Origin of the sequence: Streptomyces californicus (genome assembly GCF_000717645.1) — a bacterium.
Classification (GTDB): Bacteria; Actinomycetota; Actinomycetes; order Streptomycetales; family Streptomycetaceae; genus Streptomyces; species Streptomyces californicus.
Genome location: NZ_JNZZ01000030.1, coordinates 1 through 57236 on the forward strand (window position 1 = coordinate 1; position 57236 = coordinate 57236).

The following is a 57236-nucleotide window of genomic DNA, read 5'->3' on the forward strand; positions in this document are numbered from 1 at the left end:
CCCCAACGCCCCTCCACCGCCCGGCCCTTCGTCGGCGCACCCCAGGGAAGGACTCCCCGCCCGTGGCAACCTCGACCCCCACCCGGGACGCGTACGCGAAAGCGCCCCGCGAACCGAAGAAGGAACCGGACAGCGACCGGCGGCAGGTGTGGCGCAGTCGGCTGTGGCGGTTCGACGACAAGGCGTCCCCGTACGCCTACATCGCCCCGTTCTTCCTCGTCTTCGGGGCCTTCGGCCTCTACCCGCTGCTCTATACCGGCTGGATCGCCCTGCACCGGGTGGAGATGACCGGCCTCGACTCGATGGAGTGGGTGGGCTGGGAGAACTTCGACAAGATCCTGCACGACCCGGAGTTCTGGACGTCGGTCGCCAACACCTTCCTGATCGGCGTCATCTCCACCGTGCCGCAGCTCCTGATGGCGCTGGGCCTGGCCCACCTCCTCAACTACCGGCTGCGGGCGAGCACGTTCTGGCGCACGGTCATCCTCACGCCGTACGCGACCTCCGTCGCCTCGGCGGCCCTCGTCTTCGCCCTGGTCTTCCGGGCCGACGGCGGACTGCTCAACTGGGTGACCGGCCTCTTCGGCCTCGACCCGACCAACTGGGCCAACGGGCACTGGACGTCGAAGATCGCCATCGCCGTCATCGTGATCTGGCGCTGGACCGGCTACAACGCGCTGATCTACCTTGCCGCGATGCAGGCCGTCCCCAACGACCTCTACGAGGCTGCCTCGTTGGACGGCGCGTCACGCTGGCAGCAGTTCCGCAAGGTCACCATCCCCTCGCTGCGGCCGACGATCCTGTTCACCATCGTCATCTCCACCATCGGCTCCATGCAGCTCTTCGGCGAGCCCCTGCTGCTGGAGGGCGGCGCGCTCGGCGCGACCGGCGGCAACGAGAACCAGTACGAGACGCTCAGCATCTACCTCTACAACTACGGCTGGAACCTCGGGCACCTCGGCCCGGCCGCCGCCGTCGCCTGGGCGATGCTCGCCCTCCTGCTGATCATCGCCGCGGCCAACTGGATCGTCGGCCGACTCGCCCGCACGTCCGCGGCCTGACCGGGAGCGCCTCCATGACCATGACCAGCCCGACACCCACCGCCCCCGTGAAGGTCGCGCCCGCCCCGAGGAGCACCGGCCCGTCCCGGCCGAGCCGCTTCCGGATGGGCGCCGGACAGCAGATGAAGGGCGGCCCCTTCGCGTACGCCGCACTCGCCGTCATCGGTCTCGGCTCGCTGCTGCCGCTCTACTGGACCCTGGTCGCGGCCTCCCGCACCCAGGACGAAGTCCTCGCCTCCACACCGCCGTTCCTGCCCGGCGGCAAGCTGGTGGAGAACGTGCGGACCGCCTGGGAGCAGGCGAACCTCGGTACGGCGATCCTCAACAGCGTCATCGTCGCGGCTTCGATCACCGCCGCCACGCTCTTCTTCTGCACGCTCGCCGGCTACGCGTTCGCCAAGATGCGCTTCCGGGGCCGGGGGTGGCTGATGACGGCGGTCATCGCCACCCTCACCATCCCGCCGCAGCTCAGCGTCGTCCCGCTGTTCATGATGATGTCCGGCCTCGGCTGGGGCGGGCAGCTCGAATCGGTGATCCTCCCGACGCTGGTCAGCGCGTTCGGCGTGTTCTTCATGCGCCAGTACCTGATCGAGGCGCTGCCGTACGAGCTGATCGAGGCCGCCAAGATCGACGGCGCGAACAACTTCCGCATCGTGGTGAGCGTGGTCCTGCCGGTCGCCCGCCCGGCGATGATGGTGCTCGGCATGCTCACCTTCGTCCAGGCGTGGAACGACTTCTTCTGGCCCTACCTGGCGCTCAACCAGCAGAACCCGACCCTTCAGGTGGCTCTCGGCCAGCTCAGCGCCTCGTACACCCCCGACCAGTCCATCGTGATGGCGGGCGCGCTGATCAGCACGCTGCCGCTGCTGGTGGTGTTCGTGGTCTTCGGCAAGAAGATCGTCGGCGGGATCATGTCCGGCGCGGTCAAGGGCTGACCCGGGCCCCGCCCCACAGCCGCCCCCTTCCGCCGCCCCTTCCTCAGCCCCCCCTTCCCTCCCCCCATCCCTCACTTCCTCAGGGAGCGCTCCCGCATGACAGCCGTCCGACCCGACACCCTTCCCCAGCAGGCCCCCGCCGCCACCGCCCCCTTCCCGACCGGCTTCCTCTGGGGCGCGGCCACCGCCGCCTACCAGGTGGAGGGCGCGGCCGCCGAACAGGGCCGCACCCCCTCCATCTGGGACACCTTCAGCCACACCCCGGGCCGCGTGCTCGGCGGGGACACCGGGGACGTGGCCGCCGACCACTTCCACCGCTACCGCGACGACGTCGCCCTGATGAAGCGCCTCGGCCTGAAGGCGTACCGCTTCTCCCTCTCCTGGTCCCGCGTCCAGCCCACCGGCCGGGGCCCGGCCGTCGAACGCGGCCTGGACTTCTACCGCTCGCTCGTCGACGAGCTGCTGGCGGCGGGCATCGAACCCGTCGCCACGCTCTACCACTGGGACCTGCCACAGGAGTTGGAGGACGCGGGCGGCTGGCCCGAGCGCGTCACCGCCGAACGGTTCGCGGACTACGCGGCCATCGCCGCCCGCGCGCTCGGCGACCGGGTCTCGCTGTGGACGACGCTCAACGAGCCCTGGTGCTCGGCCTTCCTCGGATACGGCTCCGGGGTCCACGCCCCCGGCCGCACCGAGCCGGCCGCCGCCCTGCGGGCCGCCCACCACCTCAACCTCGCCCACGGCCGGGCGACCGAGGCCCTGCGCGCCAACCTCCCGGCCACCGCGCGGACTTCGGTCACCCTCAATCTCCACCAGGTGCGCCCGCTGACCGCCGGCGCGGCGGACGCGGACGCCGCCCGCCGCATCGACGCGGTCGGCAACCGGGTCTTCACCGGCCCGATGCTGAGGGGCGCGTACCCGCAGGACCTGCTGGCGGACACCGAACACATCGTGAACTGGGACGAGTTGGTCCGTGCAGGCGACCTCGCCGCCATCGCCGCCCCGATCGACCTGCTCGGCGTCAACTACTACACGCCCACCATCGTCTCGACGCCCGCCGACGGGGCGGGCGACACCCGCAACGACGGCCACGGCAGCAGCGACCACTCGCCGTGGCCCGGTTCGGAACACGTCGCCTTCCACCTCGCCGAGGGGCTGCCGGTCACCGCGATGAACTGGTCGGTCAAGCCGGACGGCCTGTACGACCTCCTCATGGACGTCGCCCGCGAGCACCCGGAGCTGCCGATGATGGTGACCGAGAACGGCGCCGCCTTCGAGGACGCCCCCGACGCGGACGGCCGGGTCCACGACCCCGACCGGATCGCCTACCTCCACGGCCACCTGGACGCGGTGCGCCGGGCGGTCGCGGACGGCGCGGACGTACGGGGCTACTTCCTCTGGTCCCTCCTGGACAACTTCGAGTGGGGCTACGGCTACGCGAAGCGCTTCGGCGCGGTGTACGTCGACTACGCGACGCAGGTCCGTACGCCCAAGTCCAGCGCCCACTGGTACGCCGACGTGATCGCCCGCCACGCCCTGCCCCCGGCCGCCTGACTTCGGCGAAGCGGCGGGCCCGGCCCTCCCCGGCCGGGCCCGCCGTCGCTTTCCGGCCGCTTTTGGGAGCGCTCCCATTACGCTGTCCGTACGCTCGTCGGGGTGATCGGTCCAGGACTTGGATTGACCGTACGGCTGTGAGAAATTGACCGGGAACGGGGAGGCGGCCATGGCGGCAGCGCGTGTACGGAGCGGCGGGCGGCCCACGCTCGAAGAGGTGGCGGCACGGGCCGGTGTCGGCCGGGGCACCGCCTCGCGGGTCATCAACGGCTCCCCCCGGGTCAGCGACGCGACCCGGCAGGCAGTCGAGGCGGCCGTGGCCGAGCTGGGGTACGTCCCCAACCGCGCCGCCCGCGCCCTGGCGGGCAACCGCACCGACGCCATCGCGCTGGTGGTGCCCGAGCCGGAGACCCGGTTCTTCGCCGAGCCGTACTTCTCCGCGATCGTGCGCGGTGTCGGCGCGGCCCTGGCCGACACGGAGATGCAGCTCCTCCTCACCCTCGTCGGCAACGACCGCGAGCGCCGCCGCCTCGCCCAGTACCTCACCGCGCACCGCGTCGACGGCGTCCTCCTGGTCGCGGTGCACGCCGACGACCCACTGCCGGAGCTGCTGGAGCAGTTGGGCATGCCCTGCGTCATCAGCGGCGCCCGGCACCCGGGCGAAACCCTGCCCTCGGTGGACTCGGACAACTACGAGGGAGCGCGGGCGGCCGTCGAGCACCTGGTCTCCCGGGGCCGCCGGCAGGTCGCCACGATCACCGGCCGCCTGGAGGTGTACGGGGCCCAGCGCCGCCTCGACGGCTACCGCGCCGCCGTGTCCGCCGCCGGTCTGACCCCCGACGAACGCCTGATCGCCCCCGCCGACTTCACCGAGGAGGGCGGCGCGAAGGCCATGCGCGACCTGCTCGCCCGCCGCCCGGAGCTGGACGGGGTCTTCGTCGCCTCCGACGTGATGGCCGCCGGCGCGCGCCAGGTCCTGCGCGAGGCGGGCCGCCGTGTCCCCGAGGACGTGGCCCTGGTCGGCTTCGACGACTCGGTGGTCGCCCGCCACATGCACCCGCCCCTCACCAGCGTCCGCCAGCCCATAGAGGAGATGGGCCGCCGTATGGCCCGGCTCCTCCTGGACGAGATCGCGGGCCGCTCCCCGGACGAGGAGCGCCCCTCGCTGGTCCTCCCCACGGAGCTGGTGGTCCGCGACTCGTCCTGAGCGGTGGACCGGGGTCCGGCGAGGTCCGTCCCGAACAGCGGTGGCCGGTCTTCCGGATTTCACAAGTTCTTCACCCCGCTCGGCCCGGGCGGCTAATGTTCGCTGCGTACGGCGATTGTGTGACGCACCACACACGTCACGCGGTGGGCTGCCGGAGTGCGTTCCGGGCGGCTGTGCATCTGGGGGGCCTCGTGCACGAGATGGTCAAGGGCGCCAACGTCGGTCTGTCGGCGCTGAGCGAGAACGTCGGGGCCGTGGTGGTCGGCCTGGGGTGGAGCAGCGCCACCGGTGAGGGGGACGCCGACGTCTCGGTGCTGCTGCTCGACGCCGACGGCAAGGTCCGCAGCGACGCCGACTTCTGCTTCTACAACAACCCCGTCGCGGGCGACGGCAGCGTGCACCTGCTCGGCAAGACCCCGACCGCCGACGGCAGCGAGGACCGGATCTCCTTTGACCTGGACGCCGTCCCGCCGGAGGTCGACAAGGTGGTCGTCGCCGCCAGCCGCTACGGGGGCGCCCGCTTCGGCGAGCTCGACGACCTCCGGCTCACCCTCGCCGACAGCACGGGCGACGGGCTCGCCCGGTTCGCGGTCCACGACGTCGAGGAGGTCAGCGCCCTGATCTTCGGCGAGCTGTACCGGCGTGCGGGGGAGTGGAAGTTCCGCGCGGTCGGCCAGGGGTACGCCTCGGGCCTCGCGGGGCTGGCCACCGACTACGGCGTCGACATCGACGACGACGCGGAGACGGCCGTGGCGCAGGCGGCCGACGGGGAGGCGGCCTCGGCGAGGACGGCCGGCGCGGAACGGACGGGCACGGGACAGGTCGGCGCCGAGCCGGAGGGGTCCGCTCCGGAGGGGCCCGGTCCGGACGTGGAGGTTCCGGGTGGGACGTCGACGGCGCCGTCCGCGCGCGTACCCGCCCAGAGCCGGGACGGGCACGCCGTCGACCGGGCGGCGACGGGTCCGGAGCCCGCCAAGCCCGGTACGGCCGCCGCCCCCGCCGACGGGCCGAAGTCCGCGCGCCGCCCCCGTACCGCGAAGAAGAAGGTCACCCTGCCCCGTACGGCCAAGAAGTCCCTCGCCGACAACGACACCTGGCGCACCGCCCGGCTGTTCCCCGGCTCCGCCCTCAAGAGCGACCGGGAGCGCGAGACGCGGGCCACCTCCGTCGTGCTGTCCGTGATGGCGCAGGTGCCGGAGTTCGGCCGCCGCCTCACCGCCGCCTTCGGCGCCCCGGCCGGCCGGATGGAGACGTTCACCGAGGTCACCCTGCCGCACGGGGAATCGCCGCGCCGCCCGGACGGGGTCATCCGGGTCGAGCGGGCGGGCAAGCTGTGGACCGCGCTGGTGGAGACCAAGACCAACGGGAACGCCCTCAAGCCCGACCAGGTCCAGGCGTACATGGACATCGCCGCACGGCGCGGGTACGAGGCGGTGATCACCCTCTCCAACGACGTCGCGCTGGAGGGCAGTCCGCTCGTCGACGTCCGGATCGACCGGCGGCGCAAGCACAAGGTGGCTCTCTGGCACCTGTCCTGGGCCGAGGTCGTGCACCAGGCACAGATGCTCATCCGCCACGAGGGGGTCGGCGACGCCGCGCACGCCTGGCTGCTCCAGGAACTGCTCCACTACCTCCAGCACGAGAACTCCGGCTGCCACGGCTTCCAGAACATGGGCGCGGCGTGGGTCCCCGTACGGCGGGGAATCGACGAGGAGACCCTGTGCCAGGGCGACGCCCGCGCGCTGGAGGTCATCGAGAACTGGGAGCGGCTGGTCCGGCAGGTGTGCCTGCGGCTCGGCGGCGAACTGGGGCAGAAGGTCCTGCCGGTCCAGCGCGCCCGGCGCGGCGCGGACCCCGGTGCGCGCCGCACCGAGCTGGCCGACCACCTCTGCGAGCAGGGAAGGCTCAACGCGGAGATCCGCATCGAGGGCACGCCGGGCGTCCTCGGTATCACCGCGGATCTGCGCACCGGCAAGCTCCGTACGTCGATCGAGGTCCCCGCCGAGGGCGCGGGCTATCCGCTCGCCCGGGCCAAGCGCCTGGTGCGACGGCTCTCCGACGCCCCGGCCGACCTGCACATCGAGACGCTCGTGGACGGCCGGGGCACCGGCCCGCGCGGCACGCTGGAGCGGCTGCGCCCGGAGCCCGCCGACATCCTGCCGAAGGACGGGGCGCAGATCACCGGCTTCCGGCTCTCCCTGTTCAAGGGGATGGGCGCCGGCAGGGGCAGCGCCGAGACCGGCTTCATCCGCAGCGTCGACGACGCCGTGGACCGCTTCCACGCCCAGGTCGTCGCCCATGTGGACGCTCCGGTGGTCTGAGGACGCCCTCCCGGGCAGGTGAGCCGGGCGGATCTCGACCGGGTCCGCCGGGTCCACCCCGGCCTTCGGTCCGGGCCCACCCCCGCGCCTTTTGTGGTGTGGACATGACCAGCAGACAGGTCTACCGTCTTGGTCTAGACCAAGTGGTGAGCCGCCGCGCCCCGGTCGTCCGTCCGCACGCTCCACCCCTCACCTCAGGAGCACCACATGCGCAGGAAGATCACGTCCTTACTCCTCGGCCTCGGCATCGCCGGGGCGTCCCTGCTGGCCACCTCCGGCAGCGCGCAGAGCCACGGGTACACCGACTCGCCGGTCAGCAGGCAGCAGCTCTGCGGCAACGGCACCGTCCGCAACTGCGGGCAGATCCAGTGGGAGCCGCCGAGCGTGGAGGGCCCCAAGGGGTTCCCGGCGCGCGGACCCCGCGACGGCCTGATCTGCGCCGGGGGCAACCAGCGCTTCGCCGAGCTGGACGACCCGCGCGGCGGAGCCTGGCCCACCACCTCGGTGTCCGCCGGCGCGAGCCACACCTTCCGCTGGCGGATCACCGCCCGGCACGCCACCACCGACTTCCGGTACTACGTCACCAAGGACGGCTACGACCCCTCGAAGCCCCTCACCCGGGCCGACCTGGAGCCGCAGCCCTTCCTGACGGTGCCCTTCGGCGGCCGCCAGCCCGGGGCCACGGTCACGCACGCGGGCGCCCTGCCGCAGAAGTCGGGCAAGCACCTGATCCTCGGCGTCTGGACCATCGCGGACACCGGCAACGCGTTCTACGCCTGCTCCGACGTCACGTTCTGACCGCCTGACCGGCGCAGACGACGGAGAAGCCGCCCCGGCGCACCCGGCCGGGACGGCGGAAGGGCCCCGGTCCGAAGACCGGGGCCCTTCCTTCAGGGTGAGTAACGGGACTTGAACCCGCGACATCCTGGACCACAACCAGGTGCTCTGCCAGCTGAGCTATACCCACCATGTCGCCCGGTCGTTTCCGACCGGCCGAGAAAAAGTGTACAGGGTCCGGGAGGGTGCTCGCGCCCCCGTTTCCCCGGGCCGGTCCACAGGCGCCTTCACGCCCGTGACCAGCGGGTTCTACGGTGCCGGCGGAGCCGACAGGCGCGCCGCGATCTCCTTGGCGCGCTCGGAGTCCGGGCCGGGCTGCGGCACGAAGACCGCCTCCCGGTAATAGCGGAGCTCCGTGATGGAGTCACGGATGTCCGCCAGCGCCCGGTGGTTGCCGTTCTTCTCCGGACTGTTGAAGTACGCCCGGGGGAACCAGCGCCGGGCCAGCTCCTTGACCGAGGACACGTCCACGATCCGGTAGTGGAGGTAGCCCTCCAGCTCCCGCATGTCCCGCGCCAGGAATCCGCGGTCGGTGCCGACCGAGTTCCCGCAGAGCGGGGCCTTGCCGGGCTCCTTCACATGCTCGCGGACGTACGCCAGGACCTGCTCCTCGGCGTCCGCCAGGGTGGTGCCCCCGGCCAGCTCGTCGAGGAGGCCCGAGGAGGTGTGCATCTGCCGCACCACCTCGGGCATGGTCTCCAGGGCCGCGTCCGGCGGGCGGATCACGATGTCCACCCCTTCGCCGAGCACGTTCAGCTCCGAGTCGGTGACCAGGGCGGCCACCTCGATGAGTGCGTCGTCCGTCAACGAGAGCCCGGTCATCTCGCAGTCGATCCACACCATGCGGTCGTTCATGGGCCCCACCCTACGGGGCGCTCCGCTGTCCCGGCAGGGCCGGGCGTCCGGGAACGAACGCCTCGGGACCGGGCAGGGAGTGGTCCCCGGACCCCACCGAGGCCGTCAGGACGACCGGTGCGGAAGGCAGCGGAGAACCCCGGCGCCCGGACGGCGGCCCCTGGCTGGGCACCATCGTCTCGACCACCGTCGCTGCGCTCTCCGCCACCCCCTGCGGACGACGGGCCCGGTAGGCGGCCCGGTACGCGGCGGGGGAGGAGCCGAGCTGGCGGCGGAAATGCCCGCGCAGCGCGACCGGGGAGCGGAAGCCGCAGCGGCCGGCGACCTCGTCGACCGAGTAGTCGGAGGTCTCCAGCAGCCGCTGCGCCTGCAGCACCCGCTGGGTGATCAGCCACTGCAGCGGTGCGCTGCCGGTGAGCGAGCGGAACCTGCGGTCGAAGGTCCGCCTGCTCATGTAGGCGCGCGCGGCGAGCGTCTCCACGTCGAACTGCTCGTGCAGATGCTCCAGGGCCCAGGCCACGACCTCGGCGAGCGGGTCGGAGCCGATCTCCTCCGGCAGCGACCGGTCCAGATAGCGCTCCTGCCCGCCACTGCGCCGCGGCGGCACGACGAGCCGGCGCGCGAGCGCCCCGGCGGCCTCCGTGCCGTGGTCGGTGCGGACTATGTGGAGGCAGAGGTCGATTCCGGCGGCCGTCCCGGCGGAGGTGAGCACATCGCCGTCGTCCACGAACAGTTCGCGCGGATCGACGTGCACCGACGGATAGCGCTTGGCCAGCGTCGGCGCGTACATCCAGTGGGTGGTGGCCGGCCGTCCGTCCAGCAGGCCGGCGGCCGCGAGCACGAAGGCCCCCGTGCACAGTCCGACGATGCGTGCGCCCTCCTCGTGGGCGCGCCGCAGCGCGTCCAGAGCCTCGGCGGGCGGCGGCGAGGTGATCGACCGCCAGGCGGGCACCACCACGGTGCCGGCCCTGCTGATCGCCTCCAGGCCGTACGGCGCGGTGAGTTCGAGACCGCCGGTGGTGCGCAGCGGTCCCTCCTCGCCCCCGCAGACCAGCAGGCGGTAGCGGGGAACTCCCGCGTCCTGCCGGTCGATTCCGAAAACGGAGAGCGGGATGGAGCTCTCGAAGATAGGGCCACCGCTGAACAGCAGCACGGCAACGACTTCCCGGCGTCGCCGCCCGGTCAGCTTGCGTGCGGCCTCCGTCGCGGTGGCGGAGTCCTGGCTCATGACGCTAAGCCGCCCTCGGTGTTCGCGTCTCCCTGGTCCTTACGGGCCTCTCGCTCCTGCACGTTTCCCCTCGGTGTCGCACGTGTCCCCAGTCCCCGATTTTCAAGATCGAAATCTACTGCGTCGCGTGGTCCCGCCGTGACACCTTCCCCCACCAGCTCAATGTCGATAAGGGGACGTGGCGTGAAGCGTTCGATCACGAAGCGTTCCACCCGCGAAGCGCACGGGGAAGTGCTCTTGGCGAAGGTGGCCCGTCCGCATCGGGTGAAAGCGTACCGCGCGGTCCGTTCCTGCCTGGTGGATGGCGGGGTGTCAGGCCATCCGGCGAAGGGTCGGACCCCTGGGTGAAGTTGGCTTGAAATAGTCGGTTGTGTGTGCTGAATCCGGTCACGCCGGGCGCACAACCCTCACGGGGGCGCAGCGCCGGTGCGCTGTCTCGTCACCACGCGACCCGGTGCGGTCGAAGGGTGGCGTACGGAGGTCGCGGCGCGCGAGGAGCCGCGACGATATAGGACCGTATTCAACGACCTTTGCGCGGTGGGACAAGAGATCCGCCCGGTCCGTACGGGGGCGGACGGAGGTCCGCGCACCGTGCGCCCGGCTCCGCGGCCCGCCCCGCCGAGGGATCGCGCCGGGGACGGCTCCGAGGGGGCGGAGCGGCTCCGTCCGCCCCTCGCCGGCCCGGGTGGCGGATTCGCCGCGGTGTGGCCAACGGGGACCGGGTGCGCGCCACCGGGCCGAGAGTGACGTCCGGCACGCGGCCGTCGCGGAAAACAGGACGGTCACCCGTGTTCGGCCGCGCCAGGCGCGTGTACGGCACAACCGGCATTGCCATCCCGGACGCGCTCGTGCATGCTCCCTCCAGCGTCACGCACGCTTTTGCGAGGATCTGGGCGATGGGGGAGTGACGCCGTACCCTTGGGGGTATGGGGTTGGGAAGATGATTCCCGGACACAGCTTCACCAGCGGCTGACGTACCCGACGCACCAGACACACCTCGAAACCGTTCCCTCCTCACGAGGACTCTCTTCGCCGAGACACCGATGGCCGGTCACGAAATCCCTGAACCCAAGGACCGCAAGCCGGTAGCCGACTTCGAGTCGGAGCCGCGGACGGTCGAAGAAGCACGCCACGCGTGCGATCCCGCTTTCCGGCACGGAGTCGTGGTCGGTTTCGACGGCTCGACGTCCAGCGAGCGGGCCCTCGCCTACGCCATCGGCATGGCAGGGCGGTCGAGCTCCGGTCTGATCATCGTCCATGTCGCCAACCGGCTGCCGACCACGGTCTGGGCGGGGTGCGAGCCCCCTGTCTTCGTCGACGTCCCCGACCACCGCACCGAGGTCCTCGGACTGGAGCTGGCCTGTGCGGACTATCTCTCCGATGTGCCGTGGGTGCTGGTCGAGCGCGGCGGCGACATCTGCCACGAGTTGGAGGAGGTCGGCCGGGAGTACGAGGCCGACGCCATCGTCGTCGGCTCCACGCACGGCATCGTCGGCCGGATCTTCGGCTCCGTGGCCGGCCGGCTCGCGCGCCGCGCGCAGCGCCCGGTCATCGTCATTCCCTGAACGGGCCGCGGGCCGGCCGCTGAACGGACCGCGGGCCGGCCCCCGAACGAGTCGTGGGGCATCCCCCGAACGGGCCGCCGGCCGGGCCGCTCGCGAGTCCCGAGGATCTGAGCACCCGCCAGAAAGCCTCACAGCGCCACGCGTTGGGCCCCGCACCGTGACATGCACGGTGCGGGGCCCAACGCCTGTGCGCGGCCGTCTACTCGACCGTCACGGACTTCGCCAGGTTGCGCGGCTTGTCGATGTCGCGGCCCATCGCGAGGGCCGTGTGGTACGCGAACAGCTGGAGCGGGATGCCCATGAGGATCGGGTCCAGCTCGTTCTCGTTCTTCGGCACGACGATGGTGTGGTCGGCCTTCTCCTGCACCTGGTGGGCGACGGCGAGGATACGGCCGCTGCGGGCCTTGATCTCCTCCATCGCGGCCCGGTTCTTCTCCAGCAGGTCGTCGTCCGGCACGATCGCCACGGTCGGCATGGCGGGCTCGATCAGCGCGAGCGGGCCGTGCTTCAGCTCGGAGGCCGGGTAGGCCTCGGCGTGGATGTACGAGACCTCCTTCAGCTTCAGCGAGGCCTCGCGGGCCACCGGGTAGCCGCGCACCCGGCCGATGAACATCATGGACTTGGCGTCCGCGTACTCCGCCGCCAGCCGCTTGATCTCGTCCTCGTTCGCGAGGATCTCGCTGATCTGCTCCGGCAGGCGGCGCAGACCGTCGATGATCCGCTTGCCGTCCGCGACCGACAGGTCGCGGATGCGGCCCAGGTGCAGCGCGAGCAGCGCGAAGGCGACCACCGTGTTGGTGAAGCACTTGGTGGAGACCACGCAGACCTCCGGGCCGGCGTGCACGTACGTGCCACCGTCGGCCTCGCGGGCGATCGCGGAGCCGACCACGTTGACCACGCCGAGGACCCGGGCGCCCTTGCGCTTCAGCTCCTGGACGGCGGCCAGCACGTCGTACGTCTCGCCCGACTGGGAGACGGCCACGTACAGGGTGTCGGGGTCCACGACCGGGTTGCGGTAGCGGAACTCGGAGGCCGGCTCGGCGTCGGCGGGGATGCGGGCGAGCTCCTCGATGAGCTGGGCGCCGATCTGGCCCGCGTGGTACGAGGTGCCGCAGCCGAGGATCTTGATCCGGCGCACCCCGCGCGCCTCGCGGGCGTCCAGGTTGAGGCCGCCCAGGTGCACGGTGGAGAACCGGTCGTCGATCCGGCCGCGCAGGACCCGGTCCACGGCGTCGGCCTGCTCGGAGATCTCCTTGTGCATGTACGTGTCGTGGCCGCCCATGTCGTACGACTCGGCCTCCCACTCCACGGTGGTCGGCGTGGCCGTCGTGGTCGAGCCCTCCGTCGTGTACGTACGGAAGTCGTCGGCCTTGAGCGTGGCCATCTCGCCGTCGTCCAGCGTGACGACCTGGCGGGTGTGGGCGACCAGGGCGGCGACGTCGGAGGCGACGAACATCTCCTTCTCGCCGATGCCGAGGACGACCGGGGAGCCGTTGCGGGCGACCACGATGCGGTCGTTGAAGTCGGCGTGCAGCACGGCGACGCCGTACGTGCCCTCGACGTGGCGCAGCGCCTCGCGGACCTTCTCCTCCAGGGTGTCGGCCTGGGCGCGGGCGATCAGGTGGGTGAGCACCTCGGTGTCGGTCTCGGAGAGGAAGACGACGCCGTCGGCGGTGAGCCGGGTGCGCAGCTCGGAGGCGTTGTCGATGATCCCGTTGTGGACGACGGCGACCTTGTTCTCGGCGTCCATGTGGGGGTGGGCGTTCTCGTCGCTGGGCGCGCCGTGGGTGGCCCAGCGGGTGTGGGCGATGCCCGTGGTGCCGGCGAACCGCTTGGGGACCCGGGACTCCAGCTCGCGGACCCGGCCCTTCGCCTTGACCATCTTCAGCGTGCCCGGCCTGCCCGCGGCCGCCTTGCCGGTGATGACGATGCCGGCGGAGTCGTACCCCCGGTACTCCAGCCGCTGCAGCCCTTCCAGCAGCAGCGGAGCGACGTCACGCTTCCCGATGTATCCGACGATCCCGCACATGGACTTCCTGCCCCTCCTCGACGTACCCGTACACGCGTGGTCGGCGCCCCGCACGGGCGCCCGGCTCGCTCAGCCGTAGACGATGCGGCGCAGCTGGCGGAGCGAGAGCTCCGGCGGCGCCACGGCGCGGTGCGGCAGCTCGGCCGCGATCCGCTCGAAGATCTCCGCGTTGACCAGGCCGCCGGACTGCAGTTCGCGGTGGCGGCGCCGGACGAAGTCCTCGGTGCTCTCGTCGAAGTACGCCAGCACGTCGAGGACCACCCGGGCCGCCTCGCCGCGCTGGAGCGCGGTGGAGCGGACGAGGTGGTCGATGAGGTCGTCGTGCGACGAGCGGCGTTCGAGCACCCGTCGATACTGCGTGCCGGGGCGGTCCAGCGCAAGAAATCTGCCCGATATCGGGCAGGCGAACCGGGAAAACGGGCTCGGGTGCGTCACATCGAACAGAGATGAGGCCGGGAGGGCCGCCCGGATCGCCTCACATCGAGCGCAGGACGGCCTGTTTCGCGGTGCTGAACTCGTCGTCGGTGAGGACCCCGGCCCGGTGCAGTTCGCCCAGCTCCCGCAGCCGCCGCAGCAGGACGTCGTGGTCGCCCGCGGGCGGGGCGGCGGGCTCGGCGGCCTCGGCCGGGGCGGGAGCGGGCGCCGGGGCGTCGAGCGCGGCCCCGGCCCGGGGCAGCCGCGTCAGCACCGCCGCCGCGACCAGGACGGCGGTGTACTCCTTCTTGGACATCCCCCACAGGTCCAGGGCGTACATGTCGTACTTCGGCGGCGCGGAGACCGGCCCCTCGACCGGCTCGAAGCGCAGGTAGCCGTTCTCCAGGCCGATCGAGGGCAGCCACCGCACGGCCGCGATCCGCGACAGCGGGAGGGTGGCCGGGCCTCCGGCGGTCTTGGACTCCTCGGCCTTCCAGTTCCAGGTCAGCCGGACGGTCTCGCCGTCGAAGGAGGCCGTGCCGTCGCCGCCCCCGCCGGAGACGGGCAGGGAGGGGCCGGGCAGCAGGAAGCGGTCCACCGGGCCGTCCGGCACCTGCTCGATCAGCAGCGCGTTGCGGACCTCGTCGACGAAGTACTCGGCGACCCCCGTGCGGTCCTTCTCCACGGTCAGCGCGTAGGGGTCGGCGCCGTCCTTGAGCCGGCCGTCGGCGGCCCGCAGCACCGGGCAGGCGCCCCCGCGCAGCCGTAGCCGCAGCCGGCCGCCCTTGCGGTCCGGTTCGAACGAGATGCCCGCCACCGCCCGCACGGGCACGGCGATCTCACCCAGGGCCAGCCGCACCGGGTGCGCCTTTCCCCCCGGCACGATGCGCACGGTGTCCCCGTCGAACGTCCACGTTCCGTCCCGCTGGATGATTTCCGCCATGGCCCCGATTCTGCCAGCCCGCCACGGTGCCGTACGGGGGAGGAGACGAGCGCCCGGGGGGCCACTTTCCCGGGCGCTCGCCGGTCGAAGGGCCGCCGGGCCCCATGGGCAGGCCCCGGCGGCACGGGTCAGAACCCGGCGATCGGGTTCTTCAGGCGTCCCACCAACTGCAGGGCACCGGCCGGGTCGTTGAGGTCGACCATCTGCTCGTTGTCGCGCAGCTGGAGGCGGTTGAGGCAGGAGAGCGCGAACTCCGGTGCGAACAGGTCGTACTGCGCGAACTTCTCCGCGAGGTACGGCACCGACTCCTGGTAGTCGCGCACGCAGGCGGCGACCGTCCGCCAGAAGGTCTCCTCGTCGAGGACGCCCTCGGTGGCCAGACCCGCGCCCAGGAAGCGGAAGAAGCAGTCGAAGACGTCGGTGAAGACCGACAGCACCTTCATGTCCTCGGGGACCTCGGCCCGGATCCGCTCGACCTGCGGCGGCAGCACCGCGTCCGGGTCCATCACCGCGATCTCCTCCGCGATGTCCTTGAAGACCGTGCGGGTGACGACGCCGTCCTCCACGACCAGGATCACGTTCTCGCCGTGCGGCATGTAGACCAGGTCGTAGGCGTAGAAGCTGTGCAGCACCGGCACCAGATAGGCGTCCAGGTAGTGCCGCAGCCACGCCCGCGGGTCCAGCCCCGACTCGGCGATCAGCGCCCCGGCCACCGAGCCGCCCTCGTGGTCGGTGTGGAGCAGGGACGCCATCGTCGCGACCCGCTCGCCCGGCCCCAGCCCCGGCACCGGGCTCTCGCGCCACAGGGCGGCGAGCATCTTGCGGTACGGGGACCCCTTGGCGGTGGCCGCCTCGAAGGACCGGTGGCGGTAGCCGATCGCGGCCCGCTCGCGGATGATCGAGAACCTGGCCCCGCGCAGCAGGTCGTCGCGCTCGATCAGACCGGCCAGCCAGTCGTTGATCGCGGGTGTGGCCTCCATGTACGCGGCCGAGAGCCCGCGCATGAAACCCATGTTGAGCACGGAGAGCGCCGTTTTGACGTAGTGCTTCTCCGGGTGGTCGGCGTTGAAGAACGTCCGGATCGACTGCTGGGCGAGATAGCCGTCCTCGCCCTCCCCGAGCACCACCAGGCGGCGCTCGGCCAGCTCCCCGGCGAAGGTGACGGCGAGTTTGTTCCACCACTGCCAGGGGTGGACGGGCAGCAGGAGGTAGTCGGCCGGGTCGAGGCCGAGCCCGCGCAGGACGCCGTCGAACCGCGCCCGCTCGCTCTCGCTCAGCTCGTCCTTCATCAGCGCGTCGTAGTCGAGACCGGCGCCCGAGGTGAAGGTGGCCCGGTCGCGGCGGGCCGCCAGCCACACCAGCCGCACGGGGGAGGCCGCCTCGGGGGCGTACGCCCGGTACTCGTCCACGCCGAAGCCGAGCCGCCCGTTGTTGGCGACGAAGCACGGGTGGCCCTCGGTCATCCCGGTCTCGACGGCCTGGAAGCCGGCGGCGACGAGCTGGCCGGAGGTCGCCGGTTCCTTGGTGAGTTTGTAGGCGGTTCCGGCCAGGGTGGAGGAGATCTCCTCCAGATAGACCGGCAGCACTTCGGCCGGGATGCCCAGGGTGTGCCGCAGCTCGATCAGGAACTCCGCCGCGTCCAAGGGGAGTTCGGAGCCATGGCGGTGCCGGGTGATGGTGTCCGCTTCGATCTGCCAGTGGTCCAGGGCGAAGAGGCGCGCGGTGAAACGATACTCGGTGGAGGCGTCGTCGCTACGGACGGTGTAGCGGTCGTCGCCGGTCGGGGCGGGCGCCAGCAGCCGCTCATGGCTGAATTCCGCCAGCGCTTTCCTCACCAGCAGTCGGTTTGCGGTGGCCCAGCGCTCGGGGGAGAGGTGGGCGGCACTGTCGCTGAGGGCGGTCGTCATCGGTCGTTGCCTCCGGTTGCTGATTCGAACTGCTCACGGGTGCAGGCGCTGAGCAGCGCGTCCTTCTCCGGTTTGGCGATCTCCCGGAGCACCTCGAAACCGACCGCCTTGTTGAGGGCCTGCACGGCGCTGTTGGTCACGTCGGGCTCGACGACGACCCGGCGCACCGACGGGTCGGCGAAGAGGAAGTCCATGACGGCGGTGATCACGGCCCGGGTGAAGCCGTGCACGGGGGTGTCGGTCGGGGCGACAAGGAAGTGCATCCCGATGTCGCCGGGCTTCGCCTCGTACAGCCCCTTCAGCTCGACCTCGGTGGGGTCGTACCGCTCGATCAGGAAGGCGGGTTCGCCGTCGTGCAGCCCGATGAACGCGTCGTGGTGCGGATGGGCGGCGATGGACCGGTACTCCTGTTCCACGTCGGCGGGTTCCGCGTCGCCCATCAGCCAGTACGCGGCCTTGGGGTGGGTCACCCAGCCGTGCACCAGCGCGGCGTCCGAGGCGGGGTCCAGCGGGCGGACCGTGAACGTGCCGAGCGCGTCGGCGGGGCGTTCGTCGGGACGGCTCATACGGCGAACTCCTGGAAGGCGATGGACTTCTCGACCGGGTAGACCTCACGGCCGAGCAGCTCGCCGATGATGTACGCGTTGCGGTAGGCGCCCATGCCGAGGTCGGGCGAGGTGATCGAGTGGGTGTGCACCGAGGCGTTCTGGAGGAAGACCCCGTGCCCGGTGGTGTCGATGCTGTAGTTGCGGGCCACGTCGAAGCGGCCCCGGCTGTCGTGGCGCAGCCGTCCGCTGATCGGGGCGAGGAAGGCGGGGGCCTCGTACCGGTAGCCGGTGGCGAGGACCAGCCCCTCGGTGGTGAGCTCGTAGTCCTTGCCCTGCTCCTCCTGGCGCAGCCCCAGCCGGTACGCCCCGCCCTCCTCGTCGTAACGGGCGCTGACGAGGGCGGAGTTGGTGAGCAGCCTGGTCGGCACGGGGCCCGGCAGGTTCTTCTGGTACAGCAGGTCGAAGATCGCGTCGATCAACTCCCCGTCGATGCCCTTGAACAGCCCCTTCTGCCCGGTCTCCAGCCGGTGGCGGGTCTCCTCGGGCAGCGCGTGGAAGTAGTCGATGTACTCCGGGGAGGTCATCTCCAGCGTCAGCTTGGTGTACTCCAGCGGGAAGAACCGCGGGGAGCGGGTGACCCAGTTCAGGCGGTAGCCGTGGACGTCGATCTCGGAGAGCAGGTCGTAGTAGATCTCCGCCGCGCTCTGCCCGCTGCCGACCAGGGTGATCGACCGCTTCTTCTGGAGGTCGGCTTTCCGTTCCAGGTAGCGGGAGTTGTGCAGGAAGTCCCCGCCGAGCCCCTGGCAGGCCGCGGGTATGTGCGGCGGGGTCCCGGTGCCCAGGACGAGCCGCCGGGAGCGGAACAGCTCCCCGGAGGCGGTGCGTACGGTGTAGAGCCCGCCGGCGTCGTCGTACGTCACCGTCTCCACGGTCTCGCCGAACCGGATGCCGCTCAGCTTCCCGGCGGCCCAGCGGCAGTAGTCGTTGTACTCGGTGCGCAGCGGATAGAAGTTCTCGCGGATGTAGAACGAGTAGAGTCGGCCGCGCTCCTTGAGGTAGTTGAGGAAGGAGTACGGCGAGGTCGGGTCGGCCATGGTGACCAGGTCCGACATGAACGGCGTCTGGAGATGGGCCCCTTCGAGGAACATCCCGGCGTGCCATTCGAAGTCCGGCTTGGACTCCAGGAAGACGCCGTTCAGCTCGTCGATGGGCTCGGTCAGGCAGGCGAGCCCGAGGTTGAACGGGCCGAGACCGATCCCGATGAAGTCGTGGGGGTCAGGAAGCGCGGTCAAGGGTGTCTCCCAGGTACTGCTCGGCGTGGCCGGCGATCAGATCGAGGACGGCGGCGATGTCGTCCACCGTCGTCTCGGGGTTGAGCAGGGTGAACTTCAGGTACTGCCGGTCACCGACCCGGGTGCCCGCGACGATCGCCTCACCGGAGGCGAACAGGGCCTTGCGGGCGTACAGGTTGGCCCGGTCGATCTCGTCCGGCGCGGTGACGCCGGACGGGATGTGGCGGAAGACGAGTGTGGAGAGCCGCGGCTCGACGACCACGTCGAAACGCGGATCGGCGGCGAGGAGCCGCCAGCCCTCGGCGGCCAGATCGCAGACCTGGTCGAAGAGTTCGCCGATCCCGTCGGCGCCCATCACGCGCAGCGTCATCCACAGCTTGAGCGCGTCGAACCGGCGGGTCGTCTGGAGGGACTTGTCGACCTGGTTGGGTATCCGCTCCTCGACCGTCCGGCGCGGGTTCAGATACTCCGCGTGGTACGTGGCGTGGCGCAGGACCGCCCGGTCGCGGACCAGGACGGCGGACGAACTCACCGGCTGGAAGAAGGACTTGTGATAGTCCACGGTGACCGAGTCGGCGTGGGCGATGCCGTCGAGGAGCCCGCCCCGCTCGCGGGAGGCGAGCAGCCCGCAGCCGTACGCGGCGTCCACGTGCATCCACACGGCGAACTGCTCGCAGAGCGCGGCGATCTCCGGGAGCGGGTCGATGGAGCCGAAGTCCGTGGTGCCGGCGGTGGCGACGACGGCCATCGGGACGGCCCCCTCGGCCACGCACTGCTCCAGGGCGCGGGCGAGCGCCAGCGTCCGCATGCGCTTGTCGCGGTCCACGGGCACGGAGATCACGGCGTCCGGACCGAGGCCGAGGAGTTTGGCGGACTTCTGGACGCTGAAGTGGCTGCACTCGGAGGTGAGGATCCGCAGCCGCGTGAAGTGTTCGGGCCGGACCTTCGCCTCCTCCCGCGCCAGCAGCAGGGCCTGGAGGTTGGACTGGGTGCCGCCGCTGGTGAAGATGCCGTCGGCGGCCGGGCCGAGCCCGATCCGCTCGGTGGTCCAGTCGATCAGCCGCCGCTCGATGAGGGTGCCGCCCGCGCTCTGGTCCCAGGTGTCCAGGGAGGAGTTGACGGCGGAGAGCACGGCCTCGCCGAGCACGGCGGGGATGACGACCGGGCAGTTGAGGTGGCCCAGGTAGCGGGGGCGGTGGAAGTAGACGGCGTCACGGAGGTAGACCTCGCCGAGCTCGTCGAGGGCCGCGGCGGCGTCGCCGAGCGGCCGGTCGAGGTCGATCGCGTCGACGACGGGGGAGAGCTCGTCCACACCGACGCCGCTGAAGGGGCGCTCGGTGGCGGCGAGGGTGGCCGCGACCCGTTCCACTCCCGCGGAGACGGTGGTCCGATAGTGCTCCGCGGTCGCGTTGTTGAGCAGGTGCGCACGCATGGTGGGGGTCCTCCCGGTGAGGGGAACTTCATCGCGCCCTCCGGGCAGGAAGGGGGGAACGAGGGCGCGATGCCTAAGTAAGGTGAGCCTAACCTAACTCGAATGGATCTTGCGTCCTCGCCCCCTGGGTGCACGGCTCGTGCGCCGCCTCCCCACGTCCCCTCCACTTATTCCGATCGCCCGCGGCCTTTCTGCTGACGGAGGCCGTTGCGGAGGTGCCCGCGCCGGATTCCACTTCTACCGGCTGACGTCCTGACGTGCGCCGGCCCCGCGACGCCAGTAGGAGGCGGAGGTCACCCGGGCGGGGTCGAAGCTCCGCTCCCGGACCAGGTGGTGGCGCAGCGCCCGTACGCCCGCCTCCTCGCCCGCGATCCACGCGTACGGCGTGCCGGGCGGCAGGTCGGCGGCGCGCACGCTCTCCACCCCGCAGACGGCCCCCTCGCTCCGGACGAGCCAGCGGATCCGGGCCTTCGCCGCCGTGTTGAGCGCCTGCCGGTCCTCGGTGCGCGGGATCTCCAGCCAGACCCGGGCGGGCATTCCGGCGGGCAGCCACTCCAGGACGGCGGCAGCGGCGGCCAGCGCGGACTCGTCGGCGCGGATCAGCACCCAGTCGGTGCCGGCCGGCGGCCGGAAGCGTACGGCGGGGTTGTCCGGTGACGCGGGGCCCAGCACGGTGAGCGGGTCGCAGGGGGAGGCGGCCAGCGCCCACCGGGACGCGGGGCCGCCGCCGTGCAGCACGAAGTCGAGGTCGAGTTCGGTGGAGCCGTCGGGGCGCGGCCGCTGCGCCCGCACGGTGTACGAACGCGTCACGGCCCGACCGTCGCCGGGTCGGAGAGGCCCCCGGCCGGCGGGGCCCGCGCCCGGGTCCGCGGCGCACGGCGGCAGGGTGATGGACACGCTCTGGTCGCGTCCGCCGCCCCGGAAGCCGTCCGCCCCCGGCCCGCCGAGCGTGATCCGGAGGACGGAGGGGCCCAGCCGTCGCGTCCGCAGGACGGTCAGGTCGAAGGGGCGGAGCGGGGAGACCGCGGGGGCGGCGGGCATCGTCGACGTCAACGGGGGGCTCCTCCGGGGCGGGCCGGAGCGGTGGGCGGACGGCCCGGGCTTCCGGCGGGGGCGATCCGGAGTAAGGTTAGCCTACCCTTGCTTGGATGGGAGGGGTCTGTCACCGATTCCCCGACGCGCCCGGTCCGCACCGCCGTGGCCCCTCCCACCCGTACCGGCCGCGTACGGAAGGGCTGCGGAGGTGAAGCCGTTGGAGGCTCAGGCGTCGCCGAACAGGGACCGGCAGGCTTCGAGCCCCTCCACGGTCACCTCGACCCTCCGATGCGCCTCCCACCGCTCCCGGTCCAGGCGCAGCCGCTGAAGGGTCACGGCGGCCCCGCGTACGGACTCCGTCTTCACGCCGTCGTCCGTGTAACCGAGCCGCCGCGAGACGCCGAGCGAACGCGGGTTGTCGAGCATGGCCGCCGAGACGGCACACCGCGCGCCGAGCCCGGCGAACGCGAGGTGCAGGGCGGCGGCGCGCATCTCCGTGCCCAAGCCGCGCCCCTGGTACGGGAGTCCGAGCCACGACCCGGTCTCCACCTCCCGCAGCGTGCCGAAGTCCTCCCCCATCAGGTCCTGCCGGCCGACGACCCGGCCCTCGTGCAGGACGGCCAGGCTGAGCGTCCAGCTCCGCGCGGACCAGGCGGCGACGGTCCCCAGCAGGTGCTGGAACACCGCCCGCCCCACCTCCTCGGGCTTCCCGTCGGTCCACGCCACGCTGAACGGCATACGGCCCGGCTCGTGCACTCCGCCGGCGGCCACCGAGGACAGCTCGTCGAGGAGGGGGAGGTCCGGCAGGCGCAGTTCGAGGCGCGGCGTCCGCAGGCGGAGCCCGTACAGAGGCCAGTGGGGAAGGTCCATGACGGGACTCTGCCGGGTCGGCCGCAGCGGTGTCGACCGAATTCGGGAGAACCGGCGCGCGGGCTCGGGCGCCCGCAGGCGTCACCGTGTTCCCGTGTCCCCCAACGCGCCTTAGGGTGAGCCGGTGACCTCACCACGGAAGAACGCCACGGCGCGCATCGCCGAGGGCGACCGCGACAGCGCTGTGCGGCGGGTGCGGGAGGCGTACGCCGAGGAGCGCATCTCCCACGAGGAGATGGACGAACGGCTCGACCGGGTGCTGGCCTCCACGACGCACGGCGAACTGACCGCCGCCCTCGATCTGCTCCCCGCCGAGGACCCGGGCGGCACGGAGACGATCGCCGCCGCCGGGGGGCGTATCAAGCGGCGCGGGGTATGGCAGGTGCCTCGGCGCCTCATCGTCCAGTCCGCCTTCGGGCGGGTGCGCCTGAATCTGTCGCGGGCACGCTTCGAGCACCCGGTCGCGGACATCGAGCTGAACCTCGGCACCGGCAACGCGGTCATCGTGGTGCCCCGCGACGCGGTCGTCGACGTCACTGGGCTGGCGACCGGGTGGAAGGACCTGCGGTACACGCCCCGGCAGCCGTCCCGCCCCGACGCACCGCGCTTCCGTCTCTCGGGCGCGATGGGCTACGGACGGCTGCGGATCCGCCACGCCTGGCGCTGAGGGAGAGGCGAACTGCTGCTCAGCCGGATGGAGTTGTGCGGAGTCCGCCCGTAGCGCGCGCCCGGCGGGGCCGCGCCCCGATCGGGGCCCGTCCCGGCGGCTGACGTGTTCTCACGCCCCGCCCCGCCGACCGTGGAGCGGTCCACGGCCGGCGGGGCGGCGGCAGGCGGCGCGTCGGTCGGTGGTTCAGCCCTTCAGGCCCAACTCCCGGGCGATCAGCATGCGCTGGACCTCGCTCGTGCCCTCGCCGATCTCCAGGATCTTCGAGTCCCGCCACATGCGGGCCACCGGGTACTCGTTCATGAAGCCGTAGCCGCCGTGGATCTGTGTGGCGTCGCGGGCGTTGTCCACCGCGACCGTCGAGGAGTACAGCTTCGCGATGGCCGCCTCCTTCTTGAACGGTTCGCCCGCCACCAGGCGGGACGCCGCGTCGCGCCAGCCGACGCGGGCCATGTGGGCGCGCGTCTCCATATCGGCGATCTTGAACTGGATCGCCTGGTTCGCGCCGATCGGCTTGCCGAACGCGTGGCGCTCGTGCGCGTACTTCACCGACTCGTCCACACAGCCCTGCGCCAGGCCCGTCGCCAGGGCGGAGATCGCGATCCGGCCCTCGTCCAGGATGCGCAGGAACTGGGCGTAGCCGCGGCCCTGTTCGCCCAGGAGGTTGGCGGCCGGGACGCGGACGTCCGCGAAGGACAGCTCGCGGGTGTCCGAGGCGTTCCAGCCGACCTTGGAGTACGGGGCGGCGACCGTGAAGCCGGGCGTGCCCGAGGGGACGATGATCGCGGAGATCAGGGGGCGGCCGTCCTCCTTGCGGCCCGTGACCGCCGTGACCGTCACCAACTCCGTGATGTCCGTACCCGAGTTGGTGATGAAGCATTTCGAGCCGTTGATGACCCACTCGTCGGTCGCCTCGTCGAGAACCGCCGTCGTCCGGGTGCCGCCCGCGTCCGAACCGCCGTCCGGCTCGGTCAGGCCGAACGCGCCCAGCGCCTCGCCCGCGCACAGCTTCGGCAGCCACTGCCGCTTCTGCTCCTCCGTGCCGAACAGGTGGAGCGGCATAGCGCCCAGCGAGACCCCGGCCTCCAGGGTGATCGCCACCGAGGAGTCGACCCGGGCCAGCTCCTCCAGGGCGATCCCGAGCGCCAGGTAGTCGCCGCCCATGCCGCCGTACTCCTCCGGGAACGGCAGCCCGAACAGACCCATGCGGCCCATCTCGCGCACGATCTCGTACGGGAACTCGTGGCGCTCGTAGAAGTCGCCGATCTTCGGCGCGACCACGTCGTGCGCGAACTCCTCGACCGTGCGGCGCAGTTCCTCGTGCTCGGCGGTCAGCCGGTGGTCCAGGGACATGGGGTCACTCACTCCTTGTGGGAGGCGGAAGAAGGGGACAGGGCGCGGACCGTGCGGGATGGGCTCGGCCGGCCCAGGTGTTCGGCCAGCCAGACGCTGGTGGCGGTCAGGGCGTCCAGGTCGACGCCCGTCTCGATGCCGAGGCCGTCGAGCATCCAGACCAGGTCCTCGGTGGCGAGGTTTCCCGTGGCGCTCTTCGCGTACGGGCAGCCGCCCAGGCCGCCCGCCGACGCGTCGACCGTGGTCACCCCGTGCCGGAGCGCCGTCAGGGTGTTCGACAGCGCCTGGCCGTACGTGTCGTGGAAGTGGACGCCGATGGCCTCCGTGGGAACGGCCGCCTCGTTGAGGGCTGTCAGGAGTGCCGTCACGTGGCCCGGCGTCGCCACCCCGATCGTGTCGCCCAGCGACAGCTCGTCGCAGCCCAGGTCCATCAGCGCCTTGGCGACCTTCACCACCTGAGCGACCGGGACCGCGCCTTCCCACGGGTCGCCGAAGCACATCGACAGGTAGCCGCGCACGTGGGCCTTCTCCGCCTTCGCGCGGGTCACCACCGGCTCGAACATCGCCAGCGACTCGGCCACCGTCCGGTTCAGATTGCGCGCGGCGAACGTCTCCGTCGCCGAGCCGAACACCGCGATCGACCGGGCCCCGAGCGCCAGCGCCCGGTCCAGCCCGCGTTCGTTCGGCACGAGGACGGGGAGCGAGACGTCGCCCACGTCCGCGATGTCCCCGATGAGGGGGAACAGCTGCTCCGCGTCCGCCAGTTGGGGCACCCACTTGGGGTGGACGAAGCTCGTCGCCTCGATCGTGGTGAGACCGGCCTCCGCCAGGCGGCGGATGAACTCCGCCTTCACCGCCGTCGGGACCGTCTCCTTCTCGTTCTGCAGGCCGTCCCGCGCGCCCACTTCGTGGATGCGGACCCGGGAGGGAAGGCCCGGGGCCGGGACCTCCATGGGGAGTCGCCGCGTGCTCACGCGTCCTCCCGAGGGGCCACGACCGCCAGGATCTGGTCCATCGCCACGGTCGCGCCCGCCGCGACGTCCAGCTCGGTCACCGTTCCCGCGTGCGGGGCGGAGATCACGTGTTCCATCTTCATCGCCTCCACCACGAGCAGGCTCTGCCCCGCCTCGACCTCGTCGCCGACGGCCACCTTGACCACGGTGACCGTGCCCGGCATCGGGGCCGCCAGGGTGTCCGCCCCGCTGCGGCCCGCCCCGCTCAGGGACGCCTCCACCGGGTCGTGGTCCTGGACGTGCCAGGTGTCGCCGTCCCGGCCGAGCCATTCGCCCGAGCGGTGGAAGTGGCCCACCGCGCCGTCGAGTTCGACCGTCACCCGGTCCGCCGTGACCGTCGCGGAGGCCGGGGCGATCCGAGTCACGGGTTCACGTACCCCTACTCGCAAGGGGAAGTGCAGCGGTGCCCGTACACCCCCCGTCCGCCACCCGTTCGGCACCGAGAACGGGTCCGTCCAGCCGCCCGCGTCCGGCCGGGGCTCCAGCGCCTCCCGGCGGACCGCCGCGGCCGCCGCGTACACCTCGTCCGGTACCGCGTCCGGCACCAGGCCCTCCGCCTCGCGCTCCACCAGACCGGTGTCCAGCCGTCCCGCGACGACGTCCGGGTGGGCCAGCAGGCGCCGCAGGAACCCCGCGTTGGTCGGGACGCCCAGGATCACCGTGTCCGCCAGGGCCGCCCGCAGCTTGCGCAGCGCCGTCGCGCGGTCGGGGCCGTACGCGATGACCTTCGACAGCATCGGGTCGTACAGGCTGCCCACCGGCACGCCCTCGCTGAGCCCCGAGTCCGTCCGCACCCCGCCGCCCTGCGGCTCGCGCAGCGCCAGCACCGTACCGCCGGAGGGCAGGAAGCCGCGGGACGGGTCCTCGGCGCAGACCCTCGCCTCGACCGCCCAGCCGGTGAGGGTGATGTCCTCCTGCGCGTACGGGAGCCGCTCGCCCGCCGCCACCCGCAGCTGCCACTCCACCAGATCCAGGCCGGTGATCAGCTCGGTCACCGGGTGCTCGACCTGGAGGCGGGTGTTCATCTCCATGAAGTAGTACGAGGACGGGTCGTCGCCCGGGACGATGAACTCCACCGTCCCCGCGCCCGCGTACCCGCAGGAGCGTGCCGCCCGCACCGCCGCCTCGCCCATCGCCGCCCGGGTCGCCTCGTCCAGCAGGACGCTCGGCGCCTCCTCGATGATCTTCTGGTGGCGGCGCTGCAGCGAGCACTCGCGCTCGCCCAGGTGGATCACGGTGCCGTGGGCGTCGGCGAGCACCTGGATCTCGATGTGGCGCGGGCGGTCGATCCACCGCTCCACGAGGAGCGTGTCGTCGCCGAAGGAGGCACGCGCCTCGCGCCGGGCCGCCGCGATCTCGTCCGCCAGCAGCGCCGCGTCCCGCACCAGGCGCATGCCCTTGCCGCCGCCGCCCGCCGAGGGCTTGAGCAGGACCGGGGTGCCGATCTCCCGTGCCGCCGCCTCCAGTTGGGCGTCGGTCAGCCCGCTGCCGGAGGAGCCGGGGACCACCGGCACCCCGTACGCCGCCACCGTCTCCTTGGCCCGGATCTTGTCGCCCATGAGCGCGATCGCCGAGGCGGGCGGGCCGATGAAGACCAGCCCCGCGTCCGCGCACGCCTGCGCGGACTCCGCGTTCTCCGCCAGGAATCCGTACCCCGGGTGGACTGCCTGCGCGCCCGTGCGGCGGGCCGCCTCCAGGAGCGCCGGTACGTTCAGATAGCTCTCGGCGGCGGGCGGCGGGCCGATCCGTACCGCCGTGTCCGCCTCCCGTACGTGCCGGGCGTCCGCGTCCGCGTCGCTGAAGACCGCGACCGAGCGCACGCCCTGCTCCCGCAGGGTCCGGATCACCCGGACCGCGATCTCGCCGCGGTTGGCGACCAGTACCGTGTCGAACATCGTCGTCATCTTTTCCTCACATCCGGAAGACGCCGAAGCCCGGGCCGGCCGGGTCCTTCTCGGGCAGCGGGGCGTTGGCGCAGGCCGTCAGCGCGAGGCCCAGCACCTGGCGGGTGTCCACGGGGTCGATCACGCCGTCGTCCCAGAGCCGGGCGCTGGCGTAGTACGCGTTGCCCTGGGTCTCGTACTGGGCGCGGATCGGCGCCTTGAACTCCTCCTCGTCCTCGGCGCTCCAGTCGTCGCCGAGCTGGTCGCGCTTGACGGTGGCCAGCACGGAGGCGGCCTGCTCGCCACCCATCACCGAGATCTTGGCGTTCGGCCACATCCACAGGAAGCGGGGGCTGTAGGCCCGGCCGCACATGGAGTAGTTGCCCGCGCCGTACGAACCGCCGACGACGACCGTCAGCTTCGGGACCCGGGTGCAGGCGACCGCCGTCACCATCTTCGCGCCGTGCTTGGCGATGCCGCCGGCCTCGTAGTCCCGGCCGACCATGAAACCGGAGATGTTCTGGAGGAAGACGAGCGGGATGCCGCGCTGGTCGCACAGCTCGATGAAGTGCGCGCCCTTCTGGGCCGACTCGGAGAACAGGATGCCGTTGTTCGCGACGATCCCGACCGGGTGGCCGTGGATCCGGGCGAACCCGGTGATCAGCGTCTGCCCGTACTCCGCCTTGAACTCCTGGAACCGCGAGCCGTCCACCACCCGGGCGATCACCTCGCGTACGTCGTACGGCGTGCGGGAGTCCACCGGGACCGCGCCGTACAGCCCGGCCGGGTCCGCCTTCGGCTCCTCGGCCGGCTCGACCGACCAGGGGAGCGGGGCGCGGTCCGGGAGGGTCGCGACGATGTTCCGGACGATCCGCAGGGCGTGCGCGTCGTCCTCCGCGAGGTGGTCGGTGACCCCCGACGTGCGGGAGTGGACCTCGCCGCCGCCCAGTTCCTCCGCCGTGACGACCTCGCCGGTCGCGGCCTTCACCAGCGGCGGGCCGCCGAGGAAGATCGTGCCCTGGTTCCGGACGATGACGGCCTCGTCGCTCATCGCCGGGACGTACGCCCCGCCGGCCGTGCAGGAACCCATGACCGCGGCGATCTGCGGGATGCCGGCCCCCGACATCCGGGCCTGGTTGTAGAAGATCCGCCCGAAATGGTCCCGGTCGGGGAAGACCTCGTCCTGCATCGGCAGGAACGCGCCCCCGGAGTCGACCAGATACAGGCAGGGGAGACGGTTCTCCAGCGCCACCTCCTGGGCGCGCAGATGCTTCTTCACGGTCATCGGGTAATACGTGCCGCCCTTGACGGTCGCGTCGTTGGCGACGATCACGCACTCCCGGCCGGAGACCCGCCCGATGCCCGCGACGACACCGGCGGCGGGGGCCTGGCCCCCGTACATCCCGTCGGCCGCCAGCGGGGCCAGCTCCAGGAAGGGCGAGCCCGCGTCGAGCAGGGTGTCCACCCGGTCCCGGGGGAGCAGCTTGCCGCGCGCCTCGTGGCGGGCCCGCGCCCTCTCACCCCCGCCCAGCCGCGCCGTGGCGAGGCGGTCCGCCAATTCGTCGGAGAGCGCGCGATGCGCCGCCTCGTTGGCCTGCCAGGCCCCCGAGGCGGGATCGGCCGCGCTCGCCAGGACCGGTGCCTGCTGCATCGTGTCGAGCCCCCTTGCCCGTACCGCAGTGGTGAAAGCGTTGACGTGCTGTTAATGAGCGTTAACGCGTTTCCCCTCAGGTTAACGAGCGCTAACGACCCTGTCTAGAATGAATCCCCATGAGCACCCATGCCGCCCGCGTCGCGGCCCCCACCCGCCGCGAGCAGATCCTGCGGGAGGCCGCCCGCCTCTTCGCCGAGCGCGGCTTCCACGGTGTCGGCGTCGACGAGATAGGCGCCGCCGTCGGCATCAGCGGCCCCGGCCTCTACCGGCACTTCCCCGGCAAGGACGCGATGCTCGCCGAGCTGCTGGTGGGGATCAGCGAGCGCCTCCTGGAGGGCGGACGGCGGCGGGTGGCGGAGGACGAGGCCCGGGGCGGCGGCTCCCCGGAGGCCCTTCTGGACGCGCTCATCGAGGGCCACATCGACTTCGCCCTCGACGACCGCCCCCTGATCACCCTCCACGACCGCGAGCTGGACCGGCTGCGCGACACGGACCGCAAGCGGGTGCGGCGGCTCCAGCGCGAGTACGTCGAGGTCTGGGTCGGCGTCGTCCGCGCCCTGTACCCGTCGCTGGCCGAGAACCGGGCCCGCGTCACCGTGCACGCCGTCTTCGGCCTGCTGAACTCCACTCCGCACCTGGCCCGCCCCGACGCCCTCCCCGGCCGCGCGGCGACCGCCGGCCTGCTGCACCGGCTGGCCCGGGGCGCTTTCGCGGCGGCGGAGACGGCCTGACGGCCTGGCGGTCCGAGGGTCCCGACTGTCCGGCTGCCTGGGCGTTCGGCTGTCAGCCTGTCGGGCCGTCCGCCTGCCGCGGTGTCCAACCTTTCTGCGGTCCGACCATTCAGCCGTCCTCCTGCCCGAGCATCCGACCAGCGGCTTCCGCCGCCCGCCGGCCGTCGGGTTCCGGGCAACCCGGAACCGGGTACGTACGTCTCTCCGGTCAGTACGCAACGAATCGGGGAGCCGCGCCGTGACCGTCTCGCTGGGCGAAGAGATCATGCTGCTGTCGCTGGACGACGCCACCGGTGCGGCGCAGGGGCAGACCGCGGCCCGCTGGGGCGTGGCGGCCGGCATGCTCCTGGAACTCGTCATGGCGGGCCGCGCCACGGTGAAGGGCGGCCGCGTCGAGGTCTTCGACCCCACCCCGACGGGCGACCCGCTCCTCGACGGCCGGCTCGACCGGCTCACGCGCTGGGTGCACGGCGCGTCCAGCAGCCGCAAGGTGTCCGACTGGCTGACCCGGGAGCACGCCAAGGGATCGCAGGACGTGGTGGCGAGCCTCGTCGCTCGCGGCCTGGTGACCGAGGAGAGGCACCGGGCCCTCGGCGTCTTCCCGGTCCGCCGCTACCCGGAGGCGGACGGCACCGTCGAGCGCGAACTGCGCGCCCGGCTGGCCTCCGTGGTCCTGGAGGGGGCCGAGCCGGACGCCCGCACCAGCTCCCTCGTCGCCCTGCTGCACGCCACCGGCATGCACCCCCAGGCGTTCCCGGGCGTGCCGAAGAAGCGGATCGCGCCGCGCATGGCCGAGATCGCCGAAGGCCAGTGGGCGGGCGTGAGCGTGCGCGAGGCGATCGGCAACCTCCAGGCGGCGATCTCCGCGGTGACCGTGGTGACGGTCCTCTCCGTGGTGTCGTAGAGCCCGGCTCCCGGGGCGCCGCCCCTCGCACCGCTGCCCTCAGGCCCCGCTGCCTCCCGGGCCGCCGCCCCTCGCACCGGCCCGGCTTCCGGGGCGCCGCCCCTCGCACCGCTGCCCTCAGGCCCCGCTGCCCTCAGGCCGCTGCCTCCCGGACCGCTGCCCCCAGGCCCCGCTGCCTCTCACATCGCTGCCGTCCCTCAGGTCGCCGGCGACAGGTGCCGGTGCGCCCAGGCGGCGAACGAGGTCACCGGAATCCCGAGGTCCGTGGCGAGGCGCGGGTGGGCCGGCTGCGTGAGGGCGTTGGACCACGCGTGACCCGCGCCCCAGGACGGCATGCCCGCCGCGAGCGCGTCGTCGAGATCCATGACGGGAGCCTTCACCGGTACGCCCCACACATCGGAGAGCACCCCGGCCACCTGCTCCATCGTGAGCCGGTCGCCCGCGAGCTCCAGCTCCACCCGGTGGAACCGGTCGGGGTCCCGTACGGCGTGGGCGACCGCCGCGCCGATGTCCTCGCACGCCACCAGGGCCAGCGTCGTCTCCGGCCGGACGACGGTCGCCAGCCCGCCCTCCGGGCCGCGCGGCGCCAACTGGGGCAGGTTCTCCATGAAGAACGCGGGCTTGACCACGGTCCAGCGGGAGAATCCCGCGCCGCGCACCGCCTCCAGGATCGCCTCCTTGGTGGCGAAGTAGGGCTCCAGCGCCGCCCACCGCCCCTCCGCCCAGCCCGGGGTCTCCGTGTGGACCCCCACCCCGCTGGTCGAGGACTGGACGAACTGCGCGACGCCCGCCGCCCGCGCCGCCCCGATCAGGTGCGTCGCCTGCGCCAGCTCCCCGGCGAAGTCGACGCCGCTCTCGCTCATCGGAGGCATCTGCACCGAGAACACGGCACGGACGCCCGCGCAGGCGGGGTCCAGCGAGGACCGGACGGAGAGATCGCCGGCGATCAGCTCCGCACCCAGCGCCTCCACCTCCCGCGCGCGCCGGGCCAGCGGGTCGCGCACCAGCGCGCGGACCGGCACACCGGCGGCCAGCAGCGCGCGGGCGGCGGCCCCGCCCTGGCGTCCGGTGGCACCGGTGACCAGGACGGGAGCGGAAGTCGACGTCATCGCGGGGTCTCCTCGGGATCGGCGAACAGGCCGGGCGCGGTACGGCAGGGGTGCGCGCGGCGAGAAACAGCGGGGCCCGCCGTTTAACCGTCGCTACGATATGGCGGGGCCCACCGCTTGGCAACGGGGAGAGAACGTGACCGGTCAGCGCGCGGACGCCCGCCGCAACTACAGCCGCATCCTCGCCGTGGCCGAGGCCGAGGTGGCCCGGCACGGCGCGGCGGCCTCCCTCGAACAGGTCGCCCGCACCGCGGGCGTCGGTTCGGCCACCGTGCGACGCCACTTCCCCACCCGCCAGGCCCTCCTCGAAGCCGTCTTCCAGGAACGCGTCCAGGCCCTCTGCCGGCGCGCGGACGACCTGGGCCGGTCCGGGGACAGCCGGACCGCGCTCCTGGAGTGGCTGCACGACCTCCTCGCGTACGCCGTCTCCGCGCGGGGCCTCGCGGACGCCCTGACCTACGAGCCGCCCACCGACCGGCCGGCCGAGGGGGCCGCGCCGGACTCCTGCGGCGCGCTGCTCGCGGACGCGGCGGCCCCGCTGCTGGCCCGCGCCCTGGCGGAGGGGACGGTCAGAGCGGGCACCACCTTCCACGACCTGCTCACCCTCGTCGTCGGCATGGCTCTGGCCACCGAGCACTACACCGACCCCTCGGCCCGCGCCGACCGCCTCTTCACGCTCGCGGTGGAGGGCCTCAGTCCGAGCCCCTGAGGACGGGGCGACCGCCGGGACCGCCCCGTATCCGGCGGAGGAAGGAGCGGGTCACGCCGGGGTGAACAGTCCCGGAAGACTTGTCGGGCCCGGCGGAGCGCCGGCGCGGAGCGGTGTGCGGTCCGCCCGCCGGACCTGGGGTTCCCGCCGTCCGCCCGGCCGCCGGCCACGGCCGCCCGGGGCCGCTGTCGAGGACTCCGAGCACACTGCGCACACCGGACGGCACAATGGGTCCATGCCGATACCCAGCCGCGCCGCCCTCGTCGACCACCTCGTCCGCACGCGTATCGCCGGGAACGTCGCCACACCGCGCGACAACAACCTCTCCCACTACCGCAAGCTCGCCAACGGCGACCGCCACTACTGGCTGGGCCTGGAGCTCGGCGACCGCTGGACCGACGAGCAGGACGTGCTCGCCGTGATGGCCGAGCGCTGCGGCGTCAACGACGACCCGGCGCACCGGCAGGGCCAGGACACCATCGACCCCGAGCTGACGGTGGACGCCCTGGAGCGGATGGCGGCCCGCCTGCGCAAGGCCGCCGACGGCCGCGAGCGGGTCCTCTTCGCCACCGGGCACCCCGGCGGCCTGCTGGACGTGCACCGGCAGACGGCGGACGCGCTGCGCCGCGCGGGCTGCGAGATCGTCCGCATCCCGTCCGGGCTGATGGCCGACGAGGGCATGGTCTTCCAGTTCGCGGACGTCGCCGTGCTGGAGCGCGGGGCCACCCTCTGGCACACCCACTCGCCGGCCCCCATGGCCGCCATCCTCGACGCCATGGCCCACCTGGGCCGCCCGCTGCCCGATCTGGTCGTCGCGGACCACGGCTGGGCCGGGTGCGCCGGACAGCGCGGCCTGGACGCGATCGGCTACGCGGACTGCAACGACCCGGCGCTCTTCCTCGCCGAGGCGGAGGGCGCCCTCCAGGTCACGGTCCCGCTCGACGACCACGTCACCGACCCGCGCTACTACGACCCGATGACGGACTACCTGCTGCACGCGGCCGGGCTGCTGGAGGAGGAGCCCGAGCCGGGGCCCGCCGGGTCCGCCGCGTAGCCGGGGCCCGCCGGGCGCGCGTCCCGTACGTCCGCCGCGCCCCATACGTCCGCCGGGCGCGCGGGAGTCTTCGTACGTGCGCGGGGCGCGCGTCCCCGTACAGCCTCCGGGCGGGCGCGGGCGTACGCCGTACACACGGCAGTACGTCCGCGCGCCGCCCGCCCGTGCTCCCTCAGGGGCCGCCGCGCACCCGCTGGGCCCGTCCCGGCGTCGGGTCCAGGTACACCCGCCGGATCGACGGGAACCGCTCCCTCAGCCGCGCCTCCGCCTCCTCGCAGGCCCACTCGACCTCGGCGGCGGTCGCCATGTCGCGGAAGTCGACCTTCGCGGCGATCAGCATCTCGGTCGGCCCCTGGATCAGCGTCGTCAGCTCCAGGACGTCCACGACGTGGGGCACCGACAGCAGCTCATCGCGCACGCCCGCGCGCACCGCGGCGGGCAGCGGCCGGCCGATGAGGAGCTGCGCGTTGGAGCGGCCCAGGACCCAGGCCACGTACACCAGCAGCAGCCCGATCAGGCAGGACGCGATCCCGTCCCAGACGCCCGAACCGGAGAGCTGCCCGCCCAGCAGGCCGCCCGCCGCCAGCAGCAGCCCGATCAGCGCCGCCGAGTCCTCCATGACGACGGCCTTCACCGCCGTGTCGGGCGTGTGGCGCAGGTAGTACGTGTCCGGCACCCGCAGCCGCGACGCCTCGCGCCGCACCTGCTTGACCCCGGTGCGCAGCGAATAGCCCTCCAGCAGGAAGGCGACGCCCAGCACGATGTACGAGACCAGCGGATCGCCCAGCTCCTCGCCCGCGACCAGCGTGTGCACCCCGTCGTAGATCGAGAAGACGGCCCCGCCGACGAAGGTGGCGATGGAGGCGAGCATCGCCCAGATGTACCGCTCGGGGCCGTAGCCGAGAGGGTGCTCCTCGTCGGCCGGCTTCTCGCTCCGCTTCAGGGCGGCGAGGAGCATGACCTCGGTGACCGTGTCGGCGACCGAGTGGGCCGCCTCCGAGAGCATCGCGCTGGAGCCGCTGATCAGCCCGGCGACGGCCTTGGCCACGGCGATGCCGAGGTTGGCGGCGGCCGCCACGATCACGGTGAAGGCGGACTCCCCGCCTTCGGTCTCCCCGTCCTCGGTCTCCCTGCTCGCTTTCGCGTCGCTCATGGTGGGGAGTATGTCGGAACCGCGGCTTCGGAGGCCGTTCATCCTCGCGGGACGCGGACGACGCCTTCCTGGATGACGGTGATCGCGAGGCGTCCGTCGGCGGTGTGGATGCGGGCCTGGCCGAGCCCGCGCCCGCCGGACGCGGAGGGCGACTCCTGGTCGTACAGCAGCCACTCGTCCGCCCGGAACGGCCGGTGGAACCACATCGCGTGGTCCAGGCTCGCCCCGACCACGTCCCCGACCGCCCAGCCGCCCCGCCCGTGGGCGAGCAGCACCGAGTCGAGCAGGGTCATGTCGGAGACGTAGGTGGCCAGGCAGACGTGCAGCAGCGGGTCGTCGGCCAGTTTGCCGTTGGTCCGGAACCACACCTGCGAACGCGGTTCGCGCGCCTCGCCCACCGTGGCGAACGGCGGGGTGTCCACGTACCGCAGATCCACCGCGGCGCGCGCCTCGATCAGCCGGTCCACAACCCCGGGGGAGCTGAAGCGGTCCGCGTACCGGGGCAGCATCTCGGCGGCGGTCGGCAGCGTCTCCGGGTCGGGCGCGGCGGGCATGGGCGCCTGGTGCTCCATGCCCTCCTCGTGGCTCTGGAAGGACGCGGAGAGGTGGAAGATCGGCTGCCCGTGCTGGACGGCGACCACGCGGCGGGTGGTGAAGGACCGCCCGTCCCGGATGCGGTCGACGGTGTACACGATGGGCGCGCCCGGGTCGCCCGCCCGCAGGAAGTACGCGTGCAGGGAGTGGGCGGCGCGGTCGGCCGGCACGGTGCGGCCCGCGGCGACGAGCGCCTGGGCCGCCACCTGGCCGCCGAACACCCGGGGCACGAGCGAACTGCGGCTCATGCCCCGGAAGATGTCCCGCTCGATCTGCTCCAGGTCGAGCAGGTGGAGCAGATCGAGCAGGGGGTCGGGGCTCTCGGTCATGGAGAAAGGACGGCCCTCTACAGACCCATGGACTTGGCGATGATCGACTTCATGACCTCGCTGGTGCCGCCGTAGATGCGGTTGACCCGGTTGTCCGCGTAGAGGCGGGCGATCGGGTACTCGTTCATGAAGCCGTAGCCGCCGTGGAGCTGGAGGCAGCGGTCGATGACGCGGTGGGCGACCTCGGTGCAGAACAGCTTCGCGGAAGCCGCCTCGGCCGCCGTCAGCTCACCGGCGTCCAGCGCCTCCAGCGCGCGGTCGGCGACGGCCTGGGCCGCGTCCACCTCGGCCTGGCAGGCGGCCAGCTCGAACTTGGTGTTCTGGAACGAGGCGACGGTCTTGCCGAAGACCGTGCGGTCCTGCACGTACTCCTTGGCGAACCGGACGGCCGCCGCGGCCTGGGCGTACGCGCCGAAGGCGATGCCCCAGCGCTCGGAGGCCAGGTTGGTGCCGAGGTAGCCGAAGCCCTTGTTCTCCTCGCCCATCAGGTCCTCGACGGGGACCTTGACGTCGACGAAGGCCAGCTCGGCGGTGTCGGAGACGCGCAGGCCCAGCTTGTCGAGCTTGCGGCCGACCGAGTAGCCCTCGGACTTCGTGTCGACGGCGAAGAGGGAGATGCCGAAGCGGCGGTCGTCCTCGCGCGGGGCGGCGGTGCGGGCGCAGACGATCACGCGGTCGGCGTGGACGCCGCCGGTGATGAAGGTCTTGGCGCCGTTGAGGACGTAGTGGGTGCCGTCCTCGGAGAGCTTGGCGGTGGTCTTCATGCCCGCGACGTCGGAGCCGGTGCCCGGCTCGGTCATCGCGAGGGCCCACATCTCCTCGCCCGAGGCGAACTTGGGCAGCCAGCGCTTCTTCTGGTCGTCGGTGGCCAGCATCTTGATGTACGGGAGGCCGAGCAGCGTGTGCACGCCGGAGCCGCCGAAGGAGACGCCCGCGCGGGCGGTCTCCTCGTAGATGACGGCCTCGTACTTGTGCGAGTCGATGCCCGCGCCGCCGTACTCCTCGTCGACCTCGATGCCGAAGATGCCCAGCTCGCCCAGCTTGAGGTAGAAGTCGCGCGGGGCCTGGCCCGCGGCGAACCACTCGTCGTAGACCGGCACGACCTCGGCCGCGATGAAGGCGCGGATGGTCTCCCGGAACGCCTCATGGTCCTCGTTGAATACCGTACGGCGCACGGGGTGCCTCCTTGGTCGGCGGTCGCGTCGTCCTCGGCTAAGCGCTTGCTCAGTCCTCCTCCGAAGTTACCCGCCGGTTGCGGTCGCTGTCCAGGGTGATGCGCGGCACCCGCCCGGACGGGCGACGGAGCCCGTCACGCGCCGGGGCGGGCGGCGAGGGCCGATTGTCAGTGGCGTGAGGCAGGATCGGAACCGGACGGCGACGACCGTACGGCACGGGTACGGACACGGGGACGCATCACGTGCGGAACACGCGGAACACCGCGTGCGGGAGACACATCCGGGGGGATCGGCGTGGCGATCACGAACGAACGGCTGGCGGGGTACACCTTCCTGGCTCTGCTCTACGAGGACGAGTACTTCCCGGACCACGTCCTGGACCGGGGCACGGCCGTCCTGCGCGCCCTGTGCGAGCGGATCGAGGCCGAGCGGCCCGCCGACCTCGCCGCCCTGTACGCGCTGACGGCGGTGGCGACCGAGGCGTTCAACGACCTGGAGGCCGCGTTCGAGGAGGCCGGCAGCGAGATCGAGACGGTCGCCCGCGAGGAGATAGGCGAGGCGTTCTGGGTCATCGCCACCGCGTACGGGTTCGCGGACGCGGACCCGGAGGAGCTGATCGCCCGGCGCGAGTGGTGACGGGCCTTGTCGGGGCTGCGGACTTCGGGGCCGGGTCCCGGGCTTCCGGTCTCCGGTTCCGGGGCCCGAACGCCGTGTTCCGGTTCCGGGCCTCCGGCTCCGAGCGCCGGGCCTTCCGGCCTCCGGTCCCGGGCTCCGGGAAGGCGCTGCCGGGTGCGGGACACCGTGGGAGGGTGGGGGAGTGAGGCTGGAGGACCTGGCCCGGCTGCGCCGGGCCCGCGACCGCATGGACCGCGAGTACGCCGAACCGCTCGACGTCCCCTCGCTGGCCCGCGACGCCCTCATGTCGGCGGGGCACTTCTCCCGCAGCTTCCGCGCCGCCTTCGGCGAGACCCCGTACAGCTACCTCATGACCCGCCGCATCGAGCGGGCCAAGGCGCTGCTGCGCCGGGGCGACCTGTCGGTCACGGACGTCTGCTTCGCCGTCGGCTGTACGTCACTGGGCTCGTTCAGCACCCGCTTCACGGAGCTGGTCGGGGAGAGCCCGAGCGCCTACCGCGCCCGGCCCCACGACGCCGGCGAGACCATCCCGGCCTGCGTCGCCAAGATGCTCACCCGACCGGTCAGGAATGGAGAAGCGGATCGCCCACCCCGCCCGTAGCGTGAAACGCATGGACATCAAGCTCTCGCAGTGCTTCATCGCCGTCGACGACCACGACAAGGCGCTCGCCTTCTACCGCGACGCCCTGGGAATGGAGGTGCGCAACGACGTCGGGTTCGAAGGCATGCGCTGGGTGACCGTCGGGTCCCCCTCGCAGCCGGACGTCGAGATCGTCCTGGAACCCCCGCTCGCCGACCCCAACGCCCCGGAGGCCGACCGCCGCACCATGGCCGAACTGCTCGCCAAGGGCATGCTGCGCGGCGTCATCCTCACCTCCGACGACGTGGACGCGGCCTTCGAGCAGGTCCGCGCGGCGGGCGGCGAGGTCCTCCAGGAACCGATCGACCAGCCGTACGGCGTCCGCGACTGCGCCTTCCGCGACCCCGCCGGAAACATGGTCCGCATGACCCAGAGCACGAAGTAGCACCCGCCCGACCGGGGCGGTGCCGGGCCGGGGCCGAAACGGCCCCGGCCCCCACGTACGACCAGCAGGCTCCGCGCCACCAGCCACATGGAGAGACGACGAGCATGGCCCCGAGAACGAAGTCCCAGCAGCAGCCCACCCCGCACGCCGCCGACAGCCACGACCTGATCCGGGTGCACGGCGCGCGCGAGAACAACCTGAAGGACGTCAGCATCGAGCTGCCGAAGCGCCGGCTGACGGTGTTCACCGGCGTCTCCGGTTCGGGCAAGAGCTCGCTGGTCTTCAGCACCATCGCCGCCGAGTCCCAGCGGCTGATCAACGAGACGTACAGCGCGTTCGTCCAGGGCTTCATGCCCTCGCAGGCCCGCCCCGACGTCGACGTGCTCGACGGCCTGACGACGGCGATCATCGTCGACCAGCAGCGCATGGGCAGCGACCCCCGCTCCACCGTCGGCACCGCCACCGACGCCAACGCCATGCTCCGCATCCTCTTCAGCCGGCTCGGCCGGCCGCACATCGGCCCGCCCGGCGCGTTCGCCTTCAACGTCCCCTCGGTGACCGCCAGCGGTGCGATCACCGTCGAGCGCGGCAACAAGAAGACCGAGAAGGCGACGTTCAGCCGCACCGGCGGCATGTGCCCGCGCTGCGAAGGGCGCGGCACGGTCTCCGACATCGACCTCACCCAGCTCTACGACGACTCCAAGTCGATCGCCGAGGGTGCGTTCACCATCCCCGGCTGGAAGTCGGACAGTTGGTGGACCGTGCGGATCTACGCGGAGTCCGGCTTCCTCGACCCGAACAAGCCCATCGCCAAGTTCACCGAGCGGGAGATGCGGGACTTCCTCTACAAGGAGCCGACCAAGGTGAAGGTCGAGGGCTCCACCCTCACCTTCGAGGGGTTGATCCCCAAGATCCAGAAGTCGTTCCTGTCCAAGGACCGCGAGGCGATGCAGCCCCACATCCGGGACTTCGTCGACCGGGCGGTCACCTTCGCCACCTGCCCCGAGTGCGAGGGCACCCGGCTCACCGAGGGCGCCCGCTCCTCGAAGATCAAGAAGATCTCCATCGCCGACGCCTGCGCCATGGAGATCCGCGACCTCGCGGAGTGGGTCCGGGGTCTGGACGAGCCCTCGGTCGCCCCGCTGCTCGAAGCGCTCCAGCAGACCCTGGACTCGTTCGTGGAGATCGGCCTCGGCTACCTCGCCCTGGACCGCCCCTCCGGCACCCTCTCCGGCGGCGAGGCCCAGCGCGTCAAGATGATCCGCCACCTCGGCTCCTCCCTCACCGACGTCACGTACGTCTTCGACGAGCCGACCATCGGCCTCCACCCGCACGACATCCAGCGCATGAACGACCTCCTGCTGCGCCTGCGGGACAAGGGCAACACGGTCCTGGTCGTGGAGCACAAGCCCGAGGCCATCGCCATCGCGGACCACATCGTCGACCTCGGCCCCGGCGCCGGTACGGCGGGCGGCACCGTCTGCTTCGAGGGCACTCTGGACGGGCTGCGCGGCTCCGGCACGGTCACCGGCCGCCACCTCGACGACCGGGCCGTGCTCAAGGAGGAGGTGCGCAAGCCCACGGGCGCACTGGAGATCCGCGGGGCGACGTCGCACAACCTCAGGGACGTGGACGTCGACATCCCGCTCGGCGTCCTCACCGTCATCACGGGTGTCGCCGGCTCCGGGAAGAGCTCGCTCGTCCACGGGTCGATCCCGGCGGGCGAGAACGTCATCTCGGTCGACCAGAGCCCCATCAAGGGTTCCCGCCGCAGCAACCCGGCCACGTACACCGGCCTGCTGGAGCCGATCCGCAAGGCGTTCGCCAAGGCCAACGGCGTGAAGCCCGCCCTGTTCAGCGCCAACTCCGAGGGCGCCTGCCCCACGTGCAACGGCGCGGGCGTCATCTTCACCGACCTCGGCGTCATGGCCGCTGTCTCCAGCCCGTGCGAGGACTGCGAGGGCAAGCGGTTCCAACCGGCCGTGCTCGACTACCACTTCGGCGGCCGGGACATCAGCGAGGTCCTGGCGATGTCGGTCACCGAGGCCGAGACGTTCTTCGGCTCCGGTGACGCGGCCCTCCCGGCCGCGCACAAGATCCTGACCCGCCTGGTGGACGTCGGCCTCGGTTACCTGAGTCTCGGCCAGCCCCTCACCACCCTCTCCGGCGGCGAACGCCAACGCCTCAAGCTGGCCACGCACATGGCCGACAAGGGCGGCGTCTACGTCCTGGACGAGCCGACCACCGGCCTGCACCTCGCGGACGTGGAACAGCTCCTGGGTCTGCTGGACCGCCTGGTCGACTCCGGGAAGTCGGTGATCGTCATCGAGCACCACCAGGCGGTCATGGCCCACGCCGACTGGATCATCGACCTCGGCCCCGGCGCGGGCCACGACGGCGGAAAGATCGTCTTCGAGGGTACCCCGGCCGACCTGGTCGCGGCCCGCTCGACCCTGACGGGCGAGCACCTGGCGGAGTACGTGGGGGAGTGAGACGGGCCGGGCCCGCGCGGCCCGGCGCTCTCCGCGAGCCCTTTCCGTCCGGCCCCGGGCCCTCTCCGCCCGGCCTCGGGCCCTCTCCGCCCGGCCTCGGGGTCAGGCGGAGAGGGCCCCGCTCTTCACGGCGTCCACGAAGGGGGTCCACCCTGCGGCGGGGATCAGCAGGGCGGGCCCGCCGGGGCTCTCCGTCGCGATCGGGCGGGCCGGGCGCGTCCTTCGGGGCCTCCGGTACGGTCGCGGCATGCCGTTCTACGTGTACGCCCAGGACCAGCCCGGTGTCGCCGACCAGTTGATGGAGCTGTGCGAGGAACACTGGTCCTACATGGACCGGTTCGACGACCGGCTGATCCTGCGCGGCCCGACCGTGTCCGACGACGGGGAGGAGCACACGGGGAGCGTCCACGTCGTCGACCTCGCGGACCGGGCGGAGGCGGAGTGGTTCGCGCGGGACGAGCCGTTCTGGAAGGCGGGCCTCTACCGGGATCTCCTGGTCGTCGCGGCCGAGGTGCTGCTGAGCCGCGCACCGGCGGCGGACGTCCCGTACACCCTGGTCACCGCGCGGTGGCCCCTGCCGGCCGACGCCGAGGGCGACACCGCTCACGACGCCGGTGAGCGGCGGGACTTGCTGGGCGCGGAGCCGGACGGCCGCCTGGTCTTCGTGGCCGCCCTGGCCGACGACGAGGGGGCCGGGACGACGGGCGCGGTCGCGGCCGTGCGGGCGCTCCCCGACGAGGCGCGGGAACTGGTCCGTCCGTTCGCGGAACGGCTGGCCGGCGGACGGCCCGCGACGCTCACGGCGCAACGCTGGGAGCGCGGCGGGCGGAACTGATTCTGCGGGCTTGGCGTACGGATTCCGCGGCGGGCGATCCTGGGCCCATGAACCGTGTTCTCTCGACGCCGCCCACGATCCCCTCCGGTCGGCTCTCGACGATGGCCGTCACGACATGCACCTGCACGCCCGCGTCCGGGGCGACTGAACCGGGATCAAGAGGGACGGGCGGGGCCGGTCAGGGAGAGACGTTCCCGCAGCCAGGAGCCGATGCCGGCGAGCGCGGTGGCGGCGAGGGCGGTGGGATGGCCGGTGAAGCCGTGGGGCGCGGCGGGGTAGAGGTGCAGCTCGACGTCGTTCCCGGCGGCCGACAACCGGCCCGCGAGCGTCAGGTTGTCCTCCAGCAGGACGTCCTCCGCCCCGATGACCAGCAGGGCCGGGGGGAGTCCGGTGAGGTCGGCGTAGAGCGGGGAGACGTCGGGAAGGACGCGGTCGCGGGCGGGGACGTGGCCGACGTACGCCTCGATGAAGTACTCGTCCGCGATACGGCGGCCGGCCGGGGTGAGCGCGCTCATGTCGTACGTGCCGAACTGGAGCGCGGCGCCGGTGAACCGGCCGATCATGTTTGCGGGCCGGCTCACCGCGTCTCCGCACCGGCTCGCCGGGACCGCGTCGTCGGGGCCGCTCGGGGCGTCCTGGGAACCGCGGTCCCTGAGCCGTAGCAGGGTGGCCAGGGCGAGGGTGGCCCCGGCGGAGCTGCCGCCGATCGTCAGCCGAGAGGTCCCGAACCGGTCCTCGGCCTGCTCGGCGAGCCAGAGCGCTGCCGTCTCGCAGTCGTCGGGCGCCGCGGGCCAGGGGTTTTCGGGGGCGAGCCGGTAGTCGACGCTGACGACGACGCTGTTCAGCGCCTCCGCGAGAGCCCGGTTGCGTACGTCGCCGTGCGCTGCCGTGTCCATGTAGAACCCGCCGCCGTGGATGTCCAGGTGGACGCCCCGGGGCGCGCCGCCGGACGGCAGGAAGACCCGCACCGGGACGCGGGCCCCGGCCGCCTCCGCCATCTCCTCGGCGGCGGGAGGATCGGCGGCGGGCGGCGCGGACCGGCGAGCCCGGATGGCCTCCAACTCCTCGAACGAGGCGGGCCCGCGGCCCGCGACCCGCGCCCGGTAGAAGGCGCGGGCCTCCGCGACCTGCTCGGCGGGCACGTCCGCGAACAGGTCCTCCAGCGCGAATCGCATGCGTCGCTCCTTGTCGTCCGGGCCGAGGCCGGGTGCGGGTGCGGGGCGTGGGTCTGCGGATGATCGGGCCCGCAGGCCCGATCATCCGCAGACCCACGAACCCGGTGGATGCTATCGGCGCAGGGGAAGGGCGCGCGGCTCAGGCGGGGCGGCGGGCCATCCAGGTCTCGCGGGTGGACCGTACGACGAGGTCGCCCCGGTGGCGGACGTCCTCGGGCCCGCCGCCGACGAGCCGGCCGAGCGCGGCCAGGTCCTCGGGGCCGACGCGTCCTTCGAGGGAGCCGCGGACGCGTTCGAACACCAGGTACGCGTACCGGCCGGCCCCCTCCGGCAGCGGGGCGCGCAACTCCCACCGCTCGGCGCGCTCCTGCTCCACGGGGAGTCCGGCGGCGGTGAGCAGGGCGCCCCAGTCGGCCCCCCGGTGGGGCAGTTGATCGGCGTGCAGCCCGTCGAGCGCCGTACGGCAGCGGGCCTCCAACGCGCCGGCCGCCCCGTCCTCCGGCAGGAAGGTCGGCATCCCGCCGACCTCGGCGACGGCCAGCAGCCCGCCGGGGCGCAGGGCGGCCCGGATGCCGGCGAGGGCGGTGGCGGGGTCGTCCAGGTGGTGCAGGGAAGCGGACGCCCAGACGAGGTCGGCGTCGGTGACCCCGGGCAGCCCCGCCCCGGCATCGGCCTCCAGCGTCCGTACGCGGTCGCCGAGCCCTCGCTCCCGGGCGACCGTGACGATGTGCTCCAGCATGGCGGGGGAGCTGTCGACGGCGGTCACCCGGGCGGCGGGGAACTGCTCCAACAGGGCGAAGGTGCCGGTCCCGGTGCCGGCGCCGAGGTCGACGATGTGCCGCACGTCGTCACCGGCCAGACAGGCGACGCGGCCGGTGAGCGCGGTCAGATGGGGCGCGAAGAGGGCGGCGTCGAGATCCAGGATCTCGGGAAGGCCGTCAGGGATCGCGCCGGAGTCGTGGGCGTGGTGGGCGGAGCCGTCATGCGGATGCGTGGGGGAGTGCTGGTCCCGGTGTGCGTGAGCCATGCGATCGAGCGTACGGAGGGATTGCGCCAGATGCATACAGCCTTGCCGAAAACGCAAGAAGGTCGCGCCGGGACCGACCGCGTACGCAAGAGGGCCGGCGTGGACGCGGTGATCCACGACCCGCCACGGGCCCACAACCCTTCGCCTCAAGGACGGCCTTTCGTCTGTCCGTACCGCTTCGGCCGCGCGGGAGCACGGGGTGCGCGGGACGTGGAAGCGCGGGGTGTTACGCGTGGTCGGGGCGGGTCCAGTCGTGGTCCTCGCGGACGAGGGTGAAGCCGGCTGAGCGGTAGAGGGCCGCGGCCGCTTCGTTGGCCGCCGGGGTCAGGACCGCCACCGCGCTCGCGCCCCGGTCCGCGAGGGCCGCGCAGGCGCCCAGGACCGCGTCGCGGCCGTAGCCGCGGCCCCGGTGGTCCGCGTGGGTGCCGACCGGTTCGAGGAGGCCGCATCTGCCCGGGCCCGCGAACCAGCCGGTCGCGGTGGCCGCGGCGTCCCCGTCCGGCGTGCGGACGAGCGTCTCCACGGCGAGGTGGCCCGCCGGGGACGCCCGCATCGTCTCCCAGTGCTTCAGGGCGAACGTGGACCCGGTGAAGGCCGACCTGTGCACTCGCACCCGGTCGGCCGCGTCGGACTCCTCGACCGGCAGCGCGCGCGTCGCCACCGGCCGGGGCGTCCAGGAGAAGACGAGCCGGGGCTCCTCCGAGCGGGGCCGCCACCCGGGGACGGGCAGGCCGTCCGTCCTGGCGTTGCCCCGGACGAGCAAGTCCTCCGCGTCCGCCGCCACCGCCCCGAGGTCGGTGTCGGGCGCGCCGGTCACCCGTAGGACCGGCCCGTCGAGGAAGCCCACCGCGACGGGGGCTGCGGCGTCGTGCCGGGTGTCGATGCGCGGGTCCGTCCGTCCGACACCCCGCGCGTCGACCCAGAGGTGGACCGTCGCGTCGCTGTGGCGCAGCAGCCAGCCCACGTCACCGGGGTGCAGGCCCCCGGCGGGAGCGTCCGCGGGCGTCCACACGCTCAGCGAGCGCAGAGCGCGGGGGGTCTCGCGGGGGGACAGCGTGCGCCGTACGACAGGGGGCATGGGCGCGAGGCTAACGGCCCGGGCGGGCCTCGGTCAGCCGGGTATCCGCTCAGGCGGGCACGGACACCGGCACCGGCACGGACACCGGAACCGGCATGGGTGCGGGCCGGGCGGACCGCCGCCGGTTCACCGCTGCCGCAGCGCGAACCACAACTCCGTTCGTACGTCCATGTCGTCCAGGTCCTTCCCCAGCAACGCGCCGCACCGCCCGATGCGTTGGCGGACGGTGTTGCGGTGGACGCCGAGGGCCACCGCCGTACGGTCCCAACTCCCGTGCAGGGAGAGCCAGCAGCGCAACGTGTCGGCCAGCGGCGCGGTGAGCGGGGCGAGCAGGGTGCGGGCGTGGGCGGCCGCCCGCTCGGGCGGGACCAGGGCGGCGAGGCCGCTCGCCGGGGCGTCCACCGTCAGTGGCACCCGGGTCGCGCGTGCGTGGGCCAGGGCGCGGGCGGCCAGGGAGTCGGCCGCGCCGAGATCGGTGACGGGCACGGGCGCGGACGCCCCCAGCGTCCAGCCGGGCCGGGCGGTGAGCGGTGCGGCGTCCTCCCGGTACGGCAGCAGCAGGCGGACCGGGGCGTCGGAACCGCCGCCCGCGTCGAGCAGGGCCGTACTCAGCGACGTGCCCAGCGCCCCGGCCGCCAGAGCGTCCGCGGGGGCGCCGTCCGTCCTGCGGGCGTGGACCACCCTCCAGGAGCCCGAGCCCGAGCCCGAGCCCGAGCCCGAGCCCGAGCCCGAGCCCGAGCCCGAGCCGGGGTCAGGGCCAGGGCCGGAGCCGGAGCCCGAGCCCGGGCCCGAGCCGGGGACAGGGCCGGAGTCGGAGTCCGCCCCGCCCCCGTCGAGCAGTGGCGCCACCTCGGCCGGGGGCGCGCCGAGCAGCAGCCGTACCAGGGCCGCCGAGCGGTTCGCCGTGTCCGCGTTCTGGTGGGGCGCCGTCAGGAGGGACAGCAGGACCACCGCGACGCCCGCCACCGTGTGGTCGCCCGGCCCCCGCCGCCGGGTCGCCAGCGCCAGGGCCAGGTCCTCGCCGCCGCCCAGCGCGTACGCCGACAGACGGGTGTCGCCGTGCGCGTCGGTGGCCGAGGCGGGGGAGCCGGGCCGGGCGCGGGCCACCACCCCGGCCAGGCGGGTCAGCGCGGCCGCCGCCTCCGGGGTCACCTCACGGCCCGCCGCGCGCACCTCGTCACCCGCCGCCGTCAGCAGGGCCGCCCGGCCACCGAGCTGCGAGGCGAGCTGCTGGAGCACCGCCGGCACGGGGTCGGGGCGGGCCGCCGCCGTCGCCAGCGCCTGCTGGGCGCGGGTCACCCGGCGCAGCTCGCGGTGGCGCGCCTCGGCCATCAGCCGCCACACCGCCCGCGCGATCGCGGTGAACGGCGTCTGCGGCCCCACCTCCAGCAGCGGCAGCCCCTGCCGGTCGCACGCCTCGACCAGCCCCCGGGGCACCGCCTTGTGCACCGGCCGCACCCCGAAGCCCAACGCCGACGCTCCCGCCTCCACCAGCCGGGAGACGTAGTGGTCCGGGTCCGTGAGCAGCACCCCCGCCGTCAGCAGCAGCTCGCCGCCGAGAAGGTAGGGGTACGGATCGGCCATCTCCGAGGTGTGCACCCAGAGCAGCTCGGCGTCGGCCGGGCCCGCGATCCGGCGCAGGCCCAGCTCCTCCCTGGCCAGCAGCTCCGACAGGGCGACGGGCGGGGTCGGAGGCGCGGTCGGCGCGGTGGCGTCCGTGGGCGGTGGCGGCGGGAGCGTCATGGACGGTTCATCCGTTCGGGGTGGCGGAAGTGGAGCAAACGTACACTTCACTGGCGTCCCCGGGCCGCCTACCGTCGTCCTCGTACGTTCCGGGCATCCACCCGGCATCCCGGGGCGGCGACCCGCTTTCCCGCGGGTCACCCGTACACGTGACCCGTACGCCATCGCGATCAACCGCGCGAAGACGTAGGGAACCGCAGGAAACCGCACGAAGAAGGAAGGGCACACCCTCATGAGCAGCACCGAGTCGCCGCGCGGCCCCATCGACTCCTCCCGCATCCCGCGGTACGCGGGGCCCGCGACGTTCGCCCGGCTGCCCCGGCTCGACGAGGTCGGCCGTACCGACGTCGCCGTGGTCGGCGTGCCCTTCGACTCCGGCGTCTCCTACCGCCCCGGCGCCCGCTTCGGCGGCAACGCGATCCGCGAGGCGTCCCGGCTGCTCCGCCCGTACAACCCGGCCCAGGACGCCTCCCCGTTCGCCCTCGCACAGGTCGCCGACGCCGGGGACATCGCGGCGAACCCGTTCAACATCAACGAGGCCGTCGAGACCGTCGAGGCCGCGGCCGACGACCTGCTCTCCACCGGCGCCCGCCTGATGACCCTCGGCGGCGACCACACCATCGCCCTGCCCCTCCTGCGCTCCGTCGCCAAGAAGCACGGGCCCGTCGCCCTGCTCCACTTCGACGCGCACCTGGACACCTGGGACACCTACTTCGGCGCCGAGTACACCCACGGCACCCCGTTCCGCCGGGCCGTCGAGGAAGGCATCCTCGACACCTCCGCCCTCTCCCACGTCGGCACCCGCGGCCCGCTCTACGGCAAGCAGGACCTCACCGACGACGAGAAGATGGGCTTCGGCATCGTCACCTCCGCCGACGTCATGCGGCGCGGCGTCGACGAGATCGCCGACCAGCTCCGCCAGCGCATCGGGGACCGGCCGCTGTACATCTCCATCGACATCGACGTCCTCGACCCGGCGCACGCCCCCGGCACCGGCACCCCCGAGGCCGGCGGCCTCACCTCCCGCGAGCTGCTGGAGATCCTGCGCGGGCTGGCCTCCTGCCACCTGGTCTCCGCCGACCTGGTCGAGGTCGCGCCCGCGTACGACCACGCCGAGATCACCTCCGTGGCCGCCTCCCACACCGCGTACGAGCTGACGACGATCATGTCTCGGCAGATCGCGGCCGGGAGGGACCCCAAGTGAGCCACGACCACGACGACCGGCCGCGGCTCACCGCCGCCCAGGCCGCCGCCGTCCTGACCCCGCCCCCCGGCCGCAACGGCGGCGACCTCGTCGGCGAATCCCTCCAGGGCCTCGGCGCGACCACGGTGTTCGGACTCCCCGGCCAGCACGCGCTCGGCGTCTTCGACGCGGTGCGCCGCTCCTCCCTCCGGTACGTCGGGCTCCGCGTCGAGAACAACGCGGGCTTCGCCGCCGACGCGTACGGCCGGATCACCGGCGAGGTGGCCCCGCTCCTGCTCTCCACCGGGCCCGGCGCGCTCACCTCGCTCGCCGCGCTCCAGGAGGCGGCCGCCGCCTCCGCGCCCGTCCTCGCGATCGCCAGCCAGGTCCCCGCCGCCGGGCTCGGCGGCGGGCGGCACGGCTACCTCCACGAGCTGCGCGACCAGCAGGCGGCCGTCCGCGACATCGTGAAGTCCGTCCACACCGTGCGGACCGCGTCGCAGATCCCGTCCGCGATCGCCGCCGCCTGGGAGTCCGCCCTGTCCGCCCCGCACGGGCCGGTCTGGGTGGAGATCCCGCAGGACGTGCTGCTGGCCGAGACGGTCCTGCCGGTCGTCAGCGCCATGGACGCCAACCCGCGCGAGCTCTACCCGCGCCCCGAGCTGACGATCGCCGCGGCCCATCTGCTGTCGAACGCGGAACGCCCGGTGATCATCGCCGGCGGCGGAGTGGTCCGCTCCGACGCCTCCGGCAAACTGCGCGCCCTGGCCGAGAAGCTCGACGCGCCCGTCGTCACCACCTTCGGCGGCAAGGGCGCCTTCCCCTGGGAGCACCCGCTGTCGCTGCGCTCCTGGCTGGAGGACCGGCACACCACCGACTTCCTGGAGGACGCGGACGTCCTGCTCGTCGTCGGCTCGGGCCTCGGCGAACTCTCCTCGAACTACCACACCTTCCGCCCGCGCGGCCGGGTGATCCAGATCGAGGCGGACGCCGGGAAGCTGGAGTCCAACCACCCCGCGCTCGGCATCCACTCCGACGCCCGCGAGGCGCTGGCCGACCTCCTGGACGCCGTCGAGCGCCGTGAGGACCCGGACGCCGCCGACCGCGTGCGTACGGTGCTGGAGAAGGTACGGGTCCGGATCGACGCCCAGGACCTCGTCCTGGAGCAGCAGGTCCTCGCCGCCGTCCGTGAGGCGCTGCCCGCCGCCGCGCCCAGCTTCTGGGACATGACGATCCTCGCGTACTGGGCGTGGTCCGCGTTCGACGCGCGGCGCCCCAACACCATGCACTCCGCCCAGGGCGCGGGCGGCCTCGGATACGCCTTCCCGGCGGCCGTCGGGGCGGCGGTCGCCGATCCGACGAAGCCGGTGCTCGCGGTCTCCGGCGACGGCGGGGCGATGTACTCCATCGCGGAGCTGGCCACCGCCCGCCAGTACGACCTGCCGCTGACCTGGCTGATCGTCGACGACGGCGGCTACGGCATCCTGCGCGAGTACATGACGGACGCCTTCGGCGAGACCACCGGGACCGAACTGTCCCGTCCGGACTTCGTCGCGCTCGCCGAGTCCTTCGGCGTCCCGGCCGTCCGTACGACACCGGAGTCCCTCGCCGCCGATCTCGGCACGGCGCTGGCCGCCCCGGGGCCGTCCGTCGTCGTGCTGCCGGCCCTGCTCCGGATGTTCGAGCCGACGCATCTGTGAGCCGCGCGCGTGGTGGCCCGGCCCGCTGGGCCACCACGCACGGAGAGCGCGGGCTACCCCTGGGCCGCCTGCCGGGCCGGGGCCTCGTAGGGCTCGTCCTCCTTTTCGGGAGAGGCCGGTGCGGACGCCTCCGGTGTGTCGTTGTCGAGATCGGTGAACGTCACACGGATGCTGCTCCCGAACAGCTCCATCCAGAACTTCGCCTCCATGGCGCGGGCCAGCCGTGCCAGCAGGGGCACCGTGGGAACCGTGCCGCCGAGCTCCAGTTTCGAGACCTGCGGCTGTGTCATACCGGCGCGTCGGGCCAGCTCGGTCTGTGAGAGGCCGAGGGCGACCCGGCGGTCGTACACGGCCTGTCCGAGGTCGAACGCGAGGGAGATCTCCTCGCGAAGCCGCTCCACCTCGGGGCCCTCGGCGATCCCCCGCGCGACCTTCTCGTCGCGTGCGAGCTTCCAGCGTGCGTGGCTGGCCATTACCGCTTCTCCTTCTCCTCGTCGACTGTGCGCGTGTACACGTCATGAGCCGCTCGGTGCTCGGTCTCGCACAGCACTTTGGCGCGCTTGGCGCGAGCGATCTCGGCAGTCTCCCGCCGTCGGGTCTTGCGGAAGACGGTAAGCAGGACGATCCGCCGATCCGGCGCGAGCCAGTAGGGAATCCGAGTGGCGTGCCCGGACCGCCCGAGGCTGAACCGAAGCTCGCGGACACCGTCGCCGAGGTGCCGGGAGTACGGCTCCCCCAAGGTCGTGGGGTGTTCCCGCAGCAGGTCGGCCACGTGCTCGACCACGAGGAAGTCGCGGAGCGAAAGGTTCATCAGCCACAGTCGAACCTCGGGTTCGATCTCGATCACATAGGGTGTTTCCATATATCGGAACGTATAGATGCTTCAGTGTATATGGCTTGCCCTCTTCGCGCAGTCACCTGAAAGAGTGATCAGCCCCTTCGGTGTTGCCGCCCCGCTTTGTTGCGGAGGGATGAAATCCGGTCGCAGCCGTGTTGCCGCCTCCGGACGACCCGACCGGAACCGGCCGACCGGACCGCACGACCGGACTGCTCGACCGCCGCTGTCCGGCGGCGACCGGCGGCCGGGCCGGGCCGGGCCGTCGAACCATCGAGTCATCGAGCCATCGAGACCACCGAGCCGAACGGGAGGCGACGCGTGACGGGCGCAGAACGACAGGGGTGGGGCCGGCGGCTGACCGGGTACGCGTGGCGGTACCGGCGCAACGTCGTGCTCGCCCTCGGCTCGTCCCTCGCCGGCATGGCCGTGATGGCCCTCGTCCCGCTGATCACCAAGGTGATCATCGACGACGTGGTCACCGACCACACCCGCTCCCTCGCCGTGTGGACCGGACTGCTCGTCGGCGCGGCCGTCCTCGTCTACGTCGCCACCTACATCCGCCGGTACTACGGCGGCCGGCTCGCCCTGGACGTCCAGCACGATCTGCGTACGGACATGTACGCGACGATCACCCGGCTCGACGGGAAGCGTCAGGACGAGCTGTCCACCGGGCAGGTCGTCGGCCGCGCCACCAGCGACCTCCAGCTGATCCAGGGGCTGCTGTTCATGCTCCCGATGACCATCGGGAACGTGCTGCTCTTCCTCATCTCCCTGGTGATCATGGCGTGGCTCTCCCTCCCGCTCACGCTCGTCGCCCTCGCCGTCGCCCCCGCCCTCTGGTTCATCGCCCGCCGTTCCAAGGCCCGCCTCTTCCCCGCCACCTGGTACGCCCAGAGCCAGGCCGCCGCCGTCGCCGGCGTCGTGGACGGGGCCGTCTCCGGGGTCCGGGTCGTCAAGGGGTTCGGCCAGGAGGACCAGGAGACCGGCAAGCTCCGCGAGGTCGGGCGGCGCCTCTTCGCCGGGCGGCTGCGCACCATCCGGCTGAACTCCCGCTACACGCCCGCCCTCCAGGCCGTGCCCGCGCTCGGCCAGGTCGCCATGCTCGCGCTCGGCGGCTGGCTGGCCACCCGGGGCGAGATCACGCTCGGCACGTTCGTCGCCTTCTCCACCTACCTGGCCCAGCTCGTCGGCCCGGTCCGGATGCTCGCCATGGTCCTCACCGTCGGCCAGCAGGCCCGCGCCGGCGTGGAGCGCGTCCTGGAGCTCATCGACACCGAGCCCTCCATGAAGGACGGCACGAAGGAGCTGCCCGCCGACGCCCCGGCCGGCATCGAGTTCGACGACGTACGGTTCGGCTACGGTCCCGACCGCCCGGCCTCCGCCGCCGACGAGGGCCCCGGGAGCAAAGCCTCCGAACGCCCCGTCCTCGACGGGTTCTCGCTCACCGTCGAACCCGGCGAGACCGTCGCCGTCGTCGGCGCGTCCGGCAGCGGCAAGTCCACGCTCTCCCTTCTGGTGCCCCGCTTCTACGACGTGTCCCACGGGGCCGTCCTCGTCGGTGGCCGCGACGTCCGCGAGCTGACCCAGGCGTCCCTGCGCTCGGCGATCGGGCTGGTCCCCGAGGACAGCTTCCTGTTCTCCGACACCGTCCGCGCCAACATCGCGTACGGCGTCCCCGACGCCACCCAGGAGCAGATCGAGCGGGCCGCCCGCGCCGCCCAGGCGCACGGCTTCATCTCCGACCTGCCCGACGGGTACGACACCACCGTCGGCGAGCACGGCCTCACCCTCTCCGGCGGCCAGCGCCAGCGCGTCGCCCTCGCCCGCGCCATCCTCACCGACCCCCGGCTCCTCCTCCTCGACGACGCGACCTCCGCCGTCGACGCCCGCGTCGAGCACGAGATCCACGACGCCCTCAAGCGGGTGATGGCGGGCCGCACCACCCTCCTCATCGCCCACCGCCGCTCCACCCTCCAGCTCGCGGACCGCATCGCCGTCCTGGACGGCGGGAAGCTCGCCGCGCTCGGCACCCACGAGGAGTTGGAGCGCACCTCGCCCCTCTACCGCAGGCTGCTCACCGACCCCGACGAGCTGGGCGGCGCCTCGCCCGGCCACCGGCCGGCGCCGACCGCGGCGGACCCCGGGGACGACCGCATGCTCCAGGAGGAGCTGGACGCGGAGTTCGACGCCGAGCGCGGCATCACGCCCGCGCTGTGGATCCGCGAGGAGGAGGAGCGGGACGCCACCGTCGCCGGCATGCCCGCGACGCCCGAACTCCTCGCCCAGGTCGAGGCGCTGCCCCCGGCCACGGACACCCCCGAGGTCGACGAGACCGCCGCCATGCGCCCGGAGGAGTCCTACGGTCTGCGGCGGCTGGTGCGCGGCTTCGGGGCCGTCCTGCTGCTGAGCTTCGGCCTGGTCGCCGTGGACGCGGGCATGGGCCTGCTGCTCCCGGTCCTCATCCGGCACGGCATCGACGAGGGCGTCACTCAGCTCTCGCTCGGCGCGGTGTGGGCGGCCTCCGCGATCGCGCTCGTCGTCGTGCTCGTCCAGTGGGCGGCCCAGACCGGCGAGATCCGGATGACCGGCCGGACCGGCGAGCGCATGCTCTACTCGCTCCGGCTCAAGATCTTCGCCCAGCTCCAGCGCCTCGGTCTCGACTACTACGAACGCGAGCTGACCGGCCGGATCATGACCCGGATGACGACGGACGTGGACGCGCTCTCCACGTTCCTGCAGACCGGTCTGGTCACCGCGTTCGTCTCGGTGGTCACCTTCTTCGGGATCATGGTCGCCCTGCTCGTCCTGGACCTCCAGCTCGCCCTGGTCGTCTTCGCCACCCTGCCCGTGCTGATCATCGGCACGGTCTTCTTCCGGCGCAGCAGCGTCAAGGCGTACGAACTGGCCCGGACCCGCATCAGCGCGGTCAACGCCGACCTCCAGGAGTCCGTCGCCGGTCTCCGGATCGTCCAGGCGTTCGGCCGCGAGCACGACGGAGCCGTCCGCTTCACCGAGCGGAGCGACAGCTACCGCCAGGCCCGGGTGCGCGGCCAGTGGCTGATCTCCGTCTACTTCCCGTTCGTCCAGCTCCTGGCCTCCGTCGCCGCGGCCGCCGTCATGATCGTCGGCGCGGGCCGGATCGATGACGGCACGCTGACCACCGGCGCCCTGGTCGCCTACCTCCTCTACATCGACCTCTTCTTCGCCCCCGTCCAGCAGCTCTCCCAGGTCTTCGACGGCTACCAGCAGGCCACGGTCTCGCTCGGCCGCATCCAGGAGCTGCTGCGCGAGCCCACCTCGACCGCCGACCCGGACGAACCGCGCGACGTGCTCTCCCTGCGCGGCGAGATCGCGTTCGAGGACGTGTCGTTCGCGTACGGGGACGACGAGGAGGCCCTGACCGGTGTGGACCTGCGCATCCCGGCCGGGCAGACGGTGGCGTTCGTGGGGGAGACGGGCGCCGGGAAGTCGACCCTGGTCAAGCTGGTCGCCCGGTACTACGACCCCACCGGCGGCCGGGTCACCGCCGACGGGGCCGACCTGCGCACCCTCGACTCGACCGCCTACCGGCACCGGCTCGGCGTCGTCCCGCAGGAGGCGTACCTCTTCGCCGGCACCGTGCGCGACGCCATCGCCTACGGGCGGCCCGACGCCACCGACGCCCAGGTCGAGGCGGCGGCCCGCGCGGTCGGCGCGCACGAGATGATCGCCACGCTGGAGGGCGGCTACCTCCACGAGGTCGCCGAGCGCGGCCGCAACCTCTCCGCCGGCCAGCGCCAGCTCGTCGCGCTGGCCCGCGCCGAGCTGGTCGATCCGGACATCCTGCTCCTGGACGAGGCCACCGCCGCGCTGGACCTCGCCACCGAGGCCCTGGTCAACCAGGCCACCGACCGGCTGGCCGGCCGCCGCACCACCCTGGTCGTCGCCCACCGGCTGACCACCGCGGCCCGTGCCGACCGCGTGGTGGTGATGGACCACGGGCGCGTCGCCGAGGACGGCACGCACGACGAGCTGCTGGCCCTGGGCGGACGGTACGCCCGGCTGTGGCGCACGTTCATAGGGGAGGACGAGCCGGTGACGGTCGTCGGCTGAGGGGAGGCGGCCGGTCCCGCCCCGGCCGTGCAACCTCTCACGGCGTTTCTGCGTCGTAGCCGGAGACGCGGGAGTGCGTACAGACGTCAGGTGGGGGCGAAGGTGTTCGACTGGGCTGCGGGGCCACCGGGGTGGAGAGCCGTCACCGGCGGGGGAGCGACGGCCGGACGCCCCGACTCCGCCAGGCCCCACCCCGCCCGGCCTGACCACGACCGTTCCGAGCCCACCCGACCTGACTCCGCCCGGTCCGGCCCCACCGGCTCCCGGAGGCGGAGGCTCGTGGTCCGCGTTCTCGTGCTCCCCCTCCTGGCCGGGCTCGTGCCCCTCCTCGCCGCCCCCGGCGCCGCGCACGCCGCGGCCGGCTGCTCCGGTCGCCCCGCGAAGACCGTCGAGTTCTCCACCGGGGAACTGCGCGTCTACAAGAGCCGCTCCCAGGCGTGCGCCGTGACCGTCGCCAAGAAGCCCGGCAAGCGGAGGACGATGAGCGTCACCCTCCAGGCGCGCGGCGGACGCGCCGTCACCGACAAGGGCGCGTACACGAAGATGGCCGGTCCGGTCACGGTCAGCGCGCTGAACCGCTGCGTCCGGGCCACCGGTGCGATCGGCAAGAAGTCCGCCTCCACCGGATGGATTCTCTGCTGACACGGGCAACCGGGTCTGGCGTGGCGTGTGTTGCCCCGATAAGTTCACGGCGACTGTTGTGAATCAAGGGGAGGGTGCATGCGCAAGGCGCTCACAGGGGTTCTCTCGCTCGCCGTGCTCATAGGCACGGTCGGAGCCGCGGGAGCCTCGGCCGGTGCGGCCACCGCCGCGGAACCGGCCGCGAAGCGGAACAGTGCCGCCGCCGGCGGCGAAGCGAGCAACGAGGACATCAAGGACCGCATCCTGGCGATCCCGGGGATGAGCCTGATCGAGGAGAAGCCGTACGCGGGCTACCGCTACTTCGTCCTCAACTACACCCAGCCGGTCGACCACCGGCGCCCGTCCAAGGGCACGTTCCAGCAGCGCCTGACCCTGCTGCACAAGGACGTGAGCCGCCCGACGGTCTTCTTCACCAGCGGCTACAACGTCTCCACCAACCCCAGCCGCAGCGAGCCGACGCAGATCGTCGACGGCAACCAGGTCTCCCTGGAGTACCGCTTCTTCACCCCGTCGCGCCCGGCCCCGGCCGACTGGTCCAAGCTGGACATCTGGCAGGCCGCCAGCGACCAGCACCGGGTGTTCACCGCGCTCAAGAAGATCTACGGCAAGAAGTGGCTGGCCACCGGCGGGTCCAAGGGCGGCATGACCGCCACGTACTTCGAGCGCTTCTACCCGAAGGACATGGACGGCGTCGTCGCCTACGTCGCGCCCAACGACGTGAACAACAAGGAGGACTCGGCGTACGACCGGTTCTTCCGCGACGTCGGCACCAAGGAGTGCCGCGACAAGCTGGCCGGGGTGCAGCGCGAGGCGCTGATCCGGCGGGCCCCGCTCCAGAAGAAGTTCAAGGAGCAGGCCGCGGCCAACGGCTGGACGTTCAACACCGTCGGCTCCCTCGACCGCGCCTACGAGGCCACGGTCATGGACTACGTGTGGGCGTTCTGGCAGTACAGCCTGCTCGCCGACTGCGCGGACATCCCGGCCGACGCGAAGAAGGCCGCGGACGACGACATCTGGAACTCCGTCGACGGCATCTCCGGCTTCTCGGCCTACGCCGACCAGGGTCTGGCGACGTACACCCCGTACTACTACCAGGCCGGTACGCAGCTCGGGTCGCCGGACATCAAGCAGCCCTGGCTCGGCAACCTGAGCCGCTACGGCTACCAGCCCCCGCGCAACTTCGTGCCGCGCTCCATCCCCATGAAGTTCGACCGGGGCGCGATGCGGGACATCGACCGCTGGGTCAAGCACAACGCCCGGCAGATGATGTACGTCAACGGCGAGAACGACCCGTGGAGCGCGGAGCCGTTCCGCCTCGGCCACGGCGCGCGGGACAGCGCGGTCTACACCGTCCCCGGCGGCAACCACGGCTCCAAGGTCTCCGGTCTCCCCGAGGCCCAGAAGGCCGCGGCCACCGCCGCGATCCTGCGCTGGGCGGGCGTCGCCCCGGCCGCCGTCGAGGCGGACCCGGCGAAGGCCGAGCCGCTGGCGAAGTTCGACAGTCGGCTGGACCGCCGCAACGGCGAGGTCGAGCGCGACGAGGCGACCCTGCGCCCGTAGGCGGGTGAGCGGGGGAGCACCGCGGGCCGGTGCTCCCCGTGGAGAACGCCCGGTTCCGGGACCCGCGGGTCCCGGAACCGGGCGTCGTCGTCTCCGCCGGTCTCCTGCGGCCCCGTCAGGCGGCCTCGGCGGGCGCCGGCTCCTCCACGGTGCGGGAGTTCGTGAGGCTCAGCGCGCCGATCGTGGCGATCAGGCCCACGGCGACGGCTAGCACGGCGTAGGCGATCCGCTCGCCGTGGAAGAACGAGGCCACCAGGCCGTCGCTCCACACGCCGGCCGGGAGGTGGGTGGTGACCAGGGCGGCGATCAGCGTGCCGACGGCGGCGGTGCCGACGCTGGTGCCGACCTCCTGGGCGGTGTCGTTGAGCGCGGTCCCCATCGAGGTGCGGTTGGCCGGCATCGCGTCGACGAGGGCGACCGCGCAGATCGTCATGACGGTCCGCAGGCCGATCGTCATGAGCACCATGCAGAGCGCGATGGCCAGGTAGCCGTGCTCGACGCCCCAGGACAGTCCCGCCAGCGCCGCGGCCAGGCAGCCCGCGCCCACCAGGCAGGCGACGCGGTGGCCGTAGCGGCGGGCCAGCCCCTCGGACAGGGGGGTGGCGAGCAGCATGGTCACGATGAGCGGCAGGTTGGCGAGGCCGGCCCGGACGGGGCTCCAGCCGTACGCGTACTGGAAGTGGAGGATGAGCCCGAACATCACGCCGGCCATCGCGATGGACGTGCCGATCTGCGCCACGGCGGCCCCGCGGACCGTGCCGTCGGAGAACAGGCGGAGGTCCAGCATGGGGGCCGGGCTGCGGCGCTCGTGGAGGACGAAGGCGATCGCGGCGACGACCGCGCCCGCCA

At 72.7% G+C, this 57236-nt stretch carries 48 protein-coding genes and 1 tRNA gene (1 of these 49 running past the window's edge); 22 read left to right on the forward strand and 27 right to left on the reverse strand.

The genetic code is table 11. From position 1 onward, the window contains the following. Positions 1 to 62: 62 nt before the first annotated feature. The 6 genes from IF19_RS0129650 to IF19_RS0129675 all read left to right on the forward strand — a co-directional run bounded on the left by IF19_RS0129650 (position 63) and on the right by IF19_RS0129675 (position 7876). A complete protein-coding gene (locus IF19_RS0129650; RefSeq protein ID WP_030278128.1) occupies positions 63 to 1061 on the forward strand; it encodes a carbohydrate ABC transporter permease in 999 nt (332 codons plus the stop codon). Positions 1062 to 1075: 14 nt separating this feature from the next. Continuing rightward, entirely contained in the window at positions 1076 to 1996 is a 921-nt protein-coding gene (locus tag IF19_RS0129655; protein WP_030113115.1) for a carbohydrate ABC transporter permease, read from the forward strand. Between the two features lie 96 nt (positions 1997 to 2092). Further along, entirely contained in the window at positions 2093 to 3550 is a 1458-nt protein-coding gene (locus IF19_RS0129660; protein ID WP_030277489.1) for a GH1 family beta-glucosidase, read from the forward strand. Positions 3551 to 3719: 169 nt separating this feature from the next. Further along, the gene (locus tag IF19_RS0129665) at positions 3720 to 4757 is read left to right on the forward strand and encodes a LacI family DNA-binding transcriptional regulator (RefSeq protein WP_030113112.1); all 1038 of its coding nucleotides are present in this window, start codon (positions 3720 to 3722) and stop codon (positions 4755 to 4757) included. 200 nt (positions 4758 to 4957) lie between these two features. Next, on the forward strand, positions 4958 to 7078 hold the full coding sequence (locus tag IF19_RS0129670; protein ID WP_078580965.1) for a TerD family protein: 2121 nt from the start codon (positions 4958 to 4960) through the stop codon (positions 7076 to 7078). Positions 7079 to 7285: 207 nt separating this feature from the next. Next, positions 7286 to 7876: a lytic polysaccharide monooxygenase auxiliary activity family 9 protein gene (locus IF19_RS0129675; protein WP_030113110.1), complete on the forward strand. Its 591-nt coding sequence runs from the start codon at positions 7286 to 7288 to the stop codon at positions 7874 to 7876. A gap of 96 nt (positions 7877 to 7972) precedes the next feature. Here the strand turns inward: IF19_RS0129675 and IF19_RS0129680 are convergent. From IF19_RS0129680 to IF19_RS0129690, 3 genes are all read right to left on the reverse strand, one after another. Further along, a tRNA-His gene (locus IF19_RS0129680) sits at positions 7973 to 8045 on the reverse strand. A 119-nt stretch (positions 8046 to 8164) separates the two neighbouring features. Further along, positions 8165 to 8770, reverse strand: a complete 606-nt coding sequence (orn, locus tag IF19_RS0129685; RefSeq protein WP_030113109.1) for an oligoribonuclease — start codon at positions 8768 to 8770, stop codon at positions 8165 to 8167. A gap of 10 nt (positions 8771 to 8780) precedes the next feature. Further along, positions 8781 to 9998, reverse strand: a complete 1218-nt coding sequence (locus tag IF19_RS0129690) for a helix-turn-helix domain-containing protein (protein ID WP_030193397.1) — start codon at positions 9996 to 9998, stop codon at positions 8781 to 8783. 1043 nt (positions 9999 to 11041) lie between these two features. On the opposite strand from IF19_RS0129690, the gene IF19_RS0129700 reads away from it, so the two are divergent. Then, positions 11042 to 11563, forward strand: a complete 522-nt coding sequence (locus IF19_RS0129700) for a universal stress protein (RefSeq protein WP_030113107.1) — start codon at positions 11042 to 11044, stop codon at positions 11561 to 11563. 199 nt (positions 11564 to 11762) lie between these two features. Here the strand turns inward: IF19_RS0129700 and glmS are convergent, their stop codons facing one another. From glmS to IF19_RS0129745, 9 genes are all read right to left on the reverse strand, one after another. Next, on the reverse strand, positions 11763 to 13592 hold the full coding sequence (gene glmS, locus IF19_RS0129705) for a glutamine--fructose-6-phosphate transaminase (isomerizing) (protein ID WP_030113106.1): 1830 nt from the start codon (positions 13590 to 13592) through the stop codon (positions 11763 to 11765). Positions 13593 to 13661: 69 nt separating this feature from the next. Then, on the reverse strand, positions 13662 to 13937 hold the full coding sequence (locus tag IF19_RS0129710; RefSeq protein ID WP_030113105.1) for a hypothetical protein: 276 nt from the start codon (positions 13935 to 13937) through the stop codon (positions 13662 to 13664). Between the two features lie 130 nt (positions 13938 to 14067). Next, positions 14068 to 14949 (reverse strand): DUF4429 domain-containing protein, encoded by an 882-nt coding sequence (locus IF19_RS0129715; protein ID WP_030277490.1) that lies wholly within the window; start codon positions 14947 to 14949, stop codon positions 14068 to 14070. Positions 14950 to 15077: 128 nt separating this feature from the next. After that, positions 15078 to 16856 carry an IucA/IucC family protein gene (locus IF19_RS0129720; RefSeq protein ID WP_030277492.1) on the reverse strand — a complete coding sequence of 593 codons (1779 nt, stop codon included), beginning with the start codon at positions 16854 to 16856 and terminating at the stop codon, positions 15078 to 15080. After that, entirely contained in the window at positions 16853 to 17422 is a 570-nt protein-coding gene (locus IF19_RS0129725; protein ID WP_030113100.1) for a GNAT family N-acetyltransferase, read from the reverse strand. Before IF19_RS0129725 ends, IF19_RS0129720 begins: the two co-directional genes overlap by 4 nt. Continuing rightward, a complete protein-coding gene (locus tag IF19_RS0129730; RefSeq protein ID WP_030113099.1) occupies positions 17419 to 18696 on the reverse strand; it encodes a lysine N(6)-hydroxylase/L-ornithine N(5)-oxygenase family protein in 1278 nt (425 codons plus the stop codon). The genes IF19_RS0129725 and IF19_RS0129730 overlap by 4 nt, the downstream gene beginning before the upstream one ends. Then, positions 18680 to 20128: a pyridoxal phosphate-dependent decarboxylase family protein gene (locus IF19_RS0129735; RefSeq protein ID WP_030277494.1), complete on the reverse strand. Its 1449-nt coding sequence runs from the start codon at positions 20126 to 20128 to the stop codon at positions 18680 to 18682. Before IF19_RS0129735 ends, IF19_RS0129730 begins: the two co-directional genes overlap by 17 nt. Positions 20129 to 20365: 237 nt before the next feature. After that, positions 20366 to 21169: a siderophore-interacting protein gene (locus tag IF19_RS0129740; RefSeq protein WP_030277496.1), complete on the reverse strand. Its 804-nt coding sequence runs from the start codon at positions 21167 to 21169 to the stop codon at positions 20366 to 20368. Between the two features lie 219 nt (positions 21170 to 21388). After that, complete coding sequence (locus tag IF19_RS0129745; protein ID WP_030113094.1) at positions 21389 to 22033, reverse strand: GNAT family N-acetyltransferase; 645 nt, start codon at positions 22031 to 22033, stop codon at positions 21389 to 21391. Between the two features lie 124 nt (positions 22034 to 22157). Between IF19_RS0129745 and IF19_RS0129750 the strand changes: the two genes are divergently transcribed. Further along, the gene (locus IF19_RS0129750; RefSeq protein ID WP_030113093.1) at positions 22158 to 22700 is read left to right on the forward strand and encodes a DUF1707 SHOCT-like domain-containing protein; all 543 of its coding nucleotides are present in this window, start codon (positions 22158 to 22160) and stop codon (positions 22698 to 22700) included. Positions 22701 to 22886: 186 nt separating this feature from the next. On the opposite strand, the gene IF19_RS0129755 is transcribed toward IF19_RS0129750, so the two are convergent. The 4 genes from IF19_RS0129755 to IF19_RS0129770 are packed head-to-tail and all read right to left on the reverse strand — an operon-like array spanning position 22887 to position 28600. Then, on the reverse strand, positions 22887 to 24053 hold the full coding sequence (locus tag IF19_RS0129755) for an acyl-CoA dehydrogenase family protein (protein WP_030121270.1): 1167 nt from the start codon (positions 24051 to 24053) through the stop codon (positions 22887 to 22889). Positions 24054 to 24061: 8 nt separating this feature from the next. Continuing rightward, the gene (locus IF19_RS0129760) at positions 24062 to 25006 is read right to left on the reverse strand and encodes a hydroxymethylglutaryl-CoA lyase (RefSeq protein WP_030113091.1); all 945 of its coding nucleotides are present in this window, start codon (positions 25004 to 25006) and stop codon (positions 24062 to 24064) included. A 17-nt stretch (positions 25007 to 25023) separates the two neighbouring features. Next, entirely contained in the window at positions 25024 to 26970 is a 1947-nt protein-coding gene (locus IF19_RS0129765) for an ATP-binding protein (protein WP_030277499.1), read from the reverse strand. A 7-nt stretch (positions 26971 to 26977) separates the two neighbouring features. Then, positions 26978 to 28600 carry a carboxyl transferase domain-containing protein gene (locus tag IF19_RS0129770; protein ID WP_030277501.1) on the reverse strand — a complete coding sequence of 541 codons (1623 nt, stop codon included), beginning with the start codon at positions 28598 to 28600 and terminating at the stop codon, positions 26978 to 26980. A gap of 119 nt (positions 28601 to 28719) precedes the next feature. On the opposite strand from IF19_RS0129770, the gene IF19_RS0129775 reads away from it, so the two are divergent. After that, positions 28720 to 29334, forward strand: a complete 615-nt coding sequence (locus tag IF19_RS0129775; protein WP_030113088.1) for an SACE_7040 family transcriptional regulator — start codon at positions 28720 to 28722, stop codon at positions 29332 to 29334. A 238-nt stretch (positions 29335 to 29572) separates the two neighbouring features. Next, entirely contained in the window at positions 29573 to 30238 is a 666-nt protein-coding gene (locus IF19_RS0129780) for a GOLPH3/VPS74 family protein (protein WP_030113087.1), read from the forward strand. A gap of 197 nt (positions 30239 to 30435) precedes the next feature. Here IF19_RS0129780 and IF19_RS0129785 read toward each other — a convergent pair whose 3' ends face one another. Beyond that, entirely contained in the window at positions 30436 to 31347 is a 912-nt protein-coding gene (locus tag IF19_RS0129785) for an NmrA family NAD(P)-binding protein (protein ID WP_030113086.1), read from the reverse strand. A gap of 136 nt (positions 31348 to 31483) precedes the next feature. Here IF19_RS0129785 and IF19_RS0129790 point away from each other — a divergent pair, with 136 nt between their 5' ends. Both IF19_RS0129790 and IF19_RS0129795 read left to right on the forward strand, forming a co-directional pair. Beyond that, complete coding sequence (locus IF19_RS0129790) at positions 31484 to 32056, forward strand: TetR/AcrR family transcriptional regulator (protein ID WP_030121267.1); 573 nt, start codon at positions 31484 to 31486, stop codon at positions 32054 to 32056. Positions 32057 to 32291: 235 nt separating this feature from the next. After that, positions 32292 to 33110, forward strand: a complete 819-nt coding sequence (locus IF19_RS0129795) for a phosphatase (protein WP_030113084.1) — start codon at positions 32292 to 32294, stop codon at positions 33108 to 33110. Positions 33111 to 33282: 172 nt separating this feature from the next. Here the strand turns inward: IF19_RS0129795 and IF19_RS0129800 are convergent, their stop codons facing one another. Genes IF19_RS0129800 through IF19_RS0129810 form a run of 3 tightly spaced genes read right to left on the reverse strand, consistent with a single transcriptional unit; the run spans position 33283 to position 36361 of the window. Further along, the gene (locus IF19_RS0129800) at positions 33283 to 34263 is read right to left on the reverse strand and encodes a cation diffusion facilitator family transporter (protein WP_030113083.1); all 981 of its coding nucleotides are present in this window, start codon (positions 34261 to 34263) and stop codon (positions 33283 to 33285) included. Between the two features lie 38 nt (positions 34264 to 34301). Next, complete coding sequence (locus IF19_RS0129805) at positions 34302 to 35186, reverse strand: acyl-CoA thioesterase (RefSeq protein ID WP_030113082.1); 885 nt, start codon at positions 35184 to 35186, stop codon at positions 34302 to 34304. A gap of 17 nt (positions 35187 to 35203) precedes the next feature. Further along, positions 35204 to 36361: an acyl-CoA dehydrogenase family protein gene (locus IF19_RS0129810; protein WP_030277503.1), complete on the reverse strand. Its 1158-nt coding sequence runs from the start codon at positions 36359 to 36361 to the stop codon at positions 35204 to 35206. A gap of 294 nt (positions 36362 to 36655) precedes the next feature. Here IF19_RS0129810 and IF19_RS0129815 point away from each other — a divergent pair, with 294 nt between their 5' ends. The 5 genes from IF19_RS0129815 (at position 36656) to IF19_RS0129840 (ending at position 41349) form a co-directional block, all read left to right on the forward strand. Next, complete coding sequence (locus tag IF19_RS0129815) at positions 36656 to 36997, forward strand: DUF5713 family protein (RefSeq protein WP_030113080.1); 342 nt, start codon at positions 36656 to 36658, stop codon at positions 36995 to 36997. Positions 36998 to 37178: 181 nt separating this feature from the next. After that, on the forward strand, positions 37179 to 37598 hold the full coding sequence (locus IF19_RS0129825) for a helix-turn-helix transcriptional regulator (protein ID WP_030113079.1): 420 nt from the start codon (positions 37179 to 37181) through the stop codon (positions 37596 to 37598). A 10-nt stretch (positions 37599 to 37608) separates the two neighbouring features. Further along, complete coding sequence (locus IF19_RS0129830) at positions 37609 to 38022, forward strand: VOC family protein (RefSeq protein WP_030113078.1); 414 nt, start codon at positions 37609 to 37611, stop codon at positions 38020 to 38022. Positions 38023 to 38126: 104 nt separating this feature from the next. Next, a complete protein-coding gene (locus IF19_RS0129835; RefSeq protein ID WP_030113077.1) occupies positions 38127 to 40514 on the forward strand; it encodes an ATP-binding cassette domain-containing protein in 2388 nt (795 codons plus the stop codon). Positions 40515 to 40761: 247 nt separating this feature from the next. Next, positions 40762 to 41349: a YciI family protein gene (locus IF19_RS0129840; RefSeq protein ID WP_030113076.1), complete on the forward strand. Its 588-nt coding sequence runs from the start codon at positions 40762 to 40764 to the stop codon at positions 41347 to 41349. Positions 41350 to 41504: 155 nt separating this feature from the next. Here IF19_RS0129840 and IF19_RS0129845 read toward each other — a convergent pair whose 3' ends face one another. The 4 genes from IF19_RS0129845 to IF19_RS0129860 all read right to left on the reverse strand — a co-directional run bounded on the left by IF19_RS0129845 (position 41505) and on the right by IF19_RS0129860 (position 46372). Next, positions 41505 to 42524 carry an alpha/beta hydrolase fold domain-containing protein gene (locus IF19_RS0129845; RefSeq protein WP_030113075.1) on the reverse strand — a complete coding sequence of 340 codons (1020 nt, stop codon included), beginning with the start codon at positions 42522 to 42524 and terminating at the stop codon, positions 41505 to 41507. A 139-nt stretch (positions 42525 to 42663) separates the two neighbouring features. After that, a complete protein-coding gene (locus tag IF19_RS0129850) occupies positions 42664 to 43551 on the reverse strand; it encodes a class I SAM-dependent methyltransferase (RefSeq protein ID WP_030113074.1) in 888 nt (295 codons plus the stop codon). Positions 43552 to 43777: 226 nt separating this feature from the next. Next, a complete protein-coding gene (locus IF19_RS0129855) occupies positions 43778 to 44629 on the reverse strand; it encodes a GNAT family N-acetyltransferase (RefSeq protein WP_030113073.1) in 852 nt (283 codons plus the stop codon). A gap of 126 nt (positions 44630 to 44755) precedes the next feature. Next, positions 44756 to 46372: a PucR family transcriptional regulator gene (locus tag IF19_RS0129860; RefSeq protein ID WP_030290186.1), complete on the reverse strand. Its 1617-nt coding sequence runs from the start codon at positions 46370 to 46372 to the stop codon at positions 44756 to 44758. 232 nt (positions 46373 to 46604) lie between these two features. Between IF19_RS0129860 and speB the strand changes: the two genes are divergently transcribed. After that, a complete protein-coding gene (speB, locus tag IF19_RS0129865; RefSeq protein WP_030113069.1) occupies positions 46605 to 47576 on the forward strand; it encodes an agmatinase in 972 nt (323 codons plus the stop codon). After that, positions 47573 to 49255 carry a thiamine pyrophosphate-binding protein gene (locus IF19_RS0129870; protein WP_030113068.1) on the forward strand — a complete coding sequence of 561 codons (1683 nt, stop codon included), beginning with the start codon at positions 47573 to 47575 and terminating at the stop codon, positions 49253 to 49255. Before speB ends, IF19_RS0129870 begins: the two co-directional genes overlap by 4 nt. Before the next feature lie 53 nt (positions 49256 to 49308). Here IF19_RS0129870 and IF19_RS0129875 read toward each other — a convergent pair whose 3' ends face one another. Further along, on the reverse strand, positions 49309 to 49728 hold the full coding sequence (locus tag IF19_RS0129875) for a helix-turn-helix domain-containing protein (protein WP_030277509.1): 420 nt from the start codon (positions 49726 to 49728) through the stop codon (positions 49309 to 49311). Then, a complete protein-coding gene (locus IF19_RS0129880; RefSeq protein WP_030113066.1) occupies positions 49728 to 50117 on the reverse strand; it encodes a type II toxin-antitoxin system RelE/ParE family toxin in 390 nt (129 codons plus the stop codon). Before IF19_RS0129880 ends, IF19_RS0129875 begins: the two co-directional genes overlap by 1 nt. Positions 50118 to 50411: 294 nt before the next feature. Between IF19_RS0129880 and IF19_RS0129885 the strand changes: the two genes are divergently transcribed. The 3 genes from IF19_RS0129885 to IF19_RS0129895 all read left to right on the forward strand — a co-directional run bounded on the left by IF19_RS0129885 (position 50412) and on the right by IF19_RS0129895 (position 56387). Beyond that, positions 50412 to 54185 carry an ABC transporter ATP-binding protein gene (locus IF19_RS0129885; RefSeq protein ID WP_030277511.1) on the forward strand — a complete coding sequence of 1258 codons (3774 nt, stop codon included), beginning with the start codon at positions 50412 to 50414 and terminating at the stop codon, positions 54183 to 54185. A gap of 279 nt (positions 54186 to 54464) precedes the next feature. Then, positions 54465 to 54827, forward strand: a complete 363-nt coding sequence (locus IF19_RS0129890; RefSeq protein ID WP_030113062.1) for a hypothetical protein — start codon at positions 54465 to 54467, stop codon at positions 54825 to 54827. A gap of 78 nt (positions 54828 to 54905) precedes the next feature. Next, positions 54906 to 56387: a S28 family serine protease gene (locus IF19_RS0129895; protein WP_030113061.1), complete on the forward strand. Its 1482-nt coding sequence runs from the start codon at positions 54906 to 54908 to the stop codon at positions 56385 to 56387. Between the two features lie 115 nt (positions 56388 to 56502). Here the strand turns inward: IF19_RS0129895 and IF19_RS0129900 are convergent, their stop codons facing one another. Continuing rightward, positions 56503 to 57236: the final stretch of an MFS transporter gene (locus IF19_RS0129900; protein ID WP_030193453.1), read on the reverse strand. It continues 739 nt past the right edge of the window; the window shows 734 of its 1473 coding nt (coding positions 740-1473); its start codon lies beyond the right edge, outside the window; its stop codon occupies positions 56503 to 56505.

Excerpts from the sequence above, each read along its gene's own strand:
- glmS (WP_030113106.1), bottom strand. The coding sequence starts at position 13,592 with ATGTGCGGGATCGTCGGATACATCGGGAAGCGTGACGTCGCTCCGCTG.
- IF19_RS0129760 (WP_030113091.1), bottom strand. The coding sequence starts at position 25,006 with ATGGAGGTCCCGGCCCCGGGCCTTCCCTCCCGGGTCCGCATCCACGAA.
- IF19_RS0129770 (WP_030277501.1), bottom strand. The coding sequence starts at position 28,600 with ATGCAGCAGGCACCGGTCCTGGCGAGCGCGGCCGATCCCGCCTCGGGG.
- IF19_RS0129800 (WP_030113083.1), bottom strand. The coding sequence starts at position 34,263 with ATGAGCGACGCGAAAGCGAGCAGGGAGACCGAGGACGGGGAGACCGAA.
- IF19_RS0129745 (WP_030113094.1), bottom strand. The coding sequence starts at position 22,033 with ATGGACCTTCCCCACTGGCCTCTGTACGGGCTCCGCCTGCGGACGCCG.
- IF19_RS0129690 (WP_030193397.1), bottom strand. The coding sequence starts at position 9,998 with ATGAGCCAGGACTCCGCCACCGCGACGGAGGCCGCACGCAAGCTGACC.
- IF19_RS0129715 (WP_030277490.1), bottom strand. The coding sequence starts at position 14,949 with ATGGCGGAAATCATCCAGCGGGACGGAACGTGGACGTTCGACGGGGAC.
- IF19_RS0129775 (WP_030113088.1), top strand. The coding sequence starts at position 28,720 with ATGAGCACCCATGCCGCCCGCGTCGCGGCCCCCACCCGCCGCGAGCAG.
- IF19_RS0129735 (WP_030277494.1), bottom strand. The coding sequence starts at position 20,128 with ATGCGTGCGCACCTGCTCAACAACGCGACCGCGGAGCACTATCGGACC.
- IF19_RS0129895 (WP_030113061.1), top strand. The coding sequence starts at position 54,906 with ATGCGCAAGGCGCTCACAGGGGTTCTCTCGCTCGCCGTGCTCATAGGC.
- IF19_RS0129720 (WP_030277492.1), bottom strand. The coding sequence starts at position 16,856 with ATGACGACCGCCCTCAGCGACAGTGCCGCCCACCTCTCCCCCGAGCGC.
- IF19_RS0129875 (WP_030277509.1), bottom strand. The coding sequence starts at position 49,728 with ATGGCCAGCCACGCACGCTGGAAGCTCGCACGCGACGAGAAGGTCGCG.
- IF19_RS0129855 (WP_030113073.1), bottom strand. The coding sequence starts at position 44,629 with ATGCCCCCTGTCGTACGGCGCACGCTGTCCCCCCGCGAGACCCCCCGC.
- IF19_RS0129795 (WP_030113084.1), top strand. The coding sequence starts at position 32,292 with ATGCCGATACCCAGCCGCGCCGCCCTCGTCGACCACCTCGTCCGCACG.
- IF19_RS0129755 (WP_030121270.1), bottom strand. The coding sequence starts at position 24,053 with ATGTCCCTGGACCACCGGCTGACCGCCGAGCACGAGGAACTGCGCCGC.
- IF19_RS0129845 (WP_030113075.1), bottom strand. The coding sequence starts at position 42,524 with ATGCGATTCGCGCTGGAGGACCTGTTCGCGGACGTGCCCGCCGAGCAG.
- IF19_RS0129675 (WP_030113110.1), top strand. The coding sequence starts at position 7,286 with ATGCGCAGGAAGATCACGTCCTTACTCCTCGGCCTCGGCATCGCCGGG.
- IF19_RS0129830 (WP_030113078.1), top strand. The coding sequence starts at position 37,609 with ATGGACATCAAGCTCTCGCAGTGCTTCATCGCCGTCGACGACCACGAC.
- IF19_RS0129835 (WP_030113077.1), top strand. The coding sequence starts at position 38,127 with ATGGCCCCGAGAACGAAGTCCCAGCAGCAGCCCACCCCGCACGCCGCC.
- IF19_RS0129850 (WP_030113074.1), bottom strand. The coding sequence starts at position 43,551 with ATGGCTCACGCACACCGGGACCAGCACTCCCCCACGCATCCGCATGAC.
- IF19_RS0129840 (WP_030113076.1), top strand. The coding sequence starts at position 40,762 with ATGCCGTTCTACGTGTACGCCCAGGACCAGCCCGGTGTCGCCGACCAG.
- IF19_RS0129740 (WP_030277496.1), bottom strand. The coding sequence starts at position 21,169 with ATGCCCGCCGCCCCCGCGGTCTCCCCGCTCCGCCCCTTCGACCTGACC.
- IF19_RS0129805 (WP_030113082.1), bottom strand. The coding sequence starts at position 35,186 with ATGACCGAGAGCCCCGACCCCCTGCTCGATCTGCTCCACCTGCTCGAC.
- IF19_RS0129860 (WP_030290186.1), bottom strand. The coding sequence starts at position 46,372 with ATGACGCTCCCGCCGCCACCGCCCACGGACGCCACCGCGCCGACCGCG.
- IF19_RS0129765 (WP_030277499.1), bottom strand. The coding sequence starts at position 26,970 with ATGACGACGATGTTCGACACGGTACTGGTCGCCAACCGCGGCGAGATC.
- IF19_RS0129665 (WP_030113112.1), top strand. The coding sequence starts at position 3,720 with ATGGCGGCAGCGCGTGTACGGAGCGGCGGGCGGCCCACGCTCGAAGAG.
- IF19_RS0129725 (WP_030113100.1), bottom strand. The coding sequence starts at position 17,422 with ATGAGCCGTCCCGACGAACGCCCCGCCGACGCGCTCGGCACGTTCACG.
- IF19_RS0129880 (WP_030113066.1), bottom strand. The coding sequence starts at position 50,117 with ATGGAAACACCCTATGTGATCGAGATCGAACCCGAGGTTCGACTGTGG.
- IF19_RS0129655 (WP_030113115.1), top strand. The coding sequence starts at position 1,076 with ATGACCATGACCAGCCCGACACCCACCGCCCCCGTGAAGGTCGCGCCC.
- IF19_RS0129660 (WP_030277489.1), top strand. The coding sequence starts at position 2,093 with ATGACAGCCGTCCGACCCGACACCCTTCCCCAGCAGGCCCCCGCCGCC.
- IF19_RS0129670 (WP_078580965.1), top strand. The coding sequence starts at position 4,958 with ATGGTCAAGGGCGCCAACGTCGGTCTGTCGGCGCTGAGCGAGAACGTC.
- IF19_RS0129785 (WP_030113086.1), bottom strand. The coding sequence starts at position 31,347 with ATGACGTCGACTTCCGCTCCCGTCCTGGTCACCGGTGCCACCGGACGC.
- orn (WP_030113109.1), bottom strand. The coding sequence starts at position 8,770 with ATGAACGACCGCATGGTGTGGATCGACTGCGAGATGACCGGGCTCTCG.
- speB (WP_030113069.1), top strand. The coding sequence starts at position 46,605 with ATGAGCAGCACCGAGTCGCCGCGCGGCCCCATCGACTCCTCCCGCATC.
- IF19_RS0129700 (WP_030113107.1), top strand. The coding sequence starts at position 11,042 with ATGGCCGGTCACGAAATCCCTGAACCCAAGGACCGCAAGCCGGTAGCC.